General features: G+C 61.4%; 62 protein-coding genes (2 of these 62 running past the window's edge). 26 read left to right on the top strand and 36 right to left on the bottom strand.

The genetic code is table 11. From position 1 onward, the window contains the following. The 3 genes from EEB13_RS28570 to EEB13_RS28560 all read left to right on the top strand — a co-directional run. Positions 1-314: the end of a protein glxC gene (locus EEB13_RS28570; protein WP_033233603.1), read on the top strand. 412 nt of this gene lie to the left of the window's left edge; only the last 314 of its 726 coding nucleotides appear in the window; the start codon falls outside the window, past its left edge; its stop codon occupies positions 312-314. 25 nt (positions 315-339) lie between these two features. Continuing rightward, entirely contained in the window at positions 340-1,680 is a 1,341-nt protein-coding gene (locus EEB13_RS28565; protein WP_033233602.1) for an FMN-binding glutamate synthase family protein, read from the top strand. A gap of 70 nt (positions 1,681-1,750) precedes the next feature. Further along, the gene (locus tag EEB13_RS28560; RefSeq protein WP_033233601.1) at positions 1,751-2,413 is read left to right on the top strand and encodes a helix-turn-helix domain-containing protein; all 663 of its coding nucleotides are present in this window, start codon (positions 1,751-1,753) and stop codon (positions 2,411-2,413) included. Between the two features lie 62 nt (positions 2,414-2,475). On the opposite strand, the gene EEB13_RS28555 is transcribed toward EEB13_RS28560, so the two are convergent. Together EEB13_RS28555 and EEB13_RS28550 are read right to left on the bottom strand one after the other, a co-directional pair. Further along, complete coding sequence (locus EEB13_RS28555) at positions 2,476-3,837, bottom strand: ammonium transporter (RefSeq protein ID WP_033233600.1); 1,362 nt, start codon at positions 3,835-3,837, stop codon at positions 2,476-2,478. A 281-nt stretch (positions 3,838-4,118) separates the two neighbouring features. Then, a complete protein-coding gene (locus EEB13_RS28550; protein WP_033233599.1) occupies positions 4,119-4,580 on the bottom strand; it encodes an Hsp20/alpha crystallin family protein in 462 nt (153 codons plus the stop codon). A gap of 197 nt (positions 4,581-4,777) precedes the next feature. Here EEB13_RS28550 and EEB13_RS28545 point away from each other — a divergent pair, with 197 nt between their 5' ends. The 3 genes from EEB13_RS28545 to EEB13_RS28535 all read left to right on the top strand — a co-directional run bounded on the left by EEB13_RS28545 (position 4,778) and on the right by EEB13_RS28535 (position 7,448). Beyond that, positions 4,778-5,755: a serine/threonine dehydratase gene (locus EEB13_RS28545; RefSeq protein ID WP_095887323.1), complete on the top strand. Its 978-nt coding sequence runs from the start codon at positions 4,778-4,780 to the stop codon at positions 5,753-5,755. A 29-nt stretch (positions 5,756-5,784) separates the two neighbouring features. Further along, positions 5,785-6,168: a hypothetical protein gene (locus EEB13_RS28540; RefSeq protein ID WP_257013253.1), complete on the top strand. Its 384-nt coding sequence runs from the start codon at positions 5,785-5,787 to the stop codon at positions 6,166-6,168. A gap of 89 nt (positions 6,169-6,257) precedes the next feature. Beyond that, positions 6,258-7,448 (top strand): NAD(P)/FAD-dependent oxidoreductase, encoded by a 1,191-nt coding sequence (locus EEB13_RS28535; RefSeq protein ID WP_141486804.1) that lies wholly within the window; start codon positions 6,258-6,260, stop codon positions 7,446-7,448. Here the strand turns inward: EEB13_RS28535 and EEB13_RS28530 are convergent. Both EEB13_RS28530 and EEB13_RS28525 read right to left on the bottom strand, forming a co-directional pair. Beyond that, positions 7,445-8,182, bottom strand: coding sequence for an SDR family oxidoreductase (locus EEB13_RS28530; RefSeq protein ID WP_033233596.1), 738 nt, complete (start codon positions 8,180-8,182; stop codon positions 7,445-7,447). The genes EEB13_RS28535 and EEB13_RS28530 overlap by 4 nt on opposite strands. Beyond that, positions 8,179-8,883, bottom strand: a complete 705-nt coding sequence (locus EEB13_RS28525) for a TetR/AcrR family transcriptional regulator (RefSeq protein ID WP_095887321.1) — start codon at positions 8,881-8,883, stop codon at positions 8,179-8,181. Before EEB13_RS28525 ends, EEB13_RS28530 begins: the two co-directional genes overlap by 4 nt. Before the next feature lie 257 nt (positions 8,884-9,140). On the opposite strand from EEB13_RS28525, the gene EEB13_RS28520 reads away from it, so the two are divergent. Beyond that, a complete protein-coding gene (locus EEB13_RS28520; RefSeq protein ID WP_095887320.1) occupies positions 9,141-9,986 on the top strand; it encodes a pentapeptide repeat-containing protein in 846 nt (281 codons plus the stop codon). Positions 9,987-10,011: 25 nt separating this feature from the next. Here the strand turns inward: EEB13_RS28520 and EEB13_RS28515 are convergent, their stop codons facing one another. After that, positions 10,012-11,004 carry a helix-turn-helix transcriptional regulator gene (locus tag EEB13_RS28515; RefSeq protein WP_141486803.1) on the bottom strand — a complete coding sequence of 331 codons (993 nt, stop codon included), beginning with the start codon at positions 11,002-11,004 and terminating at the stop codon, positions 10,012-10,014. A 103-nt stretch (positions 11,005-11,107) separates the two neighbouring features. On the opposite strand from EEB13_RS28515, the gene EEB13_RS28510 reads away from it, so the two are divergent. Next, on the top strand, positions 11,108-11,575 hold the full coding sequence (locus EEB13_RS28510) for a VOC family protein (RefSeq protein ID WP_095887318.1): 468 nt from the start codon (positions 11,108-11,110) through the stop codon (positions 11,573-11,575). A gap of 14 nt (positions 11,576-11,589) precedes the next feature. Here EEB13_RS28510 and EEB13_RS28505 read toward each other — a convergent pair whose 3' ends face one another. The 11 genes from EEB13_RS28505 to EEB13_RS28455 all read right to left on the bottom strand — a co-directional run bounded on the left by EEB13_RS28505 (position 11,590) and on the right by EEB13_RS28455 (position 25,793). Further along, positions 11,590-12,129: a hypothetical protein gene (locus EEB13_RS28505; protein ID WP_033233855.1), complete on the bottom strand. Its 540-nt coding sequence runs from the start codon at positions 12,127-12,129 to the stop codon at positions 11,590-11,592. Positions 12,130-12,390: 261 nt separating this feature from the next. Then, on the bottom strand, positions 12,391-13,635 hold the full coding sequence (gene aztD, locus EEB13_RS28500; protein WP_095887317.1) for a zinc metallochaperone AztD: 1,245 nt from the start codon (positions 13,633-13,635) through the stop codon (positions 12,391-12,393). A 74-nt stretch (positions 13,636-13,709) separates the two neighbouring features. Continuing rightward, positions 13,710-14,954 carry a benzoate/H(+) symporter BenE family transporter gene (locus tag EEB13_RS28495; protein ID WP_033233590.1) on the bottom strand — a complete coding sequence of 415 codons (1,245 nt, stop codon included), beginning with the start codon at positions 14,952-14,954 and terminating at the stop codon, positions 13,710-13,712. 3 nt (positions 14,955-14,957) lie between these two features. Continuing rightward, positions 14,958-17,660: a LuxR C-terminal-related transcriptional regulator gene (locus EEB13_RS28490; RefSeq protein ID WP_141486802.1), complete on the bottom strand. Its 2,703-nt coding sequence runs from the start codon at positions 17,658-17,660 to the stop codon at positions 14,958-14,960. Further along, positions 17,657-19,042 carry an MFS transporter gene (locus EEB13_RS28485; protein ID WP_033233588.1) on the bottom strand — a complete coding sequence of 462 codons (1,386 nt, stop codon included), beginning with the start codon at positions 19,040-19,042 and terminating at the stop codon, positions 17,657-17,659. Before EEB13_RS28485 ends, EEB13_RS28490 begins: the two co-directional genes overlap by 4 nt. Before the next feature lie 42 nt (positions 19,043-19,084). Further along, positions 19,085-19,867, bottom strand: coding sequence for a 1,6-dihydroxycyclohexa-2,4-diene-1-carboxylate dehydrogenase (locus EEB13_RS28480; protein ID WP_141486801.1), 783 nt, complete (start codon positions 19,865-19,867; stop codon positions 19,085-19,087). Next, positions 19,864-21,399, bottom strand: a complete 1,536-nt coding sequence (gene benC, locus EEB13_RS28475) for a benzoate 1,2-dioxygenase electron transfer component BenC (protein ID WP_141486800.1) — start codon at positions 21,397-21,399, stop codon at positions 19,864-19,866. Before benC ends, EEB13_RS28480 begins: the two co-directional genes overlap by 4 nt. 28 nt (positions 21,400-21,427) lie before the next feature. Further along, complete coding sequence (gene benB, locus EEB13_RS28470) at positions 21,428-21,937, bottom strand: benzoate 1,2-dioxygenase small subunit (RefSeq protein WP_141486799.1); 510 nt, start codon at positions 21,935-21,937, stop codon at positions 21,428-21,430. Positions 21,938-21,951: 14 nt separating this feature from the next. Next, on the bottom strand, positions 21,952-23,349 hold the full coding sequence (benA, locus tag EEB13_RS28465; protein ID WP_095887312.1) for a benzoate 1,2-dioxygenase large subunit: 1,398 nt from the start codon (positions 23,347-23,349) through the stop codon (positions 21,952-21,954). 234 nt (positions 23,350-23,583) lie between these two features. Further along, positions 23,584-25,212 (bottom strand): 4-hydroxyphenylacetate 3-hydroxylase family protein, encoded by a 1,629-nt coding sequence (locus EEB13_RS28460; protein WP_033233584.1) that lies wholly within the window; start codon positions 25,210-25,212, stop codon positions 23,584-23,586. Positions 25,213-25,223: 11 nt separating this feature from the next. Then, positions 25,224-25,793, bottom strand: coding sequence for a flavin reductase family protein (locus EEB13_RS28455; RefSeq protein WP_092804424.1), 570 nt, complete (start codon positions 25,791-25,793; stop codon positions 25,224-25,226). Positions 25,794-26,068: 275 nt separating this feature from the next. On the opposite strand from EEB13_RS28455, the gene EEB13_RS28450 reads away from it, so the two are divergent. Continuing rightward, entirely contained in the window at positions 26,069-27,007 is a 939-nt protein-coding gene (locus tag EEB13_RS28450) for an AraC family transcriptional regulator (protein WP_141486798.1), read from the top strand. On the opposite strand, the gene EEB13_RS28445 is transcribed toward EEB13_RS28450, so the two are convergent. Continuing rightward, a complete protein-coding gene (locus tag EEB13_RS28445) occupies positions 27,004-27,774 on the bottom strand; it encodes an IclR family transcriptional regulator (RefSeq protein WP_141486797.1) in 771 nt (256 codons plus the stop codon). The two genes, EEB13_RS28450 and EEB13_RS28445, sit on opposite strands and share 4 nt — an antisense overlap. Before the next feature lie 199 nt (positions 27,775-27,973). On the opposite strand from EEB13_RS28445, the gene catA reads away from it, so the two are divergent. Genes catA through catC form a run of 3 tightly spaced genes read left to right on the top strand, consistent with a single transcriptional unit; the run spans position 27,974 to position 30,260 of the window. Beyond that, on the top strand, positions 27,974-28,813 hold the full coding sequence (gene catA, locus EEB13_RS28440; protein WP_141486796.1) for a catechol 1,2-dioxygenase: 840 nt from the start codon (positions 27,974-27,976) through the stop codon (positions 28,811-28,813). Positions 28,814-28,842: 29 nt separating this feature from the next. Continuing rightward, entirely contained in the window at positions 28,843-29,964 is a 1,122-nt protein-coding gene (locus EEB13_RS28435; protein ID WP_141486795.1) for a muconate/chloromuconate family cycloisomerase, read from the top strand. Between the two features lie 14 nt (positions 29,965-29,978). Continuing rightward, the gene (gene catC / locus EEB13_RS28430; RefSeq protein ID WP_045065374.1) at positions 29,979-30,260 is read left to right on the top strand and encodes a muconolactone Delta-isomerase; all 282 of its coding nucleotides are present in this window, start codon (positions 29,979-29,981) and stop codon (positions 30,258-30,260) included. Between the two features lie 59 nt (positions 30,261-30,319). Here catC and EEB13_RS28425 read toward each other — a convergent pair whose 3' ends face one another. The 3 genes from EEB13_RS28425 to EEB13_RS28415 form a co-directional block, all read right to left on the bottom strand. After that, a complete protein-coding gene (locus EEB13_RS28425; protein WP_033233577.1) occupies positions 30,320-31,435 on the bottom strand; it encodes an NDMA-dependent alcohol dehydrogenase in 1,116 nt (371 codons plus the stop codon). 126 nt (positions 31,436-31,561) lie between these two features. After that, positions 31,562-33,277, bottom strand: a complete 1,716-nt coding sequence (locus EEB13_RS28420) for a PucR family transcriptional regulator (protein WP_261984667.1) — start codon at positions 33,275-33,277, stop codon at positions 31,562-31,564. Positions 33,278-33,354: 77 nt separating this feature from the next. Next, positions 33,355-34,692: an ABC1 kinase family protein gene (locus tag EEB13_RS28415; RefSeq protein WP_202026467.1), complete on the bottom strand. Its 1,338-nt coding sequence runs from the start codon at positions 34,690-34,692 to the stop codon at positions 33,355-33,357. A 206-nt stretch (positions 34,693-34,898) separates the two neighbouring features. Here EEB13_RS28415 and EEB13_RS28410 point away from each other — a divergent pair, with 206 nt between their 5' ends. Continuing rightward, positions 34,899-35,618 (top strand): 2OG-Fe(II) oxygenase, encoded by a 720-nt coding sequence (locus EEB13_RS28410; RefSeq protein WP_141486899.1) that lies wholly within the window; start codon positions 34,899-34,901, stop codon positions 35,616-35,618. After that, complete coding sequence (locus EEB13_RS28405) at positions 35,608-35,901, top strand: Ada metal-binding domain-containing protein (protein WP_141486900.1); 294 nt, start codon at positions 35,608-35,610, stop codon at positions 35,899-35,901. Before EEB13_RS28410 ends, EEB13_RS28405 begins: the two co-directional genes overlap by 11 nt. Here the strand turns inward: EEB13_RS28405 and EEB13_RS28400 are convergent. Genes EEB13_RS28400 through EEB13_RS28390 form a run of 3 tightly spaced genes read right to left on the bottom strand, consistent with a single transcriptional unit; the run spans position 35,864 to position 37,162 of the window. After that, a complete protein-coding gene (locus EEB13_RS28400) occupies positions 35,864-36,292 on the bottom strand; it encodes a VOC family protein (RefSeq protein ID WP_095887306.1) in 429 nt (142 codons plus the stop codon). The genes EEB13_RS28405 and EEB13_RS28400 overlap by 38 nt on opposite strands. 40 nt (positions 36,293-36,332) lie before the next feature. Continuing rightward, positions 36,333-36,815 (bottom strand): SRPBCC family protein, encoded by a 483-nt coding sequence (locus EEB13_RS28395; RefSeq protein ID WP_141486794.1) that lies wholly within the window; start codon positions 36,813-36,815, stop codon positions 36,333-36,335. Further along, positions 36,812-37,162: an ArsR/SmtB family transcription factor gene (locus EEB13_RS28390; RefSeq protein ID WP_033233572.1), complete on the bottom strand. Its 351-nt coding sequence runs from the start codon at positions 37,160-37,162 to the stop codon at positions 36,812-36,814. Before EEB13_RS28390 ends, EEB13_RS28395 begins: the two co-directional genes overlap by 4 nt. A gap of 94 nt (positions 37,163-37,256) precedes the next feature. On the opposite strand from EEB13_RS28390, the gene EEB13_RS28385 reads away from it, so the two are divergent. Continuing rightward, the gene (locus EEB13_RS28385; RefSeq protein WP_220388484.1) at positions 37,257-37,907 is read left to right on the top strand and encodes an alpha-ketoglutarate-dependent dioxygenase AlkB family protein; all 651 of its coding nucleotides are present in this window, start codon (positions 37,257-37,259) and stop codon (positions 37,905-37,907) included. Positions 37,908-37,912: 5 nt separating this feature from the next. On the opposite strand, the gene EEB13_RS28380 is transcribed toward EEB13_RS28385, so the two are convergent. From EEB13_RS28380 to EEB13_RS28360, 5 genes are all read right to left on the bottom strand, one after another. Further along, positions 37,913-38,371, bottom strand: a complete 459-nt coding sequence (locus EEB13_RS28380) for a hypothetical protein (protein ID WP_045065361.1) — start codon at positions 38,369-38,371, stop codon at positions 37,913-37,915. A 70-nt stretch (positions 38,372-38,441) separates the two neighbouring features. Next, on the bottom strand, positions 38,442-39,422 hold the full coding sequence (locus EEB13_RS28375; RefSeq protein ID WP_095887305.1) for a zinc-binding alcohol dehydrogenase family protein: 981 nt from the start codon (positions 39,420-39,422) through the stop codon (positions 38,442-38,444). 27 nt (positions 39,423-39,449) lie between these two features. Further along, positions 39,450-39,863 (bottom strand): cupin domain-containing protein, encoded by a 414-nt coding sequence (locus EEB13_RS28370; protein ID WP_141486793.1) that lies wholly within the window; start codon positions 39,861-39,863, stop codon positions 39,450-39,452. A gap of 9 nt (positions 39,864-39,872) precedes the next feature. Next, positions 39,873-41,342, bottom strand: coding sequence for an MFS transporter (locus EEB13_RS28365; RefSeq protein WP_045065358.1), 1,470 nt, complete (start codon positions 41,340-41,342; stop codon positions 39,873-39,875). A 3-nt stretch (positions 41,343-41,345) separates the two neighbouring features. Next, complete coding sequence (locus tag EEB13_RS28360) at positions 41,346-42,383, bottom strand: zinc-dependent alcohol dehydrogenase family protein (protein WP_045066747.1); 1,038 nt, start codon at positions 42,381-42,383, stop codon at positions 41,346-41,348. Between the two features lie 137 nt (positions 42,384-42,520). On the opposite strand from EEB13_RS28360, the gene EEB13_RS28355 reads away from it, so the two are divergent. Continuing rightward, on the top strand, positions 42,521-43,405 hold the full coding sequence (locus EEB13_RS28355; protein ID WP_033233564.1) for a helix-turn-helix transcriptional regulator: 885 nt from the start codon (positions 42,521-42,523) through the stop codon (positions 43,403-43,405). A gap of 6 nt (positions 43,406-43,411) precedes the next feature. Here the strand turns inward: EEB13_RS28355 and EEB13_RS28350 are convergent, their stop codons facing one another. The 4 genes from EEB13_RS28350 to EEB13_RS28335 form a co-directional block, all read right to left on the bottom strand. Next, the gene (locus EEB13_RS28350) at positions 43,412-43,873 is read right to left on the bottom strand and encodes an RrF2 family transcriptional regulator (protein ID WP_045065355.1); all 462 of its coding nucleotides are present in this window, start codon (positions 43,871-43,873) and stop codon (positions 43,412-43,414) included. A 63-nt stretch (positions 43,874-43,936) separates the two neighbouring features. After that, entirely contained in the window at positions 43,937-44,686 is a 750-nt protein-coding gene (locus EEB13_RS28345) for an SDR family oxidoreductase (RefSeq protein ID WP_141486792.1), read from the bottom strand. Positions 44,687-44,755: 69 nt separating this feature from the next. Next, positions 44,756-45,604, bottom strand: a complete 849-nt coding sequence (locus tag EEB13_RS28340; RefSeq protein WP_033233561.1) for an LLM class F420-dependent oxidoreductase — start codon at positions 45,602-45,604, stop codon at positions 44,756-44,758. A 29-nt stretch (positions 45,605-45,633) separates the two neighbouring features. Beyond that, positions 45,634-45,957 (bottom strand): GYD domain-containing protein, encoded by a 324-nt coding sequence (locus EEB13_RS28335; RefSeq protein ID WP_033233560.1) that lies wholly within the window; start codon positions 45,955-45,957, stop codon positions 45,634-45,636. A gap of 73 nt (positions 45,958-46,030) precedes the next feature. Between EEB13_RS28335 and EEB13_RS28330 the strand changes: the two genes are divergently transcribed. The 4 genes from EEB13_RS28330 to EEB13_RS28315 all read left to right on the top strand — a co-directional run bounded on the left by EEB13_RS28330 (position 46,031) and on the right by EEB13_RS28315 (position 48,086). Then, positions 46,031-46,222, top strand: a complete 192-nt coding sequence (locus EEB13_RS28330; RefSeq protein WP_033233559.1) for a hypothetical protein — start codon at positions 46,031-46,033, stop codon at positions 46,220-46,222. 9 nt (positions 46,223-46,231) lie between these two features. Next, on the top strand, positions 46,232-47,047 hold the full coding sequence (locus EEB13_RS28325; protein WP_033233558.1) for a DUF72 domain-containing protein: 816 nt from the start codon (positions 46,232-46,234) through the stop codon (positions 47,045-47,047). Between the two features lie 61 nt (positions 47,048-47,108). Continuing rightward, positions 47,109-47,603, top strand: coding sequence for a hypothetical protein (locus EEB13_RS28320; RefSeq protein ID WP_033233850.1), 495 nt, complete (start codon positions 47,109-47,111; stop codon positions 47,601-47,603). A 27-nt stretch (positions 47,604-47,630) separates the two neighbouring features. Then, complete coding sequence (locus tag EEB13_RS28315; protein WP_033233557.1) at positions 47,631-48,086, top strand: PPOX class F420-dependent oxidoreductase; 456 nt, start codon at positions 47,631-47,633, stop codon at positions 48,084-48,086. On the opposite strand, the gene EEB13_RS28310 is transcribed toward EEB13_RS28315, so the two are convergent. Continuing rightward, on the bottom strand, positions 48,083-48,523 hold the full coding sequence (locus EEB13_RS28310; protein ID WP_033233556.1) for a winged helix-turn-helix transcriptional regulator: 441 nt from the start codon (positions 48,521-48,523) through the stop codon (positions 48,083-48,085). The two genes, EEB13_RS28315 and EEB13_RS28310, sit on opposite strands and share 4 nt — an antisense overlap. 110 nt (positions 48,524-48,633) lie before the next feature. Between EEB13_RS28310 and EEB13_RS28305 the strand changes: the two genes are divergently transcribed. Next, the gene (locus tag EEB13_RS28305; protein WP_033233555.1) at positions 48,634-49,038 is read left to right on the top strand and encodes a PaaI family thioesterase; all 405 of its coding nucleotides are present in this window, start codon (positions 48,634-48,636) and stop codon (positions 49,036-49,038) included. Position 49,039: 1 nt separating this feature from the next. On the opposite strand, the gene EEB13_RS28300 is transcribed toward EEB13_RS28305, so the two are convergent. Beyond that, entirely contained in the window at positions 49,040-49,555 is a 516-nt protein-coding gene (locus tag EEB13_RS28300; RefSeq protein ID WP_141486791.1) for a MarR family winged helix-turn-helix transcriptional regulator, read from the bottom strand. Positions 49,556-49,614: 59 nt separating this feature from the next. On the opposite strand from EEB13_RS28300, the gene EEB13_RS28295 reads away from it, so the two are divergent. The 3 genes from EEB13_RS28295 to EEB13_RS28285 are packed head-to-tail and all read left to right on the top strand — an operon-like array spanning position 49,615 to position 52,868. After that, positions 49,615-51,042, top strand: a complete 1,428-nt coding sequence (locus EEB13_RS28295; protein ID WP_141486790.1) for an FUSC family protein — start codon at positions 49,615-49,617, stop codon at positions 51,040-51,042. 33 nt (positions 51,043-51,075) lie between these two features. Continuing rightward, positions 51,076-52,227, top strand: coding sequence for an alpha/beta hydrolase family protein (locus EEB13_RS28290; protein ID WP_033233552.1), 1,152 nt, complete (start codon positions 51,076-51,078; stop codon positions 52,225-52,227). Then, positions 52,227-52,868, top strand: a complete 642-nt coding sequence (locus EEB13_RS28285; RefSeq protein WP_045065340.1) for a vancomycin high temperature exclusion protein — start codon at positions 52,227-52,229, stop codon at positions 52,866-52,868. The genes EEB13_RS28290 and EEB13_RS28285 overlap by 1 nt, the downstream gene beginning before the upstream one ends. 34 nt (positions 52,869-52,902) lie before the next feature. Here EEB13_RS28285 and EEB13_RS28280 read toward each other — a convergent pair whose 3' ends face one another. After that, entirely contained in the window at positions 52,903-53,298 is a 396-nt protein-coding gene (locus EEB13_RS28280; RefSeq protein ID WP_033233551.1) for a VOC family protein, read from the bottom strand. Further along, complete coding sequence (locus EEB13_RS31685) at positions 53,283-53,567, bottom strand: ArsR/SmtB family transcription factor (RefSeq protein WP_033233848.1); 285 nt, start codon at positions 53,565-53,567, stop codon at positions 53,283-53,285. The genes EEB13_RS28280 and EEB13_RS31685 overlap by 16 nt, the downstream gene beginning before the upstream one ends. A 248-nt stretch (positions 53,568-53,815) precedes the next feature. On the opposite strand from EEB13_RS31685, the gene EEB13_RS28270 reads away from it, so the two are divergent. Next, the gene (locus EEB13_RS28270) at positions 53,816-54,187 is read left to right on the top strand and encodes a DUF2255 family protein (RefSeq protein ID WP_033233548.1); all 372 of its coding nucleotides are present in this window, start codon (positions 53,816-53,818) and stop codon (positions 54,185-54,187) included. A gap of 28 nt (positions 54,188-54,215) precedes the next feature. Continuing rightward, a protein-coding gene (locus EEB13_RS28265) for a zinc-dependent alcohol dehydrogenase family protein (protein ID WP_141486789.1) crosses the window boundary here: on the top strand, positions 54,216-54,866 show its 5' portion. It continues 366 nt past the right edge of the window; the window shows 651 of its 1,017 coding nt (coding positions 1-651); the start codon lies at positions 54,216-54,218; the stop codon falls past the right edge of the window.

Genomic DNA, 54,866 nt, shown 5'->3' with positions numbered 1-54,866 from the left:
GCGTCGACATCGTGGTCGGTGGAAACATCGGACACATGAGCGCGTTCATGGGGCAGGCCGGTCGGCTGGTTGTTCTCGGAGATGCCGGTGAAGCGTTGGGAGATTCGCTGTACGAAGCTCGGATCTACGTTCGCGGAACCGTGGCGTCTCTCGGCGCCGACTGCATCAAGAAGGAGATGCGCCCCGAGCATCTCGTCGAGCTTCAGGAACTGCTGGGCGCAGCCGGATTCGACGCAGATCCACGTGAGTTCACCCGTTACGGCTCCGCCCGGTCGCTGTACAACTTCCACGTCGACAACGCTTCGGCGTACTGAATCTTTTTCTCCGAAGGAGCCTTCCATGACCACTCCGAGCACAACCGCACCATGGCTTCGTGAATCCGCGACCTTCGACCGCGGGGTCATCCACGAGATCCAGAGGGCAGCAGACACCGGGATCTACGACATCCGCGGCTGGGGCGCAAAGCGAAAACTGCCGCATTTCGACGATCTGCTGTTCCTCGGCGCGTCGATGTCGCGGTACCCGTTGGAAGGGTATCGCGAGAAGTGCGACACCGATGTGGTGCTCGGTGGCCGTCATGCGAAGTTTCCGCTGCACCTGGATATTCCGATCACGATTGCGGGGATGAGCTTCGGCGCATTGTCCGGTCAGGCCAAGGAAGCTCTGGGGCGCGGGGCCAGTGAAGTGGGCACATCCACAACCACCGGCGACGGCGGAATGACGCCGGAGGAGAGGGGGCAGTCCAAGAATCTGGTGTACCAGTACCTACCGTCGCGTTACGGCATGAACCCGGACGATCTTCGGAAGGCGGATGCCATCGAGATCGTGCTCGGTCAGGGCGCCAAGCCTGGTGGCGGCGGAATGCTGTTGGGCCAGAAGATCACCGAGCGTGTTGCCGGAATGCGAACGCTGCCGATGGGGGTGGACCAGCGAAGCGCCTGCCGCCATCCGGACTGGACTGGCCCTGACGACTTGGCGATCAAGATTATCGAATTGCGTGAGATCACCGGTTGGGAGAAGCCGATCTACGTCAAGGTGGGCGCAACACGCACCTACTACGACGTGAAACTTGCCGTGAAAGCCGGCGCCGATGTCGTGGTGGTGGACGGTATGCAGGGTGGGACGGCTGCCACTCAGGACGTGTTCATCGAACACGTCGGAATTCCCACGCTGGCCGCGATTCCACAAGCAGTGCAAGCGTTGCAGGAGATGGGCGTTCATCGTGGGAGCGGTGACGGTTCGGTGCAGTTGATCGTCTCCGGCGGAATCCGAAGCGGCGCAGATGTTGCCAAGGCGATGGCGTTGGGCGCAGACGCTGTTGCCATCGGGACAGCGGCACTCATTGCGCTGGGCGACAACCACCCCCGGTTTGCGGAGCAGTACGCGGAGATCGGATCTGCTCCCGGGTTCTACGATGATTTTCAGGCGGGGCGTGATCCGGCCGGAATCACCACTCAGGATCCCGAGTTGGCAAAGAACCTCGATCCGGTTGACGCCGGTCGACGCCTCGCGAACTACTTGCGGGTTCTGACGATGGAAGCACAGACCCTGGCGCGGGCCTGCGGCAAATCGCACCTCCGCAATCTCGAACCGCAGGATCTGGTTGCGTTGACAGTGGAGGCCTCGGCAATGGCTCGGGTGCCGCTAGCCGGCACCACCTGGATCCCCGGGGCGATGTAACACGAATGTAAGCCACACAATCAGTGACGGCGCGTCTACTCCCAGTAGACGCGCCGTTAGGCTTGTGCCTATGACGACGTCGAAGCGCAGTGTCCACCGAGACACGGGAGACCCGGCACCGGAGCAGCGCGAAGTTCCTGCGGACACTCCGACCGGCCTCGACCTCGAGAAGGTGATCGCAGCCCAGGTGCGCAAGCTCCGGTTGGCCAGTGGTCTGTCGGTCGGAGACATGGCTACGAGAGTCGGGATCTCGAAGGCGATGCTGTCCAAGATCGAGAATGCCCAGACGTCTTGCAGCCTCTCCACCCTGGCCCGCCTCGCGGCCGGTCTCGATGTGCCGGTCACCTCTCTCTTCCGCGGAGCCGATGCCAAGCGGGACGCGGTCTTCGTCGAAGCCGGCCACGGTGCGGAGATCGTCGGCCGCGGCACCCGGGTCGGGCACCATTACGAACTGCTCGGTGCGTTGCGCGGGCAGAACAAACGACTCGAACCCGTTCTTGTCACGTTGACCGACGCCAGTGAAGTGTTTCCGCTCTTTCAGCACCCCGGTACCGAACTGCTGTACATGCTCGAAGGTGAAATGATCTACGGCCATGGCGACTCGGAGTATCGCTTGCGTCCAGGAGACTCGCTCCTGCTCGACGGTGAGGGGCTGCACGGGCCGAACGAGTTGGTGCAGTTGCCTATTCGCTTCCTGGCAGTGACTGCCTACCCTGACAATCACCAAGGCTGAACAGCAGTGTGCCCCTGCGCTCGATGTCGAGAGCAGGGGCACACTTCGGGACGTCTGCGAGACTACGAACTGCTTTCTACTGCGGTTGCAGCTTTGGTGGTCATGGATTCGGCGGCAACAGATACCGCGTCGGGCTGGTGCTTCGTGGAACTGGTCATCGAGACGGAATCCATGACGTACGCGGTTTCGCCGTGAACAGCCACGTCGAGGCCCTCGTACTCGGTTTCCGGGTTGACACGTAGGCCCATCGCGAGGTCGATACCCTTTGCGATGATGAACGTGACGATAAACGAGTAGGCGACCACAGCGGCCACTGCCACGCTCTGCTTGCCCAGTAGCTCGAGGCCACCCCCGTAGAACAGTCCCTGAGCGCCGCTGGGCGCCTCGGGTACGGCGAGCAAACCGACAAGCAGAGTGCCGAGGATGCCGCCGACGAGGTGGATCCCGACCACGTCGAGTGCGTCGTCGTAGCCGAGCTTGAACTTGAACGAAATGGCGAAGCAGCACAACGCGCCTGCTGCTGCACCGACGATCAACGCACCCATCGGTGAGACTGCACCACACGCAGGGGTGATGGCGACCAGGGCCGCGATCAGGCCGGAAGCAGCGCCGAGCGTCGTAGCATGACCCTCACGGAACTTTTCGACGACGAGCCAGGCGCAGATGCCGGCACACGCGGCGGCGACGGTATTCAAGATGACTACCGACGCATTGTTGTTGGCAGCCAGTGCAGAACCGCCGTTGAACCCGAACCAGCCGAAGAACAGGATGCCGGCGCCGAGGATGGTCAGTGGAACGCTGTGCGGCCGTGGCGCGTTCGGGAATGTACGACGCTTACCGAGTACCAGGATCACCGCGAGTGCGGCGATACCGGCATTGATGTGCACAGCGGTTCCACCCGCGAAGTCCACTGCGGCAAGTTTATTGGCGATCCAGCCGCCGACGACGCTGCCGTCGGCGGAGTCGAAGGCAAATACCCAATGCGCAACCGGGAAGTACACGAGAGTGGCCCAGATCCCGGCAAAGATCATCCAGGCGCCGAACTTGAGGCGGTCGGCAAACGCTCCTGAGATCAGTGCGACGGTGATGCCGGCGAACAGAAGCTGGAATCCTGCCACCAATGCGGGCGGCAGCGCAGGTTCGGCGGGTGCTTCGAGAAGCTGCCCCAAACCGATGTATTCGAGTGGGTCGCCGAGTAATCCGAGTCCGCCCAGTGAATTGCCGAGGACTGCGGAGTATCCGAAAATGATCCAGAGAACGCCGACAACGGCAAAGCCGCCGAAGGTCATCATGACCATATTGAGAGTGCTTCGGACACTGACCATTCCGCCGTAGAACAGGGCCAGTCCGGGAACCATGAGAGATACGGCAGTGAATGCAGCCAAGATCCACGCGGTATCTGCGGCAATGATTGCCTGATCCATATGTGTCCACCTTGTTGAGTCCGGAGTGATCGCCGTTCGAATGCGACGTGTGTTCGGCGATGTGTCTTATGCGGTGAATCACCGTCATCCGAGAGTGGACTGGTTGTGTAAGGCCTGCAAGTGGGGCAGGTGAACACTGTGTAAATGCCGGTGCGAAGGGGCATCGGTATCGGTGCTGCACAAAGAGATGGTGACCACCGAATGGCGATCACCATCAAAGACATCGTATTCGGACCCTGGACCTCGCCTCCTTCGACCGTGTACGACGTGCGGGTAGTTGATCAACGATTGGAGTCGTGCTCACGCGTCGGGTTGATCATCGTCTGTTCGGAATCTCCCGCTCGGCTGATTTCGATGCGTCGAGGCTTTGCCTGCTCGGCAATCGGAATCGTGACGGACAGAACGCCGTTGTTGTACGTCGCGGAAATTCGGTCGGCATCGATGTTCTCTCCGAGTGCCAGTTGCCGCCGGTAGCTCCCGGCGAACCTCTCCGAAGCGAGCCACTGCATGTTTTCGTCCGACGATGCAGTACGCGTGGCAGAGAGCGTCAGCATTCCGTGATCGACACTCACGTCGACGGTTCCTGGATCTACTCCGGGAAGATCGGCGTTGAGTACGTAGTGATCGTTGACCCGGTAGAGGTCCATCGGCATGAAACGAGGAACTCGGCCGGCGCCTACGTCTGCGCCGAGCAGCGACTTCGCGATCGAATCGATATCACTGAACGGATCGAAGCGAAGCACAGCAACTCACCTCCCATGTTTCCCATGGTCGCAGTCCCTGTGACAGCAACCGAAATCACTGTGCACCAGCAAGATTAGCACTCGAAGTAGTCGAGTGCCAGACACGTGAGGTCGGCTACTCCAGTGACGTGTGTGGCCCAGCGTGGTCCATGTGGCAGGTGGTCGGTAAAGCGGGTGCCGATCCGTAAGGTTGCCTTATGACTCCTCGCACCGAGAACATCACGGGATCAGTAGCCCTGACGAGCGCTGACGTCGAGGCCGCCCGCGAGCGGATCGACGGGTTGGCTCGACGGACTCCGATCTTTCGCACCACGGTCCCGACACCGCACGGAGACGTTGCGGTCCTGTTCAAGCTCGAGTACCTCCAATACGGTGGGTCGTTCAAGGTGCGCGGCAGTTTCAACGCGATCGAGCGGGCAGCTGCTGACGGCACGATGCCCAGTGCGGGGGTGGTGATCGCGTCGGGTGGAAACGCGGCTATCGGAGCTGCATGGGCGTCGCGTCGCCGGGGGTTGGGGTGCACCGTGGTCGTGCCGGAAACTGCGCCCGATGCAAAAGTTGCGGCGCTCGGCGCGTTGGGGGCAACGGTCGAAAAGGTGGGCGATCGGTATGTTCTCGCGGCAGCAGCAGCGTCCGAGATTGCCTTGTCGAGCGGAGCTTTGGAGCTACACGCTTACGATCTTCCCGACATTGTGGCTGGTGCCGGAACCATCGCGCTCGAGGTCGCGGAGGAAGCGAGCGGGCCGATAACGTACTGCATCGCTGTGGGCGGCGGTGGACTGGTCTCGGGGATCGCCGCCGCAGCGCGGCCAGGGGATCGAGTTGTTGCGGTAGAGCCGATCGGTGCCGCCACGTTGCATGCTGCGCTGGAAGCCGGACACCCTGTTGATATCGAGTTGGACAGCATTGCATCCGATTCTCTCGGAGCGTCCCGCGTAGGCGCAATAGCCTGGGCGACCGTCACCGACAACGCGGTAGACAGTGTTGTCGTAGATGATGATTCGATCGTTCGGGCTAGATCTTTTCTGTGGCGCGAGTTTCGGATACTCGTGGAGTTGGGTACCGCCGCAGCGCTGGTTCCGGTGTTGGACGGCACGGTTTCACCGCCGCGAGACGGTGAGCTGTGTGTCGTTCTGTGTGGCGCCAACGTAAGTCTGGGGGACATGGGCGTGTGAGAAATCTGCTGGTGGGTACTGCTTTCAGTATGAGTACCAGCAGTGTTATCTGGACAATTGTAGTTGTGGTCGTTGTGATTGTGGTCGTTGCGCTTCTGGTGTGGACGGCTCGCAACAAACGTAACGAGCGGCGCCACCTCGAGGCCGAGGCGATTCGCAAGGACGTGGCGGAGTCGTCGTTCGAAGTAGGCCAGCGTGAGGCCAGGGCCAAGGAAAGTGAGGCGAAGGCTCGCATGGTGCAAGCCGAGGCCGATGCCAAAGCTGCGGAAGCATCTGCCCTGCAACAGCATGCGGCGCAGCATCGGCGGGACGTAGCAAGCTCGAAGGATGAGTTGAACGAGAAGCGGGATCAGGCGGACACCATCGATCCGGCCACGCCGAACCCGGAGAAGCCACAACCGAAGAACGAGTGAGTCTGCGAAGTTTTACTTCGCCGTCACACTCTTGGTTTCATTTTATGAAACACTGTCTCTTGTTGAGAAACTCGAGACAGGAGTAAGTGATGGCGGAGCATGCGCGGATAGTGATCGTGGGAGGTGGCCTCGAGGGCCTTGCGATTGCGTGGTCGCTTGCGCTGCGGGGCGAGTCGGATGTAGTTGTGCTCGAGCGTAATACGATGTGCTCGGGGATGACGGGCAAATCGAGTGGAATTGTTCGCTGCCACTACGGGGTCCCGTCGCTGGCGGCGATGGCCTGGCATGGGGTCCAGGTCTTTTCGGATGCAGAACAGGTACTCGGCACCGATATCGGCTTCCGTCAGACCGGTTACATAGTCGGGGTTGGCGGCAACAACACAGAACCCTTGTTGGCAAATGTCGAGATGCATCGTGCTCTGGGTGTGCCCGTCGACCTCATCGACGCCGACGCCGTTCGAGCATTCTGGCCGGGCATCAACCTGGACGACTTCGCGGCCTTTGCCTACGAACCGTTGGGTGGGCACGGCGATGCGTACATGACGGGGATGGCATACGGCACGAAAGCGCGCGAACTCGGCGTGACAGTTCGTCAATCGACCGAAGTGACAACACTTCTGACGCGAGGGGATGGATCCGTCTACGGCGTCACACTTGCCGACGGCGCCGAGATCCATGCGGATACTGTTGTTCTTGCTACCGGCGTATGGTCGCCCGCGTTGGCCGCGACGGTCGGAGTCGACATTCCGATCAAGGTGCAGTGGGAGCAATTGCTGCTCGTTGATCAGGGGGAACCTACCCCGCTCGTGCCCACCTTCTCGGACCTGGTGAACCTGCAGTACATCCGGCGCGAACCCAACGCAGACCTGTTGGTAGGCAACAGTGATCACTCTGCGCCTGAGTTTGCCGACCCGGACAACTACCTGAACCGGGCAGGGGATGCATTTGTGGAGACCGCGATCGGCAAGCTCGAGCGTCTGCTGCCGTCGATGCCGGATCCACGTTTGGCGTCGTCGTATGCGGGTTGTTACGACATCACTCCGGACTACAACCCGATCATCGGCCCGTCACCTGTCGACGGACTTTTCCTCGCAGTCGGTTTCAGCGGACACGGATACAAGATTTCCCCGGCTGTCGGACGGCTGGTTGCCGATCTGATTCTCGATGGCATCAGTAGTGATTCGGCCGTGGACGGCAACGATTTCCGATTCAGCAGATTTGCCGAGGGAAAGCCTCTCGTCAGCCTTAATCCATACGTGGGAGCGGGGGAGATGCGCTAGACGACGCCGCCGTTGACGTAGATCACCTGACCGTTGACCCACCGCGCCGGGCCGGCGAGAAACGAGACTGCCTCCGCGATGTCGAGCGGAGTTCCGAGCCGTTCGAGGGGCGCCATCTTCGACAGGTTCTCCACTGTCGCTTCGTCTTTCCCGTCCAGAAACAGGTCGGTGGCGGTGGGGCCTGGTGCCACGGCGTTGACTGTGATGTCGCGTCCACGTAGCTCTTTCGCAAGAACTAGCGTGATCGCGTCCACTGCGCCTTTGGTGGCCGCGTACGCAGCGTAGGTCGGGAAGGCCAGCTTCTTCACGGAGGTGGAGAAGTTGATGATGGCACCGCCGCTGCGCACCCGCCTCGCGGCTTGTTGATCGACAACAAACGTGCCCCGAACATTGGTGCGGTGCATCCGGTCGAAGTCGTCGAAGTTCAATTCGGCGACGGTCGAGAGAATCATGATTCCGGCTGCGTGGACAACAACGTCGATGCCTCCGAACTCCTGCTCGACCGTGTCGAACAGTGCGGCTACTTCACCTTCGTCTGCGACATCGGCGTGCACCGCGATGGCGTGCCCGCCCGCTGCGACGATGGTGTCGACTGTTTCCTGGGCGCGTTGAAGATTTCCCGAATAGTGAACGGCGACAGCCATTCCGTCGGCCGCGAGCTTCTCTGCAGTTGCTCGGCCGATGCCGCCGGACGCTCCGGTGACGATGGCGACGCGGGTGGTGGTGTCAGTCATGATGTAACTCCTGAAGTGGGTTCGGGTGCGTCGGACAGCTTGCGGAGCCACTCGCGCAGCAGTCCAACCTCGTTGGTGGAGAGGGAAGTTGAATCTGCCGTAGCGAGTTGGGTCTCCAGGGTGGATGCGACGGTGTTGAGCGAGGCGTCCTGCGGGGTGCCGGATTCGTCGATGATGGATGCGAGGATTCCGTCGCGAACACGCCCCGACAGTGTCGGGTCGGGATACTGCTGCGGTCTCACGACGAGCATCAGTGCGACGCCCGCATTGGCGGACATCACCATCTGCGTTGCCACGTCGACGGATACGGTCAGAAGACCTGCGGCAGAGCAGCGTTCGAGAACGGATCGAAGTAGCACCTGGGCTTGCATGGCGGTGTCGGCGCTCTGTGCGGATGGTGAATGCAACAACCGGTAGTGCGCAGGATGTGCGAGCGCGAACGCCGTATGCGCGTCCCAGCCGGCACGTAGATCGGCTACCGGATCTGCGGAGGGGATCGCAGCGCGTTTGCCTGCGAGGTACTCGGAGAACCCGGCTTCGACGACGGCTGCTAGCAGGCCGTCTTTGTCGCCGAACTGGCGGTAGAGCGCGGGGGCGCCAACGCCGGCTCTCTCGCAGACGGCGCGGGTGGAGATGTCGCCGTCCGGAGAGGAGTTGAGTAACTCGGTTGCCGCCGCCAGTATCTTTGCTCTCGAGCTCATGTAATCAACGATAACAGAATATTGTTATCATTGGTACGCCGTCGTTCGGTTGCTCGACCTGTCGCGGACTCGTCGTGCCTGAACTGGTACTTTGTTTGCAGTGATAAACAAAACTTGTCTGTGATCCAGACCCGTCGCGATGATTGTGTGCCGCGCCTGCGCGCGGTGGTGATTCCGTGTGTCCCGAGAGGGAACCCGACCTCGGGTTCCCGCCTCCTGTCCTGCATTGGAATCCCCACTTTGGAGCTCACTTCATCATGTCATCGACACACTCATCTGTTCGGCGCGAGGATCTGCGCGCCGACTGCAGTAACTGTTTTGCCTTGTGCTGCACGGCCTTCGGGTTCTCGCGATCGGTAGATTTTGCCGAGGACAAGCCCGCGGGTTCTCCGTGCCGGCACCTCGGCTCGAATTTCTCCTGCACTGTCCATGAAGGACTTCGATCCCGGGGGTTCCGCGGCTGCACGGTCTTCGACTGCTTCGGTGCGGGACAGGTTGTGTCGCAGCAGTTGTTCTCCGGCGTCAGCTGGCGCGAGCGTCCTGATGCGCAGCAATACATGTTCTCCGCCTTCAAGATCGTCAAACAGTTGCACGAGATGCTGTGGTACCTGTTCGAGGCGCAGGAACGCACCTATGACCCGGACGCTGCGCACGAAGCTCGCGAACTCGCATCCACAATTGCCGCACTGATCCGCGGCGGACAGGCCGAACTGTTCTCGACTGACATCGGCGCATTACATTCTGTGGTCAGGGCAGTGCTGATGGAGATCAGTGCGGAAGTTCGGGCTTCCTACTTTGCCGAAGTTGATCAGTTGGACCCGAGCATCGCCGCCGAAGTGGACCTTGCTGGATCGGACCTGCGCGCACACAGGTTGTGTGGGGCCGATCTGCGAGGGGCCTGCTTGATCGCCGTGGATCTGAGGGGAAGTGACCTCACAGCGGTAGATCTGCTCGGGGCGGATCTGCGTGATGCCAGGTTGGATGGCGCGGATCTCTCGGCCGCGTTGTTCGTCACCCAGCCCCAGGTGAACGCAGCCAGAGGTAACGGTGACACATGTTTGCCCGCCGGTGTTGCAGCCCCGCCACATTGGCTTGTTCGCTAGCGGGACCTGTCGCCGGGGAGAGCATCTAATTCGCAGCGGTCGCAGCGTTGCGGGCGGCGAGTTGCGCAAAGGCGCGGGTCAGTTCTGCTGGTCCGACGACATCGATGTCGGTGTCGAATCGGTTGAGAGATGCTGCGAGAGCCACCCAGGACCATGATCCGGCTTCGAGACTGCACCGGTCGGGGCCAAGATCTTCGACGATGCCGTCCCCGGCAAAGGGGAGAACGTAACTGGCCGGCCGATGGAGAATGACCTTGCCATGGCAAGGCCACTTGTTGGTTTGTTCCGAGCCTTTGAAGCGCCCGGACACGTATTCGGTTACGTCGCCGCCGGGGATCTCCCTCGGCGTGAAACGGGGGCCGTTCGGGGTGCGCGGGGCGATTCGATCGGCGCGGAAGATTCGCCATTCGTCTCTCTCGAGATCCCACGCGACGAGGTACCAGCGACGATTGGAGGTCACGAGATGATGCGGCTCCACCCGGCGTGGGGGCGCTGGTTCGCCGTTATCGGTTGAACTGTCGGCCGGGCGGTCGCTCGCATAATCGAAACGGAGCACTTCGAGAGCGCGGATCGCTGTGGACATCGTAACGAGTACCTCCGGTGACACGGAGTCGGACGCCGTGTCACCGGGGCGGGCCGAAATCGCAGTGAAGGCGAGAGCGTCGAGCCGATGGCGCAGACGCGACGGCATCACTTGCCGCACGGTGGTCAGAGCACGAACTGCACCCTCTTCGATTCCGGCGCCGGTCATGGTCGCCGTCTGCAGGGCAACAGCCAACGCGATGACTTGATCGTCGTCGAACAGCAGGGGAGGCAGCTCACTGCCCGCATCGAGTCGGTATCCGCCGTCCGGGCCCATGGTTGCCACAATGTTGTAGCCCATTCCCCGCAGCCGGTCGATGTCGCGGCGGACCGTGCGATGACTGACGTCGAGCCGCTCGGAGAGTAGGGCGCCTGGCCAGTCACGCCTGGTCTGCAACAGGGACAGCAGATTCAAGAGCCGGGACGTGGTCGCCATCTCACGAGATTAGTTCGAGTCTAGGACAAAAACCGTCCTAGACGCCTGTGAGAGTGGCAGTCGTCAAGAAGAAAGCCGGACAGCGTTCTTACTAGGAGCAGGCATGAGCATCAAGACAACGACCCACCTCAACTTTCGCGGCGACGCCCGAGCAGCCCTGGAGTTCTACCAGTCCGTCTTCGGTGGCCAGGTCACAATTGCAACCTACGGCGACTTCGGGATGCCCAAAGACGTGCCCGGCGCGCAGGGCGTCGTATTCGGCCGGATCGAGACTGAGGACGGCTTTCGTGTGATGGCGTACGACATCCCAGGACAGTCGAGCCGTTCGGCAGGCAATGCCGGTTCGACGCACCGCGAGAACGGCACCACGATCACCGACCAACCGTTCTTCGTCTCCGTTCGCGGGGAGACCCTCGAAGAGGTGCAGAATTACTGGGCCAAGCTCTCGGCCGGCGCATCCATCGTCGAGGGCCTCGCCGCGGCAGCGTGGAGCCCCGGTTTCGGCATGCTCACCGATGCGTTCGGGGTGACCTGGATCCTCGACGTCTCCGCCGCGGAAAGCCCGGCGTAGTCACTCCTCGTGCTTCAGAGTGGGATCGGAGGGAGTGGTTCGATGTCGTAAGTGCGCGGTCCGAACAAGCTCAAAGCTCGATCGCGGATGGACGGAAGTGCTTCGGAGAGACTGTCGCCGAGTCGGTGGAGAGAGTTGAGTGAGCGTGATTCCCAGACTGGGAACTCCCCGTCGGTGCCGCGCGATGTTGTATCCCACAGCAGAGCGTCGCCGTTCTCGCTCAATCCGAACACGTGCAGCGAGGCGGGGAGCGACCAATCGCCGTCGGGTTCGACCATCCAATCGAACTCCTCGCTGTGACCCTCTCGGTAGGCGGAATGGAGGTTCGCGGTGAGATACCCTGCGCGCCCTTGCCAGCCATCGGCAAATCCGGGATGCACGGGCGGGTAGATGAGCCAGAGTCCGAAGGACCGCGCCCAACCTGCATGCCGGATAAATGCACGATATGAAGCGGGGAAGCCGTCCCCATCCGGGAAACGAAAGGAATCCAAAACGGCGAAATCAATGTGTTCGAGCGTTGGTTGGCCGTCCACCGTCAATCCATGTGTGAGCACGTCCTCGACACTAACAATCCCGTCGCGATTCGAGGCTTCCCCTGCGGTCTCGTCGTCGGTAACTTTCTGAAGAAGAGGAATCAAATGGATCTGGACTGTTCATCTTCGGTTGCTGAAATCTGAATACCTGCAGAACGCTGTATTCGCCGGTGGCTTCGGTGTAAATGTGGCTGGTGGTCGACATGCCGTTCGGGATCCGTGCTCGTAAGACGGCTTCGGCCCCCACCTCGGTGTGAGACGGGGGCAGAAGCGAAATCCGAATCAGCCAGTGACGCCGGTCAATTCGTTCGGGGTGTGATCGAGTGTGGTTTCGGTCAGGATGCTGCCGTCTTCGAGGTCGACGGCGATCAGCTTCTTCGACGCGGGGTCGGTGACATAGGCGGTGTGGTCCAGTGTGAACAGGGTGGGCCTGGGCTCCTGCCATTCAGTGGGTTCGGTCCACTCGCCGATGACGGCAATCTTCTTGGTCACTGCGCCGGTGTTCGGGTCGATGACGTGGATAGCGCCGTCGGTCCCGAGAACAAGGGCCTCGCCGTGCGGTCCGCGACCGAGTGATCGGAAGGTGTAGCTGGTGCCGAGATCAACGAGCTTCAGTTCCGACGTGGTGGTATTGGTGAGCGAGATTCGTTGTGGTCGTTCGAGTTCGGCGTCAGGATCGGTCTTGTAGTCACCGAGCACGATGTCCGACTCTTCGGAACCGGCCTGGTTGCCGATGCGGCCGTACACATCGGGGCTCTGGACCTTGGTGATCGCGCCGTTCTTGTACACGAGCAGGCCGTCCTGGCAGCCCAGCACGATCGTCTCGTCTGCTGCAACGGCTTCACCGTGGACGCCGGGGCACTGCTCGTTGCGCATGACCTCCGCGCGGTTGGTATCGAGCACTGCAATTCCGTTGCGGGACTCGGAGTTTCCGATGGTGGTCAACAGCCCTCCGTCGGCGAGTGCGACAGCCACCCCGTGATGGGGTTCCGGGGTTGTGTAGGTCTCGACGCGTGGCTGACGCTTGGCCAATTGGACGGGATCGAAGATTTCGACCAGGCCGGATCCATCGTTGAAGAGGACAGTTTTTCCGGCATGTCGTACAACGTGTCCGGGCTCGTTGGCTGCGAACTCGACGTCCGACATCACGGGATCGGCTGTGTAGTAATGGGAATGGTCACCATGTGCCGACGACCACGTGCCGGTGTCGAGAACCTTGAACGCTTCGCCGGCGGAGATCATGACATGCCGACCGTCGCCGGCCGGGTTGAGTCGCGTGAAGCCCTCGATCGCGGTTTCGCCGACTACGTCGAGCGAGGTTGCGTCCAGTACCAGGACGCCGCCGTCGTAGGAGATTGCGAGACGTGGTGTTGCCGAAGCTTGTTCATTCGGTGCTGACGACGCGGCGGTGGTTGTTGCCTCCGCCGCGTCCGTGGTGTCGGAGGAACATCCTGTGACAAGGGCAAGTGAGAGGCCCACTGATGTGGCCAGAGTGAGGCGCCGCGATACGCGGGTAGTGAGGTGCATGGGTATAGATCTACTGCTTAATGTAAATGATTGTCAAAGTCGTACATGCGAATATTCGCATGTCAGGGCAGTCTTCAGGAGTAGTCGGAGCGCTCGAGGATGCGTGAGGCGATCACTCCCACCACGAGTCCCCAGAATGCGCCGCCAATATTGAACAGTTCGACGTCAGAGATCGTCACGAGGAATGCGATCAACGCACCGAAGGTGAATCGCGACCCGAATGCGGTGACGAAAGCTCCTTGCAATGCCTTCAGCATTGCCAATCCGCCCAGTGTCACGATGAACGCAGCGGGCGTGCCCAGCATCATCGACACGAAGGTCGGGGCAAAAAGGCCGAAGACAACCGCGAGTACCCCACAGAAGATGCCGGCGGTGTACTGCCGTGTTCGTTCCCCGGATGCTGACAGGAGAGCATTGGTTGGCCCGGTCAGGCAGGTTGACACGCACCCCACCGCCGCGTTCACGAGTGAGAACACGCCACACGCAATCGTTGCGCTGCCGATCGGCGGTTGATGTCCGGCCGCTCGCAGGACTGCGATCCCTTGGCCGTTCTGCACAACGACCACGGTGATCGCCAGCGGCACAACAAGTTCGATCATTGCCTGCCACGACCATGCCGGTGTGGACAGCACTGGGTGCGCAAACCATTCGTGATCGCCGCCGGTAGGTGCGAACCGTCCGGTCGCGAGAACGACCACCACCCCGACAATCAAGGCACCGAGAACGGGAGGGATATACCTTCCCAGTTTCGCGAAGGCGCTGAGTGCAACAAAGGTGACGATCATCGGCAGTGCAATGGCGGCGTCGTGGGCGGGCGCCTCTACCAGGTCGGTACCGAAGTGAAGGAAAACGCCTGCCACCATTGCCATGACGATGGGCATGGGGAGTGCATTCATGATCGGTGTGATCCACCCCGTCAATCCCAGCAGCAAGATCAGAACGCCCGTTGCAAAGAATGCTCCGATCGCCTGCTCCCACGGAAGATGATGCAGGGACGCGCCGACGACGACGGTTCCGGGAATCGTCCAGAAAAACGCCAGTGGTTGCCGGTACAGCCAGGACGCGGTGATCGTCAAGATTCCGTTGACGAAGAAGGCGCCGAAAATCCAAGAGGCCAATTGTGATTGGCTCAGCCCGCCGGCCAAGCCGGCAGCAAGGATGACCGCTACTGGGCCGGTGGCAGAGAAGACAATCCCGATAACTGCGTTTGCGCCGTATGTTCCGCCGAAGTCTCGCAAGACGCGCCGAGGACTGTAGAGAGGTTGGGGTAGCGGCTCGGTGATGACACGAGTGGGTGCAATTGTCGAGGTGTTCGACATGTTTCAGGTCTCCTGGTGTGGATCGCCAAGTTCGCGTTCACGAAAGAGCGCCGCAAGTTCGCTACGAGAGCGCAGTCCGAGCTTTGCGTACGCACGAGTGAGGTGATACTGGATTGTCTTGACAGAGAGAAACAATTCGCCCGCAGCTTCCTTGTTGGACTTGCCGGCAGCGACAAGATCCGCAACGGCTCGCTCTTGTGGGGTCAGATCGGTGATTCCCTTGTCCATACGTGAAAGGTTCAACCCGCCGGCACGCAGCTCACGCTCACAACGCTCGACGTATGTCGCTGCGCCCAGCGCGTAGTAGAGCTCGCGTGCGTCCCTCAGTACGACGTCTGCCTCTGCGCGTTTGCCGGCTCTCCGGAGAGTTTGGCCGTAGGCAAAATTGATTCGGGCACGGTCGTAGGGGAGTGGCAGGTCCTCGAGGCTGAGAAGCGCGTCGTCGAAACAGTTTCTGGCGGCGCCGAGTTCGCTTCGGGCTCCATGGATTCTGCCACGAACATATCCAAGACGTGCTGTGGCAGAACGGTGCCCGCGAATGCGTGCGGTCTTCTCGTGTGGTTGGAGGAAGGTATCGGCGTCGTCGACCCGACCGACCATCACGAGAGCATTCGCATAGAGATCGACCCACGGCCAGAACCCGGGTTCGTCGAGCCACTGTTGTGACGTGCTCGAGGTCAGGGGCGTCAGCGCTGCCAGTACATCGGCGTAGTCGGCCGCAGCTTCGGAGAATTGTGCCCGGGCGAGAAGCGAAGGAACGTACATGATTTCGTAGGAATGTGCACCAACATGCGCGCGGCGCACGTGATTGCGGGCCAGGTCCCAGTTTCCGCGAAGCGCGTGAATTTGTGCCCCGGACCAATGCACCAACGGTCGGACGATGTCGATTTCGAAACGATCGACTTGCGCGGCGGCACTGTCGATCGTCGACAGTGCGTCGTCCCACGCCCCCAAGGCGAACTGTGTGCGGGCAAGCCAGGCCTGCGCCCACAGCGAGATACGCGCCGAGCCGCTGGAAAATTCAGTGGACACTGCGCTTTCGAGATCGCGACGAGCCGCCTCGGGATGATCCACTGCCAGCTCGAGCCAACCGCGGCCCATCTGGAATCGCTGAGCTTGCGCGCCGGGCCTGATGCGGTCCGACAGTTCTTCGTAGGCCGCGAGCGCCTGTTCGGTGTGTCCGGTGGCACCCAGTCCGAGGCCCTTTATCGCTTCGGACTCCACTGCGGCAGGATCTGACGGACCGACCAATTCGACTGCGCGGTCGACCCACTGGACCAAAGCAGCGCCGTCGAGTCTGGCCAGAGAATGCAGGACCATTCGCTGGGCGATCATTGCCGCGACTGCGGGATCGAGATCCGCAGGGCAACTGCTCCAAGCGCGAGTCAGTAGGTCAGCAGCTTCGGTTGGGCGTCCCCGGTGAATCGCGAGGTATCCGAGGACGGCGTCGCGCAGCGGTCCGCGCGTAATACTCTCGATTTCGGGAACGAAGTCCATGGCGTGTGGAATGTCGCCAGCACCGGTCAGCGCGTCAATTCCCCTCAGTAGTCGAGTCTCGTGGTCGCTTCTGCTGGTGGTGAGACGGCTGGCGGTGACCATTGCGTCGGCCACCTCGGACCACGCGCCGTCGGCTGCCCGGAGTTCGGCGTAGGTCACCAGTTCTGAGGCCAGTGCTTCGTCGTGCGTCGTGGCGGCGGCAGCCAGATGGAACAACCGCTCGCCGTCTCCCCAGGCGATCTCGGCTGCGCGACAATGCAGTTGGTGCAGTCGAGTAGGTCCTAAGGTGGCGCTCACGGCAGCCGCAACCATCTTTCCTCGAACGGATACTTCGGTGCTGCCGCGCTGCTCGTGCACGGTGAGAAGACCGCAACCAAAGGCGTTGTCCAGCGCGCTGACGATGTCGTCGACTTCGGCTAGTTGAGCGAGGTGCGACAACGTCGTGCTGCGCCCGAGGATCGCGGCGGCTTCGACCAAAGTGCGTGCACCCTCGGAGCACTGCGCAAGTGTGCCTGCGATCGACGCTGCGCGATAGCGGGGAACAGGCAAGGTGCGGTGCCACTGAGTCCAGTACGTCGGCGGCAATTCGTCGAGTAGCGAGACGACGTCGAGTGTGTTGCCCGCTGTGAACTCCTGAAGTTGGAGCGCGACGCCGGAACTGAGATCAATTCCGTTGCGAACCCGCGCGATGTCGATGACGGCAGCGGCGTCGAGGGCGCTGATGTGCAGTCGCTGCGACCAGTGAAGTTCGAGAATGCGCCGGACCTCGGCGTTGATGTGCGGTGAATCCTCGACGACGAGCACAACCAAGAGTTGCGCGCCCCGACCCCGATGGAGCGCTGAAGTAATCGCCTGAAGTGAGCCGACATCGCTGTGGTGGGCGTCGTCGACGACAACCATGGTCAACTGGTCAGTGCTGTCGAGAATCTCTTGGGCAATGACGACGGGATCGTGGACCGACACCGGATGGTCGAGTAGTTGTGTGACGACCCCGAACGGCGTCTGAGACTCCCACTCCAATCCGCGAGCGGATCGAAGAGTGTGCTGCGCCGATATTTCGGAGAACCGGCTGACCAGAGTGGACTTGCCACTGCCCGCATCGCCCTCTACGAGAACGAGGGACGGAGTGCCTGCCTTCGCCGCAGCCAATGCCTGGCCGAGAACGCTCAGTTCGCGTTCTCGGCCCACCAGCACGTCCCGAAGTGTCACCTGACTACCGTAACGCCGGGCTCACCGCGAGATTCGTTTTCCGATCGGACCTCTGCGGCAGGAGTTGCGGCAGTATCGAGATCTGGGGCCTGCTTAGGTACGAAGAAGGTCACGATGGAGCCAAGCACGGCGATACCGGCAAACACGTAGAACGCGGACTCGGAACTGATACCGGCACTGATCAAGCTTCCACCGATCAGCGGGCCGAAGATGCCGCCGAGACGGCCGAAGCCTGCGCACCACGCGACGCCGGCCGCTCGGGCCGCCGTCGAATAGTAGTTGGAGACAAATCCGTAGATGAGCACCTGAGTTCCGATTGTGCCGACCCCGGCGATCGCAACAGATGCGAGAAGGACGGGTAGCGGGAAGCCGAACGTGAACAGTAGGAGTGCTAATGCGGCCAAACCGAAAGTGGTTGCGACAACCCGCTGGGGCCCGGTGATGTCGGCGATCCGCGACGCCAGTAGTCCGCCGATGATCGCGCCGCCGTTGAGGACCAGCAGGAACGAGAGTGAACCCTTGGCGTTGTATCCGGCGTTCTCCATGATTTTGGGCAGCCAGGTGTTCAGTCCGTAGGTCAGAAGAAGGCCGGCAAAACTCATGAGGCCCAGTAGTGCTGTGCCCCAAACATATTGCTTGCTGGCCAAGGCTCGGAAGCCGACTCGCTCTGCGGGCGAATCGGCGGGGCTAGTGGCGATAACGGGCAGGGGAATTCCGGTTTTCGAGGAAATTGCCCGAGCTTCGTCACTCCGACCGCGGGCGACGAGCCACGCGGGAGATTCGGGAAGTTTGAACCACGCAAGCGGAAACAGGATGATCAACGGAAGTGCGCCGATGAGAAAGAGTCCCCGCCATCCAATGGAATCACGAAGAATGATTGCCAGGATCGACGCCATGACGCCGCCGGCCGGGACGCCGCTGTACACGATGGCGTTGAACAGATTTCGACGCCCTGGCGGGGCGAACTCGGCGATCATTGCTCCGGCAGTCGCAACCAGTCCGCCGACGCCGATGCCGGTGAAGAATCGCAGGAGCCCGAAGGTGGTGATGCTGGTCGCAAACGCCGCCAGCGCCATGCCGACCGAGAACCAGACGATGTTGATCAGCATCATCTTTCGGCGTCCGAAGTAGTCACCGATTGCGCCGCACGTCAACGCACCCACCATGACTCCGACAAGGGCGTACGAGCCCAATGCTCCAGCTTGAGAGGCAGAAAGCACTCCGATGTGGCCGGGATCGTCCATCAGGACGGGCAGAATCGTGCCGTATACGACGAGGTCGTATCCGTCGAACAAGATGGCGATGGCTGCGATGGTGACTACCCACAGCACTGAAGAGCGATGGCGGGCGCTGGCCCAGGAACCGCGTTCGATCGAGGACATGACAAATCTCCGTTCGAGAGATCAGGAATTGGGGTGACTCGCTCAGCCGAGGTCGCCGCCGGCAACGGGAAGGACCGTTCCGGTGACGTACGACGCCTCATCGGAGGCAAGGAAGGTTATGGCGGCAGTTTGTTCGTCGAGGGTGCCGTAACGCTTGAGTAGTGACGAGTCGACGGTCTGGTCGACGATCTGTTGGTACCAGAGTTTCTCTTCGTCGGTCTGTGCACCGGGGCCGCGGGCCACGACGCGAGGTGGCGCTTCCGTTCCACCGGGAGCTGTTGCCACGACTCGTATTCCGTACTGCGCGACTTCCATCGCCAGTGCCGCGGTGATGGCGCTGACTCCGCCCTTGGCCGCAGCGTATGGAACACGGTTGACGCCCCGGGTAGCGACTGAGGAGACGTTGACGATGGTTCCGCTCGCCCGTTCGATCAAGTGGGGTAGCAATGCTCGGCACGTCCACAGGGTGGGGAACAACGAACGCGTGACTTCGGCATGGATCTGCTCCGGGGTGTAATGCTCGTATGGTTTTGCCCAGATTGTGCCGCCGACATTGTTGACCAGTACGTCGACGTGTCCGAAGTGTCTCAGCGCGGAATCTATTGCGTGCTGGGCACCTTCGAAGGTCTCGAGATCTGCGGTCACCGAATGGGAACGATCCAGCGGTGCCGCAATCTCGTGGACCAGCTCTGCTCGGTCCACGAGAACAACGGAACCGCCTTCGGCGGAGATTCTTTCGGCTACGCTGCGCCCGATCCCCTGGGCCGCTCCGGTGACGACAACGACCCGATCGTCGAACCGGCCGGAGAAGTAACGTGCGCTCACGACGCCACACTGACCCGAGCGTCGGTGATGGCACGTCGCATCGTCGACTTCGCGTGTTTGCTGTGCTGAACGATCAGCTCACGGGCCGCGGCGCGATCATTCTGCTCGAATGCGCGCACAATGCGTGAGTGATCCTCTGCGACATGTTCGTCCACCCAGTCCGCGGTCCGGAGTACTCGGTTCATCAGCTGCGTGACCTCGAGACGTTGGTAGGCCTGCAGCAGTATGTCGTTGCCGGTGCAGCGGAAGAGGAAGTCGTGGAAGAGGGCGTTGGTTTCGGTGAATGCCGCTGCGTCCGTGAAGTGGTCGCGGTCGATGGAGGTTGCCGAGTTCTCCGCCAGAATGCGGTACTCCGTCAACTGTGCCGGAGTAAGGCGCCCGATCGTGAGTTCCATTGCGCCGAGTTCGAGCGCCATCCGGGCGTCGAACTGTGCGTCCGATTCCGCGACAGGCAGGTGTTCTTCACCGATCTCGTACGTGTCGGCTGCCGTTTCTTCGATCGAGCTTGCCGGTGAATCAGCCGGGGTCGCCGCGCTGTTGAACTTCTCGAAGTAGAAGTTCGTGGGTGTGATCGACACGTTCTTGAAGTGCTGGCGAACGGCTTCGACCATCGGCGGCGGGCCGCACAGGTAGACGTCGACGTCTCCGCCGTCGAGATGACCCGGTTCGATCAAGCTCGTGACGTATCCCTTGTTCGGCGCTGCGCTGCCGGGATCGGATACGCAGTAGTCGAAGGTGAACTGCGGCAACGATGCTGCGTACGCACTCAGCTTCTCCAGTTCGACCAGATCGAGGTCTGAGTTCACACCGTAAATCAAGTGAACGGGTCGAGTCACACCGTCGGTCTGCATTTTCTCCAGGATCGAGAGCAGTGGCGCCAAACCGGTTCCCCCGGCGAGCAGGAGTGCGCGTCGCTGCCCGCTACGCAGGAAGAAACTGCCCATCGGGCCGGTCAATTCCAGTGTGTCACCGACCTGCGCTTGCAGACTGAGATAGTCGGACATCAGCCCTCCCGGCGTGATCTTGACCAGAAACGACGCCGACTCGACGTCGGGGCCGGTGCTGAACGAGTACGAGCGTGTTGCTTCGGTTCCCGGAACGAGGATGTTCACGTACTGACCGGGAAGGAAGACCAGTTCTGCGCGATTGTCGACCGCGACGGTGAAGCCGACAGTCGAATCCGAGTGGCGAACGATCTCGGTGATGGTGGACGTGTACGAACCGGCAGCAGTCTTGGCCACGGCGGAGGTGGTGGGGATCTGCAGTACGAGGTCGGATTCCGGCACCATCTGGCACGGCAGGCAGTATCCCTGCTCGGCCTCGTCGTCCGTGAGTGCCTCCTCGATGTAGTCGCCGGCGTCGAAAGTGCCTGACTCGCACAGCGACTTGCACGTGCCGCAGGCTCCGTCGCGGCAGTCGAGGGGGATGTTGATCCGGGCGCGGTAGGAGGCGTCGGCGACGGTTTCGTCGGTGTTGCATTCGACGAAGCGGGTGATGCCATCCTCGAAACTCAGTGCTATTTGAAAGGTCATGGGGAACAGCTCGATTCGATCGTAAACGTCAGAAGTGATAGATGTCGACAACATGATGGATGTAGTCGTTCTTGAGGACTACCTTCTTCTTCAGGATCAACGGCTGCTCGCCCGCGAAATCGATTGTGTAGTGCGAGGTGCCGAAGTAGGTGTCGACGGTGTTGTAGCGGAAGTACAGCGTGAACCAGTTGAAGCGCACGTCTACTACCGAATCGCGTGCCTCGAGGATTTCGACGTTGGTGATGTTGTGGCCGGTGCGCGGTTCGGGAAGGCTTGTCGCGCTGGAACGATCGGTGCGGATGCGAAATACGCGATCTTCGATGCCGCCCCGGTTGGGGTAGTAGATCAATGAGATTTCTGCCTGCGGATCGGTAGTCAGTTCACCGTCGTCGGCCCAGGCGGGCATCCAGTACTCGGAATCGGGGTGGTAGCACTCGATCCACTTCTCGAATTCACGATCGTCGAGATAGCGGGCTTCGCGGTAGAGGAACTGCTGCACGGATTCGAGGGTGACGGCATTGGCGGTTGCTAGTGTCATGGTGATCGAGATCCTCAGTTGGTCCGGGCAGAAGCGGCTTGTTCGGCATCGACCGCGGCGATCATGGCGTCGCGCCAGTAGCCGTGCTGAATCGGGTACAGGCCTTCGTCCTCGGTCTTGGATCCGCTGGAGAGAACGCGGTCCATGCCTAGGTCCTTGGCAACGTCATTGGGTCCGGAAATTTGGTGTGTCACACCACGGCTCAGATCATTCCACGGCGCACCGGCGGCCTGATAGGTCTTCTGGCAAGACCGGAACTCTTCGAGGTCGTCCGGGGTGGCCATGCCGCTTGCATTGAAGAAGTCCTCGTACTGACGGATGCGGTTGCTTCGGGCTGCGGCACTTTCGCCCTTGGGCGCGATGCAGTAGATCGTGACTTCGGTCTGGTCAACAGAGATCGGGCGGAAGTGCCGGATCTGACTGCTGAACTGATCCATGAGGTAGACGTTCGGATAGAGGCAGAGGTTCCTTGACGCACCAACCATGAATTCGGCCTTCTTGGAACCGAACTGAGCCTCCAGCTCCGCTTTACGCTCGAACAGTGGGCGGTCTTCGGGATTGCCCCACCACATCCACAGAAGGAGGTGTCCGTAGTCGTAGGAGAAGTATCCGCCGCCCTGCTTACCCCAGGTACCGGCGTCCATCGCCTTGGTTTCGTTGGCCGATTCTCCGGCGGTGCGGCGGGCTGTGGTGGCGGCGTAGTTCCAGTGCGTCGAGGACACGTGGTAGCCGTCAGCGCCGTTCTCGGTCTGCAACTTCCAGTTGCCGTCGTACGTGTAGGTAGAGGCGCCGCGCAGCACTTCGAGTCCGTCGGGTGACTGGTCGACGATCATGTCGATTACCTTCGTGGTGTCACCGAGATGTTCTTCGAGGGGCAGGACGTCCGGATTGAGGCTGCCGAAGAGGAACCCTCGATAATTTTCGAATCGTGCGACCTTGGTCAGGTCGTGTGAGCCATCCTTGTTGAACTGTTCCGGGTAGCCGCCGGTCCGAGCATCCTTGGCCTTGAGGAGCTTTCCACTGTTGTTGAACGTCCATCCGTGGAACGGGCAGGTGAAGGTGGTTCGGTTATCTGTCTTGCGGCGGCAGAGCATCGCACCGCGGTGGCTGCAGGCATTGATCAGTGCGCCGAGTTCGCCATCCTTGTTTCGGGTGATGACGATGGGCTGACGGCCCATGTAGGTGGTGAAGTAGTCGCCGACGTTGGGGATCTGACTCTCGTGCGCGAGGTAGATCCAATTGCCCTCGAAAATGTGGGTCATCTCGAGGTCGAACAGCTGCTCGTCCGTGAAGACGCTGCGCCGTACCTGGTAGCGGCCGGTCTCCGGGTCCTCGACGAGAGCGTCGTCGAGGGCAGCGCGCATTTTCGCGTATTTGTCCGTGCTCTGAGCAGCGTCCAACATATCTGTCATGGGGTCCTCCAGCTCGACTAGGCGACCAGCTGCGATTACCGAGGGCTGTCGGTATCTGCTTGGGGCCTGCTTTCCGGACGGGGCTGCGTCCGGTACTGGATTCACCTTGACATTCTGTGTTGCAGGTCACACTAGGCATATGCCTAGTCCTGACCCAGGGCATGGTGTTCGTGAACGTGGTCCTGCCGTCAGGGCGGACTCGGCACCGCGAGTCCGCCCTGACGGTGGCGGGAGTTACCGGTTCTTGAAGAACGAGACGTCGTCGTTGCCGATAAGGTCCGGAACCGTCCAGCCGTCGAGGTCGTATTCACTCAGGCACTGTTCCGCCAGGCCTTTCATGGAACTGGCGTGCCCACGATTCTGCGCGGCGAAGAGGAGTTCCGCCTTGACGTTCTCGTGGTTACCCGAGTAATTCCGCTCGTACAGCTCGTGCCGGCCGCCGAACTCGGTACCGATCGAATCCCACAGAGCCTTCATGACTTTGACGCGGTCGACGGCGGTGATTCCGTCGGAGCCGCGAACGTACTTGTCGAGGTAGGGGCGCACGTCCGGGCTCTTGAAATCGAGTGAGCTCGACGGCAGATAGATCAGACCCGATGCCACGTCCTGCTCGATGATTTCCTTGATCCGCGGGTACCCCTGGATCATGAACATTCGATAGGTGAGGCCGTATTCGAGCTTCGGTATCACCGAATCGCCGACCCACTGTTCGGGATCGCGTGCCATCGATTCGGTCAACGACCAGAAGAGGTTTCGCCAGCCGATCACTTCACCGACGCGGGTCTGGACTCCGCGGAAGCCGCCGGCGCCGGTGGCTTCGAGTGCCTTCATCAACAGGCCGGCGATGAAGTCGAGCTTTACAGCCAGGCGTGTACAGCCCTGAAAGGTGAAGCGCGGCAAAAATCCCGACTGAGGGAAGAATGCGTTGATCCGGTCGACGTCGCCGTACATGAAGACGTTCTCCCACGGAACCAGCACCTTGTCGAAGACGAAGATGGTGTCGTTCTCGTCCATGCGGCTCGACAGCGGGTAATCGAACGGACTGCCCATCACCGCAGCATGTTCGGTGTACGAGGTGCGGCAGATCAGCTTCACACCCGGAGCGTCCATCGGTACCGTGCAGATCAAGGCGAACTGCTTCTTCTTGATCGGCAGACCGTAGTGAGCGATGAAGTTGTAGTTGGTGATCGCCGACCCGGTGGCAACAACCTTGGCGCCGCTGACGATCAAACCGGCGTCGGTTTCCTTCTCCACCTTCATGAAGACGTCGCCGACCTCGTCCGGTGGAAGTTGGCGATCCACCGGGGGATTGATGATCGCGTGGTTCCAGTACAGAACCTTCTCCTGCGATTCGCGGTACCAGCGCTCGGCGTTGTCCTGGAACGGTGCATACAACTCCTTGTTGGCGTGGAGGGTTCCCAGGAAACTTGCCTTGTAGTCGGGGGAGCGGCCCATCCAGCCGTAGGTCATACGAGCCCACGTCGCGATGGCGTCGCGCTCTTTGAGCAGATCAGCCGACGACGTCGGGGTGCGGAAGAACGGCATGGTGACACCGCCGTTGCCCGTGTCGGTCGGAACAGTCAGGGCGTCCACGTGCTCGCCGGTGTGCAGAGCGTCGTACAGCCTTGCGGTCATACGGATCGGATTCCGGAAAGCGGGATGCGTCGTGACGTCCTTGACACGATCTCCGTGGAGCCAGATCTCGCGACCGTCCTGCAGGCTCGAGATGTACTCGTCGCCGGTCATCGGCCGGGTGGCGAAGTTCTTCGTGCGGTTGGCTTCGCAATCAGCGGCCGGATTGGCCTGTGGCGCTCCGGAATCTGCGGGGTCGACGCCGGTGGGAGGAATTTCGGTGGTCGTCATGGCAAAGCCTTTCAGATCGTTTGAGATGCGGGCTGAAGATGAATCGGAGTGAAGGAAGTGGTGGCGTCGAACCACCCGCTGTGCGGGTCGTCCTGACTGCCGTTCCAGACGGTGGTCGACGACGTAGCGCCTAGATCGTGAAAAGTGCTTCGGTAGAAGAGGAGTGGATCCTTGCCGCTGGACTGTGCGTCGACGATCTCACCGATGAAGATGATGTGATCACCGCCGTCGTACTCCTTCCACGGGATGCACGAGATGGTTGCTGCGGCGCCGTCGAGCAGGGGAGCGGTCGGTCCGTCGATCCATCGCGGCTCGGTGCGCTGTGGCCGGCCTGCAAAATGCATGGCCGTATCCACTTGGTCGGCGGCAAGGATGTTCACGGCAAACGGCGCGTTGCCGAGGTAGCCGCACGCCTTGGACTTTCGCGTCATCGTGATCTGGCACAGGCGTGGTTCCAGGGAGATTGCCGTGAATGCGGTGACCGTGGCCCCATGTGGCTGACCGTCGGCGTTGGTGCAGGTGATGACGGTGACGCCGCTGGCGAATTGGCCGAAGATGCCTCGAAGCTGATTTTGTTCCATGACCGGACCTCCTTGTCGGATGGCTGGTGAGTGAGAGTGCCGCGAAGTGCGGGAGGCGGAAGTAGCAGACGACTCGTGCCGGGAGTGAAGACGAACGTACGGCGAGCGCGGCCTTCGGTCGATCCGTACAGCGCGGTGTCTATCCGGATTGCGCACCCGATCGAAGCCTGTATCCGTTTCCTCTTGGAAGTGACCGGGGACACAGTGTTCAATGATGTTCAGCGCTCATGCTCGGCAATGTGGCTGGTCACGGGTTTGGAAGGTGAAGAAGGACGATGGTCGACTCCATGATCGGTACAGCTCCCCGCGACTGGGACGAGGCGTGTGATGCGGTTTCGGACGCCTATTTTCCGCACACGCTCACGCCGTTGTCACGGCACGCGGCCAGCGGAGTCGGGGTGTGCACCGCCGAGTTGGGACCGCTGAGGATCGCTCATATTCGATGGGGAGCAGACGTCGCGGTCGAATCCGATCATCCCGGTGCCTACGGGGTGAACATCCCGCTCTCAGGCGAGCTCGAGTCGGTGTTCGCGGGCTCGCACGTGCTCTCGACGGAGGGCGTGGCGACGGTGTGTCCACCCGACATCACCACAAGAATCACGCGGTGGAGCGCGGACTGCGAGATTGTCGGAGTCCGGATGGACCGCGAATACCTCGACCGCGAGATGGAGAAGGTACTCGGCCGACCCGGAATGCACTTGCCCGATCAAGTGGATCTCCGCGGGGACGACGGAGCCAGGTGGCTGAAATTTGTTCGCTCACTGTCGGATCAGATACTCGGCCCGGTTGGAGTGCTGCACAACGAACTGGTGGCAGGCCAGCTCTCCGGCGCTGTGATCTCGGCGTTTGTCCTTGCCGCGATGCCCGAAAGTGAGGATACGGTGCGACACGCCAGGCCGCGCATCGTCAAGCGCGTACTCGACGAGATGCACGACGACCCGGCCAGAGTGTGGACCGCAGCGGAGATGGCCGAGGTGGCGGGCGTCAGCGTACGGAGATTGCAGGAAGGATTTCGGCAGTACGTGGGCCGGAGCCCGTCGGAATGCCTGCTCGACATCCGTCTCGAACGGGTCCACGCAGATCTGCGCGATGCCGACGACTCGACGACGGTCACCGATGTTGCTGTGAGATGGGGTTTTACGCACACCGGACGGTTTGCGTCGTCATTCCGGCGTAAGTACGGTCTGTTGCCTTCTGAAGTATTGAGAAGTTAGCTCCGGTATCCCATGTCTGCGCTGAGTTGATTTGCCTTCTCCACGAGGAAGGGTGCGACGTCGGCGCGGAAGGCTTCCGGGGTAGTTCGTCCCGCCGAGGTTGAACACGCTGTCACGCCGACGACGCTTCCACCGGCATCGCGGACGGGGGCGGCGAGGGAGATCAAACCGTCTTCGAGTTCCTCGGAGGTGAGGGCGTAGCCCTGTTCGCGCACAACACGAAGCGCGGTGTGGAATGCGCCTTCGTCGGTGATGGTGGTGGGTGTGAGGGCATCGAACGTGGAGTTTGCGATGACGTTGTCAACGATGTCGGTTGGCGCCCATGCGAGCAGGGCGCGGCCCATGGAGGTGGCATATGCAGGCACTCGGGTGCCGACGCTGACGTTGATGCTCATGATCCGGCGGACGGGTACACGGGCGGCGTAGACCACGTCGGCGCCGTCGAGCACGCCCAGTGACGCCGACTCGTGAGTGTGTTCTGCGATCTCCAGCAGGCGGGGGAGTGCCGCCTCCGTCAGGGCGTGTGACGCCGAGTAGTGCTGTCCGATGCTCAGAACGCGAGGGGTGAGCGACCACCGACTGTTGTTGCCGGTGACGTACCCGAGCTTTTGAAGGGTGAGGAGGATGCGCCGCACGGCAGGGCGGGAGAGCCCTGTTTCAGCGGCAAGGTCGGCGAGCGACGGATTGGGATTCTTCTCGTCGAATGCCGTCAGTACCGCAAATCCACGCTCGATGCTCTGGATGTAATCGCGATCGTTCTCGGTCACGGGATAGCCCTTCAGCTGCGGTTATGTCGACGTAGTACGCCCGAAGGTTGACAAAGGTCTGTGATTGGGCGCACAGTACAAGCGTACGCACAGCGTAACAGATGTACGCAGAGCGTACAACCAGACTTGGGAAGCCGACTCAGCCCAGCAGTACGGCGCCCACCCGGTAACAGCCATACACGGCCCCGAGGAGGACCACATGACCACTTCCGAGAGCCCCACCGCAGTAGGTTCGGGCACCGCCGCCACCGACAAGTTCCTCCAGGAACGAGTCAGTGCGGACACCCCGCCCGAGCGTGTCTCGGCCATCGCCAAGGACGTCCTCGAAGCACTTGCCGGCGTCATCGACAAGCATGGTGTCACCTACCCCGAGTATCGGGTTCTCAAGCAGTGGCTGATCGACATCGGCCAGTTCGGTGAATGGCCGCTGTGGCTGGACGTCTTCCTCGAGCACAACGTCGAAGAGGTTGCGTACCGCGGCCAGAGCGGTACGAAGGGCAGCATCGAGGGGCCGTACTACGTGGCCGACGCCAAGACATTGGCGGCTAAGTGCGAACTTCCCATGCGTGACAACGAGGTTGGATCGAAGCTGGTCTTCGAGGGGCAGGTCCGTGACCTCGACGGCAACGGGTTGGACGGGGCCACCGTCGAGCTGTGGCATGCGGACGACGAGGGCTACTACTCCCATTTCGCGCCGCACATCCCCGACGGGAACCTCCGCGGAACGATCGTGACCGACGGAGAGGGACGGTTCGAGATCACCACGATTCAGCCTGCGCCGTACCAGATTCCGACCGACGGACCCACCGGCTGGTTCATCGAGAAGGCCGGCTGGCACCCGTGGCGTCCGGCGCACCTGCACCTCATGGTGAAGGCTCCCGGCAAGCGCACGATCACTACGCAGCTCTATTTCAAGGACGGTGAGTGGATCGAGAACGACGTGGCAACCGCCACGAAGCCCGAACTGATTCTCGATCCGAAGCCGGGTGCCGATGGAATCAACCGGGTCACGTACGACTTCGTGCTCGACCCGGCCTGATCCACAACTGTTCGAAAGAAAGTGATTTGATGACAGACCTGTCGATCGTCTCCATCGAGACGTCCATCCTCGACGTCCCGCTGGTTCGCCCCCACAAGTTCGCCACCACGTCGATGACGGCGCAGCCGTTGTTGCTGGTCGCGATCCGCACGTCCGACGGAGTGATCGGTTACGGCGAAGGTGTCGTTCCGGGCGGCCCGTGGTGGGGCGGCGAATCGGTGGAGACGATGCAGGTCATCATCGAGAAGTACATTGCGCCGATAGCTGTCGGCAGGCGCGTTGACCAGATCACTGCGATCATGGCCGACATCGAGAAGGTTGTTGCCAATGCACGATTCGCGAAGGCTGCCGTCGACGTGGCGTTGCACGATGCCTGGGCTCGCAGCCTGGGCGTGCCGGTGCACACGCTGCTCGGCGGGGCCTTCCGTGAAAGCGTCGACGTCACATGGGCACTGGGTGCGGCGCCGGCGGCAGAGATCATCGAAGAAGCTCACGAAAAGCTCGAAGCCCGACTCAATTTCAGCTTCAAACTCAAGATGGGCGCACTTGATCCTGCCGTCGATGTTGCGCGCATCGTCGAGATCGCGCAGGCGCTCGACGGTCATGCCGGTGTCCGCGTCGACGTCAACGCGCGGTGGGATCGCTTCACTGCGCTGCGGTACCTGCCGAAACTCGCCGAGGGGGGCGTCGAGTTGATCGAACAGCCCACTCCGGCAGACCAAATCGAGGTTCTCGCAGAACTCAGTAGGCTGTTACCGATTCCGATCATGGCCGACGAGAGCGTGCAGACGCCGCACGACGCTCTGGAAATCGCACGTCGCAGCGCTGCCGACGTCATCGCGCTCAAGACCACCAAGTGCGGTGGGTTGCAGCGTAGCCGCGAGGTCGTCGCGATTGCCAAGGCTGCGGGTATCGCGTGCCACGGTGCGACGTCCATCGAAGGGCCGATCGGTACAGCGGCTTCGTTGCACTTCGCCTGCGCCGAGCCCGGAATCAACTTCGGAACAGAGCTTTTCGGACCGTTGCTCTTCAGTGAGGAATTGCTCCAGGAACCCCTGAAGTATTCCGAAGGTCAGTTGCACCTTCCCTCCGGGCCTGGCCTGGGAGTCGAACTGAACATGGACGCCGTCAAAACCTGGACCAGGAACTAGAGGACAAGAAGAATATGGCACTGTTTCACGTACGGATGGACGTCGACATTCCACGCGATCTGGACCCGGTGGTGCGCGCGGAGACCGTAGCCACGGAGAAGGCGTACTCGCAAGACCTTCAGCGCCAGGGCAAGTGGGTGCATTTGTGGCGAATCGTGGGTCAGTTCAGCAACATCAGTATCTTCGACGTCGAGTCGGCTGACGAACTGCACGAGATTCTCTGGAATCTCCCATTGTTCCCGTACATGAGCATCGAAGTCATGCCGTTGACGCAACACGGATCCTCGATCAAGTAGCCGGTCATGCTGCGAGTTCTGTCTGGACTCGACCTGAGGTCGAGTCCAGACAGCGTGTGCTAGAAGTTGATAACGCCGCGGAGGTTCCGGCCGGAATGCATGTCGGCAAAGCCGTCGTTGATCTGATCGAGGGAGTAGCGGTTGGTGATCAACCCGTCGAGGTTGAGCTTTCCGCTCGTGTAGAGATCGATCATCCACGGGATGTCGGCAGTCGGGTTGGAGGCGCCGAAGAGCGATCCCTGAATTCTCTTCTGGTACAGCGTGAGTTCCATCAGGCTCACCGGAATTCCGATGTCCGTCATCTTGCCCAGTCCGGTGACCACGCAGGTTCCGGCCTTGCGAATCGACGAGAAAGCCTGTGCCACATGGTCTCCAGTGGTCACGCCGACCGTGACGATCGCGGAGTCGGCGCCCTGGCCGTTGGTGAAGGACCGAGCGATATCGGTTGCTTCTTCCATCGTGGACACTGCGTGTGTGGCACCGAATTTCAGGGAGCTCGTGCGCTTGAATTCGACGGGGTCCACCGCAATGATGTGCGCGGCGCCGGCGTGCGCGGCGCCTTGAACTGCATTGATTCCGATGCCGCCGACGCCCATGACGATCACGGTCTGGCCCGGGTACACCTGGGCGGAGTTGACGGCTGCACCCCAACCGGTGCCGACGCCGCAGCCCAGCAGGCACAGCGTCTCGAGCGGAAGGTGCTTGTCCACCTTGACTGCGGAGAGTGTGCTGACCGTGGTGTATTCGCTGAAGGTGGAGAGGCCGCAGGTCTGTGAAACCGGTTCGCCGTCCAACGACATGCGGTAGCTTTCGGCGTCGCCGGGACGACCACCCGTCATGATTGCTGCGCCGTTGTCGCACAGGTTCTGAATTCCGCTTGCACACCAACGGCATCGGCCACAGGCGGCAAGGAAGGAGAAGATGACGTGGTCGCCTTCTGTCCATCCCTCGGTGTTCGGGCCGACCTCGACCACAACGCCTGCACCTTCGTGGCCACCGCAGATGGGGTAGCGGCCCACTGCGTGATCGCCGCTGGCGATGTGGTCGTCGGAATGGCACAGGCCGGAGGCAACCATTTTGACGGTCAGTTCATTGGTGCGAGGTGAATCGAGTTCGAGGTCGACGACCTCGTACTTGCCGGGCGCTTGACGGATGACGGCTCCGCGAGTTCTCAAGGGTGCTCCTGAGTTAGACGTTCGATTCATTGACGAGTGTTATGTACCGCGCAAGTGGTGCGCGGTACGTGACGTGTCTCGTTGATCGGACGGCGCGCGGTTGCGGGAGTGGTTCAGCGGTGGGCGTCAGAGGGTGGGTGTCAGCCGTTCGGGTTCGGACGGTTCCCGGCTGACAAGTGCTAGTTGAAGCTCTGTCAGTAGTCGTGTGTCCGGTTCGTCGAGCGAGATTCCCATGATCTGCTCAGCGCGACGGACGCGGTACCTCAACGTGTTGGGGTGCACTTTCAGCAAGGCCGCAGCTTTTTTCACATCACCGAACGCAGCGAGGTAGTTCGTGAGTGTGAATTGCATGTCCGATGAGTTCTTGTCGTCGTAAGACAACAAGCGATCCACCCGGGGATCGCGCAGTCGGTCGTTGTCCCCGATCAGGTCGAGGATTTCGCCGAGTAGCACTGCGGTGCGGGAGGCAGCCAGAGTTGTGACGCGGGAGGGCGTGTCGCCGGGAGCGTCGAGCACCCGGTCGACTTCTCTTCGGGCCTCTGGCACCCCGGACAGCCGGGGAATCATCACTGCGACCGCAGCCCGCGCGACGATATCCGTCGAACTCTCCAGGTAGTGAACTGTGTCGGAGGCCCAATCGCTGATCAGCGATTCGCCTTCTGCAAGAGGGAAGAGCACGTATATCCGGTCGACTATCGCCGTGGTGACGGCGTCACGTCGGAAAGCGCTGGCGTGCAGGCGCAGTGAGTTCGTCATCCGCCGCAACTCGGCCGGCGTCTGCTCGGTGGTCGCAAATCCCACCACTGCGGCCGGTCCGTCGAGGGATAGTGAGAGTGAATCCGCCAAGGAAGTGATATCGACTCCGCCGCCAAGGGCGCCGAACAGTCGCTGGATCTGGGCGCTCTCTCGGCGGGACGCGTCGAGGATCCGGATCACGATGCGCGAGGCCACTTCTGCTGCGCCGCGAAGCACCTCGTCGGAACCGTCGTGAAGTGGTGTTCCCGCAGTCTGGACCCAGATGGTTCCGAGATGCTGCTGGTGCACGCCGGAGGTAGCGACGCTTGTGCCGCGGCGCCGAATGCTGACGGCCAGCCGGTGTGCGGCGCCGAACTCCGGTGCGGCCGGGATGTCGATGATCTCGTCCGAGCGTCGTAGATGTTCGAATGTGCCTCGCTTCTGTAGCCATTCGCTGTAACCGCTCGGCCATTCGCGGCCGAGCACCGACCGCTGGTGTAATTCGTCCTCATTCTCGTGTCCGATGGAATGGGCAAGGATGTGCTGGGCATTGTCGTTGATCGTGACCAAGCCGCCGGTCAGTTCTGCGACTGTCTCGGAGAGCGCGAACAAATCGGAATCGCCAGTGGGGTCAAGCCCAGAACCCTGAGCAGTTGTACGACGGCGGTAGGTGTTCTTGATGAGCAACTGCTGTATCAGCGAGTAGATATGACCGGAGCTGGCCTGCGGGTGAACGGACGCGAGCGCGATTCCCGACCTTTCCGCAGCCGCCCGCAATGCGCTTTCGTTGACGGCATTCTTGACGAGCATCAGCTTCGGCTTGTGCTCCGACGCGACCAGCCAGTCGATCACCGAATCAATCAGGACTCCGACCGGCAGATATACGTCGGACAGTGCGCCCGCGGGTTCCGTGCCGTCGATGTCGGAGTCTTCGAGGAGTGCCATTGATCGAATTTCGACGTCCAGCCCACTCGGACTGACGAGTAATTCGATGATGGAACTGTCGAATGACGAGATGAGCGTGCCGATAGTGGTGGCAGGGGTCGATCCGCTGATTCGGTACTCTGCGGACTTCTTCTCGGCAATGGTGGCGGGTGCTGTTTGCACGGCGTGCTCCTTGCGCAGGGGGTTGTAACAGATTAATCCCCACGCCTGGATTGTCGTAGTAGTTAAGTTCGACAGATTTATTCCGGAAGGGTGATTCCCAAATTGTGCGCCTTGGCCGTGACGTCGTCGGGAAAGACATTCTTGAAAAGGTAAAGATCCTGACCGATAACCCAGCCCGGTGCGAGCGCGGTGGCATATCGCTCGAAATATCCGAGTTGCTTGCCGAACAGAACCAATTCCTCGGGGCTGGCCACACCCCACTGTCTGCCCAACTGGATCAACGCCATGATGAGTTCACTCAATTTGAGTTCTCCCAGGTCGCGGCCCAGAATCGGCGCCAAAGCGGTGGCAACCTGCAAGCCGAGTTGGTCGTCGTCCACCTCGTAGTCGGTGGCGTATCCCAAGGCGCGGATACCGCGGGCGACACGGGCGAAATCTCCGTCGATCAATGTTGCACGAAACATGTCGGTGAGAATTGTTCGCCACGTTTCGGGGAGAACTCCGACAATTCCGAAATCGAGCATCGCGATCCGACCGTCATCGAGGACCCAGAGATTTCCGGCGTGAACATCGCCGTGGAATGGTCCGTGAACAATGACGGATTCGAGCCATACTTTCACGCCGCGTCGAATAAGCATGCGGGCTTCGTCGACGCCGTCCGGACTCGCGACAAAGCGATCGAGAGGAACACCGCGCATTCGCTCCATGCATATCACCCGCGGCCCGCAGTAATCCCAGTACACCTCGGGTGTCGTCACGCCCTTGTTGTCGCCGAAGGTGCCGATGTTGTTCCGGAACGTTGTTTGCCGATCGGCTTCGACGGCACTGTTCAGTTCCGTCATCGTGGCACTGTGCAGGTCGCGGATAATGGCCGTGGCGTTGGCTATCCGTAGGAATTCGACGAACTTCTCCAGAATTCTCGCGCCTCGATATGCGGCCCGGAGATCGATGAGCATGCGGGCGTAAATACCCGGCCGCTGAATCTTGATGACGGCTTCACGTCCGTCGTGCAGGACGCACGCATGCACTTGCGCCACCGATGCAGCCGCCAGCGGATGATCGTCGAACGTCGCGAACAGTTCGGAGATCGAGTATCCGAGGTCGGCTTCCACGACGCTGCGAGCCTGCTGCGCTGGGAAAGGTGGCACGTCGTCAAGGCACCGAAGGCACGCATTGGCCAGTGGTGCCGGGAAAATACCCGACGACGACGCAACCAGTTGACCGAGCTTCACGAACGTCGGGCCGAGGGTGATGAAGCCGTCCACCAAGCCGTCGGAAGCCGCGTCCGCGATGGTGCGCCCGCGTCTGCGGAACGGCCACACGATCAGGGCAAGCATGATCGACGTGGACAGCACCACCGCGATGACTGCCGATCGCCACAGCTGAGGGAGGCCGAATCGTTCCAGGTCAGGCATACGTACGTCGAGAGCGCCTACGGGCACCCCTGAAGAGTAGGGACCGACTGGACGTCGTGTGTGGTCCGGCACGGCTCTCCCTTGTTCGACGTTCGACTTTAGTCAGTATGCCGAGTCACACTAACTTGTCGAATGCGGGCAATGCCTCAGCCTACGTACAGCAGGGGCCGTTCTCACGTTTCTGCGCGCAGCATCGTCTACTTCGTATGGACCAGTTCACCGATTTGCCCGCTCGTGTTGATTCCCTCGATTGGCCTGCGCTGATCGAGGGAATCAACACGAGCGGGTGTGCGCAAACGGGACCGTTGCTCGACGAGTCGGAATGCAAGGAAATTGCGTCCTGGTACGCGGAGGTGGGCCGATTTCGGAGCACGATCGACATGGCGCGGTACCGATTCGGGCAAGGGGAGTACCGATACTTTCGTGATCCGGTACCGGACCCGATCACGGTCATGCGAGCCGCCTTCTACCGGCAGCTTCTGCCTGTTGCGCGTGAGTGGGCTTTCAACGTGGGGGATCACGCGCCCTGGCCGGATACCTTCGACGAATGGATCGAGTTGTGCCATGACGGCGGCCAACAGCGTCCGACGCCGATTCTGCTGTCCTACGGCCTCGGTGACTGGAATGCGCTGCACCGGGACCTGTACGGCGAGTTGGTATTTCCGATGCAAGTGGTGATCGGGCTGGACAAGCCGCACATCGATTACACGGGCGGTGAATTCATGATCGTGGAGCAGCGGCCGCGCGCCCAGTCCAAGGGAACCGTCGTAGTGCTCGAGCAAGGACATGCCCTGATATTCACCACCAGGGACAGGCCGGTTCCCAGCGCGCGCGGTTGGTCCAGAGCGCCTGTGCGTCATGGTGTCAGCGTCGTGAAGTCAGGGGCGCGTCGAACCTTGGGATTGGTGCTTCATGATGCCGAATAGGACGTACATCCTCCGTGATGCCGACAACAAGCCGTACGAGAGTCAGGCACCCGGAGTGCTTGGTGGACACCGGAAAACGAAGATCTACGGTCGACTCGACTGCAGAGGGGCTGCGCGGGCGATCGCGCGCGGTGGGTATGTCGCCAGTCGGGTGTTCTTCGCCGACGAGCCGACCGCGATTGCGGCCGGCTATCGACCCTGCGCTGTCTGCATGCCCGCGGACTACGCAGTGTGGAAGGCTGCTTCTACTGGCCGAAGCGGTCCTGGTACTCCTTCGGAATGAGTGGCTTTTCGCCGCGAACCTTCAGTTGCTGAACCGCCCAGGTGTTTCCGTCAGGATCGGAGAACCCGAAGAAGGTGCCGCCGTCACGCTCGTCGAAAACTGTGACCTCGCTGGCGTCGACGCCCCGGTCGATGAGCTCCTGCCTGGCCGCTGCCGCGTCGGACACAACCAATTGCAAGCCCTTCAAAGAGCCGGGAGGCATCTCGGTTTGTGACGGCAGGTTGCCGATGACGATAGAACAACCCGATCCACGTGGGGTGAGCTGGGCGACCGTCATGTGCTCGTTCACGGTGTGGTGATCGAGATTGAATCCGACCTGATCGCGATAGAACGCAATGGAACGCCCCAGATCGCTGACCGGAACTATGACAACTTCAAGCGTCCAATCCATGAGAGTGCCTTTCGCAGTGAGTGATCGGGCAAACAGGTGATCAGGACTGTGCGACGATCTTGTCCAGGCGCTCGTAACCTTCGACGACGCCGCGTTCCATATTGCTCTCGATCATGCCGTCGCGCGCCTCGAGACTCGGATATACGGAGTGACCGGAGAGGCGGGTGCGCCCGTTGCCCAGATCTTCGAACGTCATGGATTCGATGCTGACCACATCGGGAAAGCCCTCGTATTCGAAGGTCTGGATGGCAAATTCGTTCTTACGAACAACGTGGAAAACGCCGTTGAACTTGTACTCGCCACCCTCTGGATCGCGGTGGATGTACTTGTATCGACCGCCGCTGACAAAGTCGTATTCCTCGATGTCCATCTCGTACCCGTTGGGGCCGAGCCATTGCTTGACCAGGTCGGGATCGGAGTGAGCCGCGAACACGGCACTCACGGGTGCGTCGAATTCGCGTGTGATGTCGATGAACGGAACGCCCTCGGGCGCCGTGATCGTGACGGGATTGGTGGTGCTCATGGCTGTGTCTCCTTCTGTGTGGTGTGCAGTAGGTGATCAAGGTTTCGGAACTGTTGTTCGTGGACCAGTCGATAGCGGTCGATCCAGGCTGTCAAAGCCTCGAGTGCTGCGGCATTCAGATGCACCGGGCGCCTCTGGGCGTCGCGGCTGCGAGTGACCAACCCCGCTGCCTCGAGTACCTGAATATGTTTGGAGACAGCTTGTTTCGTGATTTCGAACGGCTCGGCCAGCTCGTTAACCGTCTGGGGTCCGGTGCTCAGGCGGGCGATGATCCGTCGTCGTACCGGGTCGGCAAGTGCCATGAATGCCTTGTCGAGGCGATCATCAGCCCCGGGGTCCACGATCACTTGTCAATCAACTCCTTTATCAACCAATCTGTTGATTACGATACGAGCCCATGCGGAGAGTGTCAATGCCTCATCGCCTACTAGCCTGGAAATCATGAACGCGCTGATCCCGCGCCCGCGGATGGTGGTAGCCCCGGGAGCTGTTCACGTTCCGGATTGGCTCGGCGCAGACCAACAGCGCATGCTCGTGAGCGAATGCCGACGGTGGGCAACCGCCCCGGTCCCGATGCGCTCGGCGGTGGTCCCCGGTGGACACAAGATGTCCGTTCAAACCGTGTGCCTCGGCTGGCATTGGCAGCCGTACAAATACACGCGCACGGCCGACGACGTGAACGGTGCGGCTGTAGCCGCACTTCCCGAGTGGCTGATCGAGTTGGGGCGTAAAGCTGTGCGAGTGGCATACGGAGATTCAGGTGAGATCTACACCCCCGACACGGCGCTGATCAACTTCTACGACGACGGCGCCCGGATGGGAATGCATCAGGACAAGGACGAGCGCTGCGACGCGCCCGTCGTGTCCCTGAGCATCGGCCAGAGTTGTGTCTTTCGGTTCGGGAACACTGAGAATCGCAATAAGCCGTACACCGACATCGAACTTCAGTCCGGCGATCTTTTCGTGTTCGGCGGTGCCTCACGCTTCGCTTATCACGGAGTCCCGAAAGTAATTGCAGGAAGCGCATATCCGGACAGCGGATTGATGTCCGGCCGGTTGAACATCACGCTTCGGGATACCGGAATGCGGTGAAGTTCTCAGGCTGACAGTGCCCGTTTCACGCGTGAATTATGGATGAGGGCAGGAAGTATCAAAGCGAGAACTGACACCATCACGCACAGCCCGAGGAAGAGAAATGACCAATTCATTCCCGACGCCCGGAGTGCAGTCAAGGTGCCGGCTGCAAACAACGGCATACCGACTCCGGCAAGCAGGTCCATCTCGCGCGGAGACACCGGAGGGGCGCCCCACATCGGTATGCGTTTGCCCGAGTTCTCTCTGAGAGTGCGCGATATCGACATGGCATAGAGGACTATGCCGACAACGCCGACGGCAACTCCCATCACAACAGGGCCGGCTCCGGTTCTAGTCGAGAGCAGGGCATACGCAAAGACGCACATCGTTCCCAGCATGGCCGCCGCAGATTTCCATCTCGGGGTCGACGTCTGAATCGGCGCGTGAACGCTCACCGGCCGCATCGGTTCGAGAGGCTCCATGGGATCAGCGTGCCATGAGTCAGACCGAAAACGAACCATTCATCCTGTTGGGGTGTGACGCACAGATCGATCAGGGCATCGGCATCACGATCTTTCCGACGGTATTGCCGCTACGCATGCGGTGTGCCGCGTCGGCCGCTTCCGCGAAGGGATAGATGCTGTCGATGACGGGACGTATCCGACCGTCGGCGACAGCAGGCATGACCTCGTCGGCGAGAGCAGCAATCACGTTCCCGAGTTCTTCTGCTCGACCGAAGCCGAATGATGCTCCATGCAGGTGAAGATGGCGGTAGGAGAGCGCGTCCAGGTCGATCGTGGACTGCGCGGCGTCGAGGCGTCCGATATTGACGAGGTGCCCGCCGTCTCGGGTGGCGGGTAAGCAGGCGGCTAGAGTCTGCCCGCCGGCGTGGTCGAGTACGACATCGACTCCTCGACCTTCTGTTGCTTCGAGTACGGCGTCCGTGAGATTTCGATTCGTCGTGACGACAACGGTGTCTGCGCCGGCTTTGATCAATACGTCTTCCTTGTCCGCAGATCGTGTGGTGCCGATGACGGCGGCTGCGCCCAGCGCCTTCGCGATCTGAACTCCCAGCAGGCCGATGCCTGACGTGGCCGCTGTGATGAGTACCGTCTGTCCCGGCGTGTAGCCGGCGAGCATCAGAGCCCCGTGTTCGGTGAGTAGTGCGGTCGGCAGGGCTGTGGTTTCGTTGTATTCCAGGTTGTCGGGCATGGCTATGACGTGCCGGTAATCCGCGAGGACGAACTGTGCGAAACTGCTCGGCGCAGTTCCCATGACACGATCGCCCACTGTGAGGTTGTGGGTACCGGGGCCGAGTGCTGCTATGTCACCGGCAAATTCGTATCCGGCGACGTACGCGTTGTCGGAGCCCGGTGTGTCGAACTCAGCGAGCATCTGCGGATCGGCGTTGTTCAGTGCGACGGCATGAGTGCGCACAAGAACCTGTCCGGGGCCAGGCTCGGGAACGGGAACTTCGCGGGCCACCCAGTCCGGGCCCTGCCCACCGAACAGTGCAGTCATGGTCTCAGTCACGATGTTGCGCTCCTTGATATTCGGACTTCACCGGCGATTGCTACGAGGGGCGTTGTATTCCTCGTCGGTGACCTTGTCGCCCCAGGTTGTTTCCGTGCTGCCGTCGCCGGGACCTTCCCACAAGGCGAGGTGGCTCATGAAGTGGTCGGGCGCCGCGCCGTGCCAATGTTCTTCGCCGGGCGGTGTGTAGACGGTGTCACCGGGGTGAGCCTCGATGATCTCGCCGCCGCGAGCCTGAATCAGGGCGGTGCCGGACACGATGTGCAAGGTCTGCCCCAGCGCGTGGGAGTGCCAGTCTGTGCGTGAGCACGGCGCAAAGCGAACCATGTTGGCGCGCATGCGTGACGGTTCCTGGCCTGAGTAGATGACGTCCCACCAGACGTCGCCGGTGAACCAGTCTGCGGGAGCTTTGCTCGTGGGCGGTTGCTTCAGAATCTCCATGGGAATTCCTTATGTTGTGGATGAACGATGTTCGATTGACTGTCTCTGCAAACTCGCACTTCTTCGACCTGTTTTTCGTTTACCCGTTGGCGGCACGATGAAGACAAGAACTATGACGAGGCAACCGGCAAGGAGGCCGGCACCTGCGGTCAGTGCAGTCGAGACATGCTCGGTGAGTGCTTCTTTCGGGGATTCCGCAGCGGATCCGGCCCCGGCTGAGATCGCGACGAGAATGCCGAGTCCCAGTGCGCTACCCAGTTGGTGTGCTGTGTTGACCAGTCCGGACGCGGCTCCGGCGTCGTCGGCCTTCACCCCGGCGATTCCGGCAGCGGTGAGCGGCGCAAACGCGAGACCTTGGCCTGCGCCGATCAAGATCATCGGTAGTGCAACGCCGCTCAGATAAGTGCTGCCCGAATGCACGAAGCTGAGCCACGTCATACCTACCAATGTGAGTGCCACACCCGCGGCGAGCAACGGAGCATTCCCGAATCGAGGGGTCAATCGCGGAATCAGCAGTGCAACTGCAAAATTGACGACAGTCATCGGGAAGAAGGCCACACCGGCTTGGAAAGCGCTGAAACCCATTGCGCCCTGCAGAAGTTGAGTGGTGAAGTAGAAGAATCCGATCATGGCGCCGAGATACAGCATGCGGGCGGCGTAGGCACCGGATCGTTCGCGAGAGCGGAAGAGTCGAAGCGGCATGATGGGTTGCTCCGCGCGCGATTCATTGCGAATCAGCAGAGCCAGGAGAACCGCACCGAGGGTCAGCGTCAGGAAGGTGGTCGGTGATGCCCATCCGGCTTCGGCGGAGTTGACTATGCCGAAGACCAGTGCGGCCATTCCGAGTGTGGCGTAGACGGCGCCGGCTACATCGAAACGTCCTGTGCTCGGCTTTGTTTCGGGAATGAACCGCGGTGCGAGAACGATCATCGCGATGCCGATCGGGACGTTGATGAAAAATCCTGCGCGCCAGGACACCCAATCGGCAAGGGCACCGCCGATCACGAGGCCGAGGCTCGCGCCGATTCCGGCGGCTGCGCCGTACCAGGCAACCGCGCGTGTCCGTTCGCGCCCTGGCGGGAAGCTTGCCGTCAGGAGTGACAGTGATGCCGGTGCGACCACCGCGGCGCCGACGCCCTGGAGGGCGCGGGCCGCGATGAGCCACCAACCGTTGGGAGCAACCCCGACCAGGAACGACGCGGCTGCGAAGATCGCCAACCCGGCAACAAAGACGCGGCGACGGCCGAAGATGTCGCCGAGTCTCGCGCCGAGAAGGAGAAGGCCGCCGAACACGAGGGTGTACGCGTCCTGCACCCAGGACAACCCGGTCGCCGAATACCCCATCTCGGCTGCGATGCTTGGCAGCCCGGTGAAGATGATCGAGTTGTCGAGCAGGATCATGAAGTAGCTGATCAGAATGATCGCGAGGATTGCCGTGGAGTTGACGCGACCGGTCCGGGCAGTGTCGACGGTGGTCATGGATTACGGCCGAACAAGAACTTTGAGTGCCTCACGTGTGTCCATCGCGCGGTAGGCGTCCGGTACCTCGTCGAGGTTGACTGTTCGGTCGAAAACCTTGCCCGGCTGAATCTTTCCGTCGAGAACGTCTGGCATGAGCTCCTCGATGTACGCGCGCACGGGAGCGGGACCACCGGTGAGTGTGACGTTGGGTCCGAACAGGCTGCCGAAACCGACGGGTGCCACCTCGTACTGGGGTACACCGACGCGGCTGATGACACCGCCGGGGCGGACGACACCGATCGCCTGCTCGTAGGCGGGCATGTGGCCCACGGCTTCGAGTACAACATGGGTGCCGTCACCGCCGGTCAGTTCGCGGACCTTGGCGATGCCCTCGTCGCCGCGCTCGGCGACGATATCGGTTGCTCCGAACTCGATGCCCAGATCGGTGCGCGACTTGTGACGGCCCATGAGGATGATCCGCTCGGCGCCCAGTCGTTTGGCGGAGAGAACCGCCATGAGGCCGACTGCGCCGTCGCCGATGACGGTGACCGAGGTGCGTTCGTTCACTCGACCCTTGACGGCAGCGTGGTAGCCGGTGCCCAGGACATCGGACAGGGTGAGCAGTGAGGGGAGCAGTTCCGAGTCTTCGCCGACGGGTGCTTTGACGAGGGTGCCGTCTGCCAGTGGCACGCGGATGGCCTCCGCTTGGGCGCCACCGATGCCGTTTCCTGCCCAGAATCCGCCATGGCGGCACGACGTCTGCAGTCCTTCGCGGCAGAACTCGCAGGTTCCGTCCGACCAGGCGAACGGGGCGATGACAAAGTCGCCTTTCTTCAGCGTGGCTACGTCGCCGCCGACCTCTTCGACGACGCCGACAAATTCGTGGCCCATCGGAGTGCCGCCCGGTGTGGCAGGCATGTCGTGGTACGGATGTAGGTCGGATCCGCAGACGCATGCTCGAACGATGCGTACCAGGGCGTCGGTCGGCTGCTGCAGTGCCGGGTCAGGCACGTTCTCGACGCGAACGTCTCCGGCGCTGTACATGATGGTTGCGCGCATGATGAATCCTCTCGGGTTGTTCGGTTCGCGGTGTCGATACCCAGTGAACCGTCCGAATCATGACGGCGGGAGTTCCTGTCGTTCCAGGTACCGGCAGTACCTCCCTGAGGTTCGGCGACTCGAGTAACGTAATCGGCATGGACAACCGAGCCGAGATCCGCGAGTTCCTCAGCTCCCGCCGCGCGCGCATCACTCCCGAGCAGGCGGGACTACCGGCGTACGGCGGAAACCGTCGGGTCAAAGGATTGCGCCGCGAAGAAGTTGCCTTGCTGGCGGGTGTCAGCATCGACTACTACGTGCGAATGGAACGCGGCAATCTGGCCGGAGCATCGGACTCGGTACTCGAAAGTCTTTCCCGGGCACTTCAACTCGACGAGGCCGAGCAGGATCACCTGTTCGATCTGGCGAAGACCGCAAGTGCGTCGGCTCCGCCGAAGCGCCGATCAGCCCCCAAAGGTGTCAGTCCGGCCATTCAGCAGATACTCGACGCCATCACCGACGCCCCGGCGTGGGTTCGCAACGCCCGGCACGATATGTTGGCCGCCAATCGCATGGCCCGGGCGCTGTATTCGCCGGTATTGGCGGATCCACGTCGTCCCGCGAACAATGCGCGGTTTGTGTACCTCGACCCGGCTTCGCAGGAATTTTTCACCGACTGGGAACGTGCTGCCGATGATATTGCGGCAATGCTCCGATCTGAGGCGGGGAAGAACCCGCACGACAAGGCGCTGACCGAACTGATCGGTGAATTAGCCACGCGCAGTGAGATATTCCGCACGCGATGGGCGAAACACAATGTGCGCTTTCATCGAACAGGTTTCAAGAAGGTTCATCATCCCGTTGTCGGAGACCTCGAGCTGAACTTCGAGGCGATGGAACTTCCGTCCAACCCCGGGCTGACGCTGCTGGTCTACACCGCGGCGCCGGGTACTCCGACGGCAGATGCGCTCAAAGTCTTGGCGAGTTGGGCGGCTACCCAGGATCAGTTGGATCCCGCCAACGACAAGGAATCTTCCCTGTAGGAGCACTCAGTTCGACGGTGCCGCCAGAACTTTCTTGAGAGCGGGGAGATCGAGAGTTGCCGCAAGATCTGCGATGGTGACTCCCGACAGCGAAGCACGCCATACCTTTTCGGCGTCGGCCATAACCTTGGCGATACCGCACGGGGCGAGGCACTGCTCCGGTGGCGCGGCGAGGATCCCTTGTTGCCGAATCTCCGTGCACCGGAAGGCAGGTTCCTTACCGTCGACGGCCTGAACGACGTCGAGAACTGTGATGTCTTCGGGTGGCCGGGTCAGGACGTATCCGCCGTCGCGGCCCTCAGTCGGATTGACAAGACCGGCCTGCGCCAGGGCGCGCAGATGTTTTGCCAGGTATGTCTTCGACACCCCGTGCAGTTCGGCGAGTCTGGCCGTGGGGACCGGGCCTTGCGCCTGGCTGAGGACCACACAGCAATGGAGCGACCACTCCACTCCTCCGGAAAGCTTCATGCCAGAACTCTATCGACGCCGTGGAAACCGGTTTGGGGCGGACATCGGTGGTGTTGTCTTTTTTCAGGCCTTCGAGGCCAACCACTCGTCCAGTGTTGTCGGCGCAATCCAGGCGTTCGCGCCGGGAGTCGGTGTGAGCGCGGCACTGTCGAGTTTCGCGCCGAAGTAGCCGGCCTCCGGATCGGGCGTCACCGAGCGGCCGTCCCCGGTGACGGAGAACAGGCGTCGTACCAATTCGTCGATACCCAGCGGTTCGGGTCCGGCGATCTCGACCGTCCCGTTCAACGGCGGACCGGTCACAACCTCGGCGACGTGAGATACGACGTCCCGCGACGCGATCGGCTGAAGATGCGCCGGCGTTGCATGGACTGTGCCGTCCACGGTCCCGGCATCGGCAATTCCGGCGATGAACTCGAAGAACTGGGTCGAGCGGACGATCGAGTAGGGGATCGGGCCGGCCTTGACCAGGTCTTCCTGGGCGACCTTGGCTCGCATGTACCCGGAATCAGACAGTCGATCGGCACCCACGATGGACAGGATGACGTGGTGCCCGACGCCCGCCTTATCCTCCGCCGCGAGGATATGGCCAGTTCCGTCGCGGAAGAAAGCCATGACGTCGTCGTCCGACCACGAAGGGGAATTTGTAAGATCCACGACCACATCTGCACCGGTCACGGCTTCGAAGAGGCCTTCGCCCGTGGTTGTGTCGATACCGTCCGCACGGCCGAGTGCCTTCACGTCGTGCCCGGCGTCACCGAGCTTCGACGCGACCTGACTTCCGATGAGCCCGCTCCCGAAAATGACGATCTTCATGCCTGTCTCCTTTTTACTTGGATAAGTCGTGTCCAAGTATACTCGGACACGACTTATCCAAGTCAAGGGTTACCGGAACAGTTCTGCGGCCAATGCTTCGTACGTCGCAATTGGATCACCATCGGCCGGAAGCGCCTGGATCGCAACGTGGTCGGCCCCGGCCGCAATATGTTCACGCAACCTGTCCGCGATGGAACGGGCGGTCCCGTAGGCCACCAGCGCGTCGATGACACGATCGTTTCCGTCGTTCGCAATTTCGTCGGGTGCAAAGCCGAGGCGTTCGAGATTTGTCGTGTAGTTACGTAGGTGCAGATATGGATTGGCGACAGCCGGACGGCCGACCGCTCGCGCCTTGTCCGGATCGGTCTCGAGAACAACTTTGTGTTCCGGCGCAAGAATTTTCGACGGCCCGAGAATCTCGCGTGCTTCGGCGGTGTGTTCCGGAGTTGTCAGATAAGGATGTGCACCGGCAGCGCGATCAGCCGACAGCTTCAATACCTTGGGGCCGAGAGCGGCGAGGACACGACGAGATTCCGGAACCTGAGCTGCGTCGAGTTCATCCAGGTAGGACACCAAGGTGCCGTACGGCTTCGAGTAATCGCCGGTGGCCTCGGGATGTCCGATGCCGATTCCGAGGAGGAACCGTCCGGGGTGCTTGGCTTCGAGTCGGTGGTACGACTCGGCAACTTCAGCAGCGGGAGACGACCAGACATTGACGATCCCGGTCGCCACGGTGATGCGTTCCGTTGCGTCGAGTAGCTTCTCGGCCACCAGAAGGTCCGCTCGCGGTGAACCCCCGATCCAGATGGTGCCGAACCCGAGTTTCTCGATTGCCGCCCCCAGATCCGGTTTCAATCCGGCGGCTCCTCGCCAGATTCCGTAGGTGCCCAGGTCAGGTGTCTGCGTCGGTTCAGTCATGGTGGTGGTAACCCGAGTGTGACCTGGATCTATTCCGTACCGGGCGCACGGTAGTCGGTGGGGCGATTGACTGCTTCGTCGATTTCCTCCGGCGTGAGCAGGGTGACGGATTCGGATCGAGCCGCTCCCTCGGCGGTGGTGCGAATGCTCAATGCCGCGGCGGCAACAGCGTCGGGAAGGCTGCCGATGACAAACATGTCATGACTACCGAGTGCAAAGTGGCAGGATTCGACTGTGCCACCGACACTTTCGACCATGTGGGTTATTGCATCGCGGCGGGCGGTGCCACCTTCCTTCTGAAGGCCGGCGGCCCCGGTTGGTGTGTACGTCACTTGCCAGAGGTATTTCGGCATTTCGACTCCTTGCTCGGCAGGGGTATTCACCTCCGAGCGGTATACCCACAAAGGGGTAGGGGACAATCAACCCATGGTTGGTACTCCGGTGATCGTGACGATCGTGTCTGTCTGTGTGGGTTTTGTGATCTTCATGCTCGCGGCAAGCGGCGCCCGCGGAAAGTGGGATCGTCGGCTCGTCATCGGGTTGTTTGTCGCAGCAGTGGTGTGCCTGACCGTCGTGCCGGTGTCCGTTGCGCTCAGTGCCGGGGTATCGGGCGTCTAGTCTGAACTGGTGGCAGATATCCGAGTAGGTATCTCAGGGTGGACATATCCCGCCTGGCGTGGAGACTTCTATCCGAGCGGCCTTGCGCATCGCAAGGAATTATCCTATGCCGCAGAGAAATTGACTTCGATCGAAATCAACGGCTCGTTCTATGCGCTTCAGAAACCGGAGAGTTTCGCGAAGTGGCGCAGTGAAACACCGGACGACTTTGTGTTTGCCCTCAAGGGCGGTCGGTACATCACGCACATGAAGCGGCTGCTCGACACACAGACGGGGCTGGCGAACTTCTTTGCGGCGGGTGTGCTTGCGCTGGGTCCGAAACTCGGGCCGATCTTCTGGCAGTTGCCGCCCACCTTGCACTTCGAGCCCGAACGGTTGGCGAGCTTCTTCGAACTGCTTCCGCGTACGACGACGCAGGCTGCCGAACTGGCCGCCCACCATGACGACAAGCTGACCGAAGACAGGGTATTGGCGCACGCAGAGATCGAACTCCCGATCCGCTATGCGGTGGAGGCACGCCATGCCAGCTTTGCCGCTCCGGAAGCGGTGGAACTGATGCGCGAGCACGACATCGGGTTTGTCGTCGCCGATACCGCGGGAAGGTACCCCCAGATCACTACGCCGACCAGCGATTTTGTCTACGTGCGCATGCATGGCGACAAGGAACTGTACGCAAGCGGTTACACCGACAAAGCCCTGGACAGCTGGTCCGAACGCGCTCAGGGCTGGATGAGCGACGAGCTTGACGTGTTTGTGTACTTCGACAACGACATGAAGGGTTTTGCGCCCCACAACGCGATGGCATTCCTGGCCCGCTTCATCTGAATGTGTGCTGTCGGTGCCACCTGGCAAGCTCACACGCGAGCGCGAACAAGGAGAACCGAACGTGAACCCCCAGCAGAGTTGGCCCACCGAGTGGCCGAAGGTTGCCCGCGACATCGCCGCTGCCACGGCAGACGCGCTGGCTGCGGTGCGAGCGGCCAACCGCGATGCGTTGACCGAGGCGGTCGATGAACTGCGCACGCTGTCGTTCGAGCAGGTCACATCGGTGCACGCGGCTATCGTTCGTGAACTCCTCGAGGACACCCACCCGGACGGACTCTCGAGCGAAGATGTGCAAGACGCGCTCACTGCCTGCGCCAAGGCCACCATCGTGTGGCTTCCCGACCTCGACGTGCAGGCTCTCGCCGCCGTGTACACCGGCGCCCTCGGCATTACCGATCTCGAAGACGATTCGTTCCGGATCGGCCACGGTGCATACCTGCGTTCGGCAGTGCTTGTGATCGGAAGCTTGTCCGCGGTTGTCAAGAAACCGCTGACGACGTACATCACCACCGCGATTGGCGAGATCGCGCGCGCTCAGACCATCGAGATGCCATGAGCGCGTAAACCCACCTAGGCTGGTTGTATGTCGAAAATTGCGAGTGCAGACCGGGTTTCGCACGCCGAGTTACTCGAATTCATCAGACCACGCCACCGTGCCACTCTCGTGACCGTCCGCAAGTCCGGCGAACTCCAGATTTCACCGATCACGTGTGGTGTCGACGACGAAGGCCGCATCGTCATCTCCACCTACCCGGAGCGGGCTAAAGCGGTGAATGTGCGTCGTACTCCCACGGTGTCGTTGTGTATCCACTCCGACGAGTGGAACGGACCGTACGTGCAGGTGAACGGGACGGCCGAGCTCATCGACCTGCCGGAATCCGTCGAGCCCCTGGTCGACTACTACCGCTCGATCGCCGGCGATCATCCCGACTGGGACGAGTACCGGCAAGCGATGCACAAGCAGGGCAAGAGCCTGATCCGCGTCACCGTCGATTCGTGGGGACCGATCGCAACAGGTGGGTTTCCGCCGGAGCGTTAGGGAGCTGTCGGCGAGAGGTGCAGGACGGTGGCGTCCCGCGCCTCAAGCGGTGCATTGCAATGCGAACACACCACTTGCGCGTGCAGTTGCTCGCCGCACCGATGTTCGACGACGGTCGGGGGTGGGCCGTCGATCGCGTAGGTGTCTCCCCATTCCATGATCGCCATCAGAATCGGATACAACGCTTTACCTGACTCGGTGGCGACGTATTCGTAGCGTGGGGGATGGTCCTCGTACAGGCGTTTTGTCAGCACGTCGGCGTCGACGAGCGTCCGAAGCCGGGCGGCAAGAATATCCCGACTGGCCCCGGTGCCCCTCGCGATGGCGTCGAAGCGTCGTTGCCCGAGGACGATCTCACGCAGGATCAGAAGCGACCATTTCTCGCCCACAAGGTCCAACGCCTTGGCGATGGAGCAGTTACGACCTTTGGGTGTCACGCTCACTCCGATCGACAGTGGGTTGCGAAATCCAACTTAGCACTTGACGGCATCAAATCTATGCCGCACTGTGAGTTGGGAAATCCAACCGACTAGACGAGGAGCATGACGTGGCCGATGTGGATCTCGAGGCAGCGAGCGCTTTTGTGAGCGCCGCAGGATTACAACTCGACGAGGTGTCCGGCACCAAAGTTGTCGGACATATCGATCTGTCCGACGCTCATCACACGCCGTGGGGTGTGGTGCACGGCGGCGTCTACACAACGGCTGTGGAATCGGCGGCAAGTATCGGTGCGAGTACCGCTGTCGCGGACCGTGGAGAATTTGCCGTTGGCGTTCACAACGGAACCGACTTCTTGCGAGCCCGCACCGGCGGACGCGTCGATGTCGTGGCACTTCCGATTCAGCAGGGCCGCGTTCAGCAGTTGTGGTCGGTTGTCATCACCGATCCGGAAACGGGAAAAGAAGTGGCACGTGGACAGGTTCGCTTGCAGAACGTTCCGCTGCCGAAGTAGCTCAGTCGGGTAATCCGGCGTCGATGTTGACCGAGATTCGCTTGAGGAGTGCGGTGAGTTTAACTTTCTCGTCCTCGCTCAGTCCCGATAGCAACCGGCGGTCGCGTTCGACCCGGCGCGGAAACTCTGCTTCTACCAAAGCTCTTCCGGCTTCGGTCAATTGGAGAAGTACGACGCGTCCGTCGCGTTCGAACCGTTGACGTTCCACCAGTCCGAGCTTGGCCAGTCGATCGGCGTGCTTGGTGGTGGCGGCGCCGCTGAACATGGTGACTGCCGTGACCTCGCTGGCGCGTAGTGGGCGATCGCTGCGGGCCAGTGCGCTCATCACGTCGAATTCGGCGCGGGAGACGCCGCTGGGAGCCAGGGCGCGATCAAGTTGGTGGAGGGACTGCGAACTGATTCGGGTGATCCGTCCCATCACCTCGACCGGCGAGGTGTCGATGTCAGGGTAGGCACGATTCCATTCACGACGGACTTTGTCGATGAAGTCGTCTTCGGGACTGTTGGCCTGATCCATGGCACACATCTTAGCGACTGATTTCACAGTACTTCACAAGTAATTTACTAGTGAAATAACTGTATGCTGGTTTAGTGACGCCTACTCCGACCCCCACCACGACATCGAGCCGACTCCGCCATTCGAGCGGAGCAATTGCGCATTCGGTGTCAGCGCAGACGTGGCGGGCGGCTTTCCGGCTCGGCTCCGCCGACGCTGGAATTGCCCCGGCAATACGGGTCGGCCTGGCAACAGCGGTAGTCCTGATCTTGGGTGGTGCGCTCGGGCACGAAGAGCTGGCGGGATTTGCAGCGCTGGGCGCGCTGAGTGCGGCGTTCGGACGATACGAGCCATACCCCCGGTTGGCCGGCAAACTCGCGATAGTGGGCGCAGCGTTGGTTGCGTTCATTGCATTTGGTGCGGCTCTGGGGATGTTCGGTGTGCCGGTCTGGGCGCAGATCGGTGTTCTCTCGTTGGCGGCCGGCGCCGCCTACTGCTTCATCTCCGGCTTCCGCATCACTGGTCCAGGGCCGGTGATTCTTGTCTTTGCCGCGACGGGTGCAGCAGGCTTCGCCACGAGCTTTGCGGATCTGGTTCGGCTGGTGGTCGCCGGAACGATCGGTGTACTGATCGGATGGGCCGCGGCGATGCTTCCCGCGCTTGTGCTGCCGATGGGCCCCGCACGTCTGGCTGTCGCTCGCGCGCTTGCGAACGTCGGGAAGCTAGAGGCCGGTGGTTCAGTCCCGACTGCGCGGGCGTCGATTGCCCATGCGCGGACGGTTATCGCGTCGAGCAGTCGGATCAAGTCGACGCTGGGTCATGGTCGTGAACTGATGGCGGTGCTCGGCGAAGCGGATGCCGCAGTGCGATTGTGGAGCGAGCATGGCGACGCGTCGCTGATTCGCGATATTGCAGCGCACGAGGATGAGCTTCGTAAGATGAAGCGCTCCAGCATGATCGAGCACTCGCTCGAGCCTGTATCGGAATTGCCCGCGCCGGAGAACTACGTCGTCGCCGGTCTACGGCATCTGTACTCGCGCGCCGTGGTGATGAATGCCGTTCGTATTGTCATGGCGTCGGCATTGGCCGGATGGGTTGCCGCGGGCGCCGGACTCGAGCATCCGCTCTGGGCGTCGATGGGTGCGATGGCAGCAATGCAGGGGCTGAACTACAAGCAGACCGTTCAACGCGGAATCCAACGGCTTGTCGGCAACGTCGGCGGAGCGATCATCGCTGCCGCTCTGATCGCCCTGACGCTCGGCTATTGGCAGGCTGTTGTTGCAGTGGTGATTCTGCAGACCGCGGCAGAGCTGTTTGTCGTCAAGAATTACGCGTTGACGTCGGTTGCCGTGACGCCGATGGCCCTGGTGCTCATCGGTCTCAGCGCACCCATCGAGACCAGCGCGGCGCTCGCGCGAGTGGCGGACACCCTCATCGGAGTGGTGATCGGTGTTGTCGTCGCGGCCGTGACAATCAGCCGCGCCGATCGGAACCACGTCCTACGATGACTCCAGTGCATCGGAGTGAGGGGTTGTCGGGACGTGAATTTTCAGTCGAAGTCGATTATTGCGGCGCTGTGTGCTGCGGCAATTAGTTCGGTGGTCTTGGCGCCAATGGCGTCTGCGGAGGCACCTGGGGTTTCGGTTGCGACCGGAACCGTTGTGTCGAGCGAACCGCTACCTCGCGATCTCTGGATTCCGGGGACCGTCGACGCTACTCGATTCACGTACTGGACCATCGGTTCCGACGGCAGCCCTGCCCTCAGTAGCGGTGCGTACTACGTACCAGCTGGCCCCGCCCCCGAAGGCGGCTGGCCCGTCATCGCGTGGGCGCACGGAACCACCGGCCTCGACGACTCCTGCGCACCTTCCTTGGTCGGGCCAGGACTCCCGGAACGCGACTACCCGTATCTGGGCCGCTGGCTCGCCGAAGGCTATGCCGTGGTCGCAACCGATTACGTCGGGCTGGGAACTCCGGGCCTCATGCCATACCTCGACGGAAAAGTGGAGGCGCACAGCGTCGTTGATTCCGTGAAGGCCGCTCGCGCCCTCGATTCCTCGATCTCGAATCGTTGGGCAGTGGTCGGACAATCGCAAGGCGGCGGCGCGGCAATCACCACCGCGCGATACGCAACCGAATACGGCGGGGATTCTCTCGACTACCGGGGCGGTGTGGGGACGGGTGTGCCGGCAAACATCGAACTGGTCTTCCTGCCGGCCGGTCCCGGATTTCCGCCCATTGCACTCGGCGGAGGCTTGACCTCGTACGCCCTCTACATTCTGGCGGGTCTGCGCGAAGCTCACCCGGAAATCGACGTCAACTCGTACCTGACTCCGCTGGGTCGCGAGCAGGTCGATCTGGCCGAAAAACTGTGCGCCGCAGACTTGGAAGATGCATCGAAGAAGCTCGTTTTGGGCGATGTGCTGTCTCGCCCGCTGAACGAAATCCCGAACTTCTACGGTCTCCTGAACGACTACATGGGTGTGCCGACCAGCGGTTACGACCGCCCCATTTTCATCGGCCAAGGCTTGCTGGACGTGGATGTGCCTGCCCCGTCTGCACTTTCGCTCGTCGCGGCTCTGGTTGCGAATGGTGAACCCGTGACGTTCAAGGCGTACAACACCGACCACAGCGGCGCGTTGATCGAATCGCAAGCCGACACGATTCCGTTTGTCGCGAATCTCTTCCGCTAGTGAAGCGATGGATTGCGGGTCTCGTTGCACTCGGCGTCGTTGCCTATGTGGGGTCCGTCGTCTGGATCTCCGTTGCCGCGAAGGGGCACACCTTCGACGTCGCGGATGCGCCCGAGGCTCCGGTGGTAATCGTTCTGGGTGCTCAGATCAAGGACGGCAAGCCGATGGCGTTCCTGAAAGGGCGCCTCGACGCGGCCGTTCAACTGGTCGAGGACGGTAAAGCGAGCGCCGTGCTGGTGTCCGGGGACGCGAATGGGGCTTCGGGCGACGAGATCGCGGCCATGACAAATTACCTGGTAGAGCAGGGGATCGATGAGCGTCGTATCGTCGGGGATCCGTACGGCCTGGACACATATGACACCTGCTCGAGGGCAATACATACGTATGGTGTGTCGAAGGCGTTGATCGTCACGCAGGGCTACCATGTTCCCCGCGCCGTCGCGTTGTGCCGTGACGCCGGAATCGATGCGGACGGCGTGAACAGTGACTGTGGTTGCGCAACAACGACGTTGGTCAAAAATGCTGCCCGAGAGTGGATTCTTGCCAAGCCGAAAGCGGCAATCGACATGCTGTCCGGTCGTGATGCCAAGGTTACGAGTCCGCCGGAGGATTCGGTCAAATCTGCTGTGCGCCTTTATTAACCGGGGGCGGTTCTGAAGGCGCACAGCAGGAGTCTCACTGAGCCGGCTTCTCCGCGATGATCTGGATCAGGTTGCCGCACGTATCGTCGAAGACAGCGATGACGGCGGTGCCGATATCCGTCGGAGCCTGCGTGAACACCACACCCTTTTCCGTCAGACGGGCATGCTCGGCCTCCACGTCCTCGACTGCAAACTGGGCGAGCGGAATGCCTTCTTCGGCAAGTGCATCGCGATACGGCTTCACGGCCGGATGCTTCGCGGGCTCGAGCAGGAGTTGCGGGCCGTCCGGCGCCTCCGGCGAGACGACGGTGAGCCACGCATCCTCGCCCAGTGGGATGTCGTGGTGCTTCGTGAAACCCAGGACATCGGTGTAGAAGGCGAGTGCTGCTCGCTGGTCGTCGACGAAGATGCTTGTCAGTTTGATTTGCATGGTGTTCCTGTCTCGATGGGCCATCGCCGGGTGATTTCGGCAAGCGGCTCGGGATTGAAGTAGTGGAATTTGGAGCGTCCGCGCCGCTCGGTCACGACCAGTCCAGCCGACTCGAGTACACCGAGGTGCTGAGAGATCGCCTGACGCGTGAAGCCCAGACCGTGTCGCATCGTGAGCAGTGAACAGATCTCGAACAGAGTCTGGCCGTCATGTGCCGCGAGTTCGTCGAGGATGATGCGCCTCGTGTCGTCGTCGAGAGCACGGTAGATGGTGACCACGGCACCACTATAGGCAAGCTGGAGCTTGCATATCAAGAGCTGTTGAGTGAGCACGGTTTGTGCACAGTGAACAACGGTTGTGGCATGCAGCAAGGGGTGCTCGCTGCGCACAAAGGGTGTCAGGTTGCCGAACTCCCTCGAAGGAGGCACTGCCATTGCCGGTAACCCCTGGCCCTCGCGCCCGTGGCAGATCTGGGGTTGGCTGAAAGAACGTGTCGTCGACGCAAGGGGTACGGGCAATGACAGGCTGGAGCGAAGAGCAGGTAGCGGCAATCGCGAACCCTCAGGAAGTGCAGGTCGCGACCAGGCGGGCCGACGGTTCGCTGAGAAAGCCCACGATCATCTGGATCGTCGGCGACGGTGACCGGCTCTTCATCCGATCCACTAACGGCAGGCCCGCAGCCTGGTTCAAGGGCGCGATCGCGACCGGAACCGGGCAGATTATTTCCGGCGGCAGCGCGTACGAGGTGAAGTTCGTCGAGGCCGGTGACGCAGACCTCCCGCTTGTGGACAGTGCTTACCGGAAGAAGTACCGCCAGTACCCGAGCATTGTCGATCACCTTGTCGAAAGTGGCCCCCGTTCGGCCACCCTCGAAGTTTTCCCCGCCTGATACGCAAACGGCAGCGAAGGAGTTATTCATGCGCGGCACAATTATCTACGGTCCCAATGACATCCGCTTCGAGGACCGACCCGATCCCGTGATCGCGGAGCCCACCGACGCGATAGTCCGCACAGTGGCAGCGTGCGTGTGCGGTTCGGATCTGTGGCGCTACCGCGGTATCGCGGAGGTCACCAAGCCGACGCCGATCGGGCACGAGTACGTCGGCATCGTCGAAGCGGTTGGCAGCGACGTCACCACCGTGAAGCCCGGACAGTTTGTGGTCGGTGGATTCTTGACCAGCGACAACACCTGCGCGCTCTGCAAAGTCGGCGCACACGCGAACTGTCTCCACGGCACCGGATACGACGGCTGCCAGGCAGAGTTGATCCGTGTTCAGAATGCCGACGGAACACTCGTCGCCACTCCCGAACTGCCGGACGAGACGATGATCCCGAACATCCTGGCGCTCTCCGATGTCATGTGTACCGGCTGGCATGCGGCGGTCAGCGCAGGCGTCAAGCCGGGAAGCACGGTCGTGGTTGTGGGTGACGGCGCGGTGGGCCTCTCCGGTGTACTTGCAGCAGCGGAACTGGGCGCGGAGAGGATCATCGCGATGAGCCGCCATGAGGATCGGCAGCGTCTCGCACTGGAATTCGGCGCCACCGAGATCGTTGCCGAGCGCGGCGAC

This window comes from Rhodococcus sp. WS3, from assembly GCF_003797085.1.
Classification (GTDB): Bacteria; Actinomycetota; Actinomycetes; order Mycobacteriales; family Mycobacteriaceae; genus Rhodococcus_F; species Rhodococcus_F globerula.
Note: the sequence above shows the minus strand (reverse complement) of the source record. Positions and strands in the feature narration are given on the sequence as shown.

Bases quoted from the DNA above. Each gene is read 5' to 3' on its own strand.
- EEB13_RS28410 (WP_141486899.1), top strand. From the start codon at position 34,899: ATGGACCAGTTCACCGATTTGCCCGCTCGTGTTGATTCCCTCGATTGG.
- EEB13_RS28495 (WP_033233590.1), bottom strand. From the start codon at position 14,954: ATGTCGAACACCTCGACAATTGCACCCACTCGTGTCATCACCGAGCCG.
- EEB13_RS28380 (WP_045065361.1), bottom strand. From the start codon at position 38,371: ATGGAGCCTCTCGAACCGATGCGGCCGGTGAGCGTTCACGCGCCGATT.
- EEB13_RS28345 (WP_141486792.1), bottom strand. From the start codon at position 44,686: ATGAAGATCGTCATTTTCGGGAGCGGGCTCATCGGAAGTCAGGTCGCG.
- EEB13_RS28540 (WP_257013253.1), top strand. From the start codon at position 5,785: ATGAGTACCAGCAGTGTTATCTGGACAATTGTAGTTGTGGTCGTTGTG.
- EEB13_RS28400 (WP_095887306.1), bottom strand. From the start codon at position 36,292: ATGGATTGGACGCTTGAAGTTGTCATAGTTCCGGTCAGCGATCTGGGG.
- EEB13_RS28280 (WP_033233551.1), bottom strand. From the start codon at position 53,298: ATGCAAATCAAACTGACAAGCATCTTCGTCGACGACCAGCGAGCAGCA.
- EEB13_RS28315 (WP_033233557.1), top strand. From the start codon at position 47,631: ATGTCGAAAATTGCGAGTGCAGACCGGGTTTCGCACGCCGAGTTACTC.
- EEB13_RS28460 (WP_033233584.1), bottom strand. From the start codon at position 25,212: ATGACGACCACCGAAATTCCTCCCACCGGCGTCGACCCCGCAGATTCC.
- EEB13_RS28545 (WP_095887323.1), top strand. From the start codon at position 4,778: ATGACTCCTCGCACCGAGAACATCACGGGATCAGTAGCCCTGACGAGC.
- aztD (WP_095887317.1), bottom strand. From the start codon at position 13,635: ATGCACCTCACTACCCGCGTATCGCGGCGCCTCACTCTGGCCACATCA.
- catA (WP_141486796.1), top strand. From the start codon at position 27,974: ATGACCACTTCCGAGAGCCCCACCGCAGTAGGTTCGGGCACCGCCGCC.
- EEB13_RS28360 (WP_045066747.1), bottom strand. From the start codon at position 42,383: ATGCGCGCAACCATCATGTACAGCGCCGGAGACGTTCGCGTCGAGAAC.
- EEB13_RS28335 (WP_033233560.1), bottom strand. From the start codon at position 45,957: ATGCCGAAATACCTCTGGCAAGTGACGTACACACCAACCGGGGCCGCC.
- EEB13_RS28485 (WP_033233588.1), bottom strand. From the start codon at position 19,042: ATGTCCTCGATCGAACGCGGTTCCTGGGCCAGCGCCCGCCATCGCTCT.
- catC (WP_045065374.1), top strand. From the start codon at position 29,979: ATGGCACTGTTTCACGTACGGATGGACGTCGACATTCCACGCGATCTG.
- benB (WP_141486799.1), bottom strand. From the start codon at position 21,937: ATGACACTAGCAACCGCCAATGCCGTCACCCTCGAATCCGTGCAGCAG.
- EEB13_RS28525 (WP_095887321.1), bottom strand. From the start codon at position 8,883: ATGAGCTCGAGAGCAAAGATACTGGCGGCGGCAACCGAGTTACTCAAC.
- EEB13_RS28330 (WP_033233559.1), top strand. From the start codon at position 46,031: ATGGTTGGTACTCCGGTGATCGTGACGATCGTGTCTGTCTGTGTGGGT.
- benC (WP_141486800.1), bottom strand. From the start codon at position 21,399: ATGACCTTTCAAATAGCACTGAGTTTCGAGGATGGCATCACCCGCTTC.
- EEB13_RS28510 (WP_095887318.1), top strand. From the start codon at position 11,108: ATGAGCATCAAGACAACGACCCACCTCAACTTTCGCGGCGACGCCCGA.
- EEB13_RS28355 (WP_033233564.1), top strand. From the start codon at position 42,521: ATGGACAACCGAGCCGAGATCCGCGAGTTCCTCAGCTCCCGCCGCGCG.
- EEB13_RS28515 (WP_141486803.1), bottom strand. From the start codon at position 11,004: ATGGCGACCACGTCCCGGCTCTTGAATCTGCTGTCCCTGTTGCAGACC.
- EEB13_RS28435 (WP_141486795.1), top strand. From the start codon at position 28,843: ATGACAGACCTGTCGATCGTCTCCATCGAGACGTCCATCCTCGACGTC.
- EEB13_RS28530 (WP_033233596.1), bottom strand. From the start codon at position 8,182: ATGACTGACACCACCACCCGCGTCGCCATCGTCACCGGAGCGTCCGGC.
- EEB13_RS28535 (WP_141486804.1), top strand. From the start codon at position 6,258: ATGGCGGAGCATGCGCGGATAGTGATCGTGGGAGGTGGCCTCGAGGGC.
- EEB13_RS28395 (WP_141486794.1), bottom strand. From the start codon at position 36,815: ATGAGCACCACCAATCCCGTCACGATCACGGCGCCCGAGGGCGTTCCG.
- EEB13_RS28555 (WP_033233600.1), bottom strand. From the start codon at position 3,837: ATGGATCAGGCAATCATTGCCGCAGATACCGCGTGGATCTTGGCTGCA.
- benA (WP_095887312.1), bottom strand. From the start codon at position 23,349: ATGACAGATATGTTGGACGCTGCTCAGAGCACGGACAAATACGCGAAA.
- EEB13_RS28415 (WP_202026467.1), bottom strand. From the start codon at position 34,692: ATGCCTGACCTGGAACGATTCGGCCTCCCTCAGCTGTGGCGATCGGCA.
- EEB13_RS28455 (WP_092804424.1), bottom strand. From the start codon at position 25,793: ATGGAACAAAATCAGCTTCGAGGCATCTTCGGCCAATTCGCCAGCGGC.
- EEB13_RS28300 (WP_141486791.1), bottom strand. From the start codon at position 49,555: ATGGATCAGGCCAACAGTCCCGAAGACGACTTCATCGACAAAGTCCGT.
- EEB13_RS28350 (WP_045065355.1), bottom strand. From the start codon at position 43,873: ATGAAGCTTTCCGGAGGAGTGGAGTGGTCGCTCCATTGCTGTGTGGTC.
- EEB13_RS28405 (WP_141486900.1), top strand. From the start codon at position 35,608: ATGCCGAATAGGACGTACATCCTCCGTGATGCCGACAACAAGCCGTAC.
- EEB13_RS28365 (WP_045065358.1), bottom strand. From the start codon at position 41,342: ATGACCACCGTCGACACTGCCCGGACCGGTCGCGTCAACTCCACGGCA.
- EEB13_RS28450 (WP_141486798.1), top strand. From the start codon at position 26,069: ATGGTCGACTCCATGATCGGTACAGCTCCCCGCGACTGGGACGAGGCG.
- EEB13_RS28565 (WP_033233602.1), top strand. From the start codon at position 340: ATGACCACTCCGAGCACAACCGCACCATGGCTTCGTGAATCCGCGACC.
- EEB13_RS28270 (WP_033233548.1), top strand. From the start codon at position 53,816: ATGACAGGCTGGAGCGAAGAGCAGGTAGCGGCAATCGCGAACCCTCAG.
- EEB13_RS28385 (WP_220388484.1), top strand. From the start codon at position 37,257: ATGAACGCGCTGATCCCGCGCCCGCGGATGGTGGTAGCCCCGGGAGCT.
- EEB13_RS28560 (WP_033233601.1), top strand. From the start codon at position 1,751: ATGACGACGTCGAAGCGCAGTGTCCACCGAGACACGGGAGACCCGGCA.
- EEB13_RS28370 (WP_141486793.1), bottom strand. From the start codon at position 39,863: ATGGAGATTCTGAAGCAACCGCCCACGAGCAAAGCTCCCGCAGACTGG.
- EEB13_RS28520 (WP_095887320.1), top strand. From the start codon at position 9,141: ATGTCATCGACACACTCATCTGTTCGGCGCGAGGATCTGCGCGCCGAC.
- EEB13_RS28340 (WP_033233561.1), bottom strand. From the start codon at position 45,604: ATGACTGAACCGACGCAGACACCTGACCTGGGCACCTACGGAATCTGG.